This is a genomic window from Corynebacterium sp. HMSC062A03 (assembly GCF_001811145.1).
In the GTDB taxonomy this organism is placed as follows: Bacteria; Actinomycetota; Actinomycetes; order Mycobacteriales; family Mycobacteriaceae; genus Corynebacterium; species Corynebacterium aurimucosum.
Map to the genome: position 1 here is coordinate 56,784 of NZ_KV803647.1, position 56,893 is coordinate 113,676.

Here is a 56,893-nt window from a genome sequence, read left to right on the forward strand (position 1 = left end):
TTACCCCCGACCCGAGCCATGCGGCCGCGACCCGGCGGCGCATTCGGATCGTCCTGGTTCACCCCGTTGTGATAGGGGCAGAGCATCACCAGGTTTTCTTGGTTGGTGTACCCGCCGTTCTTCCACGCGATGAGATGGTGAACCTGGCATTCATCGGCTGGTTTCATGCACTTATCCCACGCGCAGACTGGGAACTCGGCCATAGCCATAATGCGTTGCTTGATGCTGGCCGAGCGCTCCTCGTAGTAGAGGTTGACCGGCCCGTGATAGGGGTGGAAAAGGGTCGCGAGTGCGCCTTCTTTATCGATCTCATCAGCGATGACCTTGTTGAGGTATTCCGCGCCGGTCATCGTGGCACCGTTGGTCATGTGAAGGGTGATTTCCTCGCCGTCACCGTCGAGGATCTTTGTCATGGCCTCCAGTGGTACGAGGATATTAGTCTGCAGGCCGCGGCGCGGGGCAGCACCTTTGAAGAAGGCCTCGCGGATGGACTTGAGGGGGCGTTCGCGGTCGATGGCGTCGCTAAGCTCTGCAATCAGGTGCGAGGGACCTGTTATTGCCATCGTCCACGGTGCATTGCGGCGGCGGTAAACAGTCACGCCCTCTTTCGGCGTGGGTGGTGCCGAGTGTTCCTTGAGCTTCTTTTTCGCCAGTGTTTCCATCGCGAGGGTATCGGCGCTCGTCCGGCAGAGTTCTAGACGCAGTTTCCAGCTCAACGCTTGTGTTTTGGCTTTGCGGGCATAGCGGTCGATGATCTCCAAGGTAGGCAAAGAATGCCTGCGTTGGCGCGCTGCCTTCACTGCGTCACGTTGCATCCGCGTCATGGCGGTCTTGCCAAAGAAGCTCGTATGCAGCCGTACCAACTCCGCCGCGGTTTTGTCTGGGGAACCGGCGGCGATGAGGTCTGCTTCAGACATGCCTTCGCACTCGGCGACGACATCGATGCCGGCCCCGAGTGCGTTGAGGAAAGTCTGTAGCGCGTTCATATTTGTGGAGCTTAAAACACCTTATGACCTGTGCGCATTAGAAAAAATGTTCCTGTGGAAAACCTTATCCCAGGTGCCTCTTTTATGTACTGGCGTTTCTATTTTGAGGCTTTCGGGAACCTGGGCCTGTGAAAACTTGACCGCCTCGCTATACTTCTAGGCATATGCAGTGAGCCGGCTATCACCGGGGAGCATTCCGGAAGAACGTGCTTCGCGCTTAGCGGAGCATTATTAGAACCGGGCGGGTAGGGACCGTCATCTCCTTCACATCAACGAAGCGGGGCGCCTCGGTGCCCAAGCGGGGTGGTACCGCGAGCCGCAAGGCGCGTCCCCGCCACAGCGAACGAGTGAAGGAATTTTTAGATGAGTAATAACCCCGCGAACGTCGGCAGTGTTTATCCCAAAGTCGATATGACTGCTGGGTCTTCCCGTTTCCCCGATATGGAGCAGGAAGTCCAGAAGTACTGGAAGGGCGACGACACCTTTAAAGCCAGCCTCGAGCAAACCGAGGGCTGCCCCGAGTACGTCTTTTATGATGGCCCTCCCTTTGCCAACGGCCTGCCGCACTACGGTCACCTGTTGACCGGTTACGTCAAGGACATCGTCCCGCGCTACCGCACCATGGCCGGCAACCACGTCCCGCGCGTCTTCGGCTGGGACACCCACGGTCTGCCGGCGGAGCTGGAGGCAGAAAAACAGCTCGGCATCACCGATAAGGCCCAGATCGAGGAGATGGGCTTGGAGAAGTTCAACGAGTACTGCGCCAAGTCCGTCCTCGAGTACACCGATGAGTGGGAAGAGTACGTCAACCGCCAGGCCCGCTGGGTGGACTTCGAGAACGGTTACAAGACCATGGACTTGAACTACATGGAGTCCGTGATGTGGGCGTTTAAGGAGCTCTATGACAAGGGCCTGATCTACCAGGGCTTTAGGGTACTGCCGTACTCCTGGGCTGAGCACACCTCGCTGTCGAACCAGGAGACGCGCCTGGATGATTCCTACAAGATGCGCCAGGATCCGACCCTGACGGTGACCTTCCCGGTAGCTGGCGCTGTGGAGGGAAGCGCAGCGCAGAAGACGTTGGCGGATAACGCCGAGCTTGCCGATGCCTCCTTCCTCGCCTGGACCACCACCCCCTGGACCCTGCCGTCCAACCTGGCGCTGGCGGTCCACCCGGAGGTCGACTACGTCTTGTTCAAGGCCACCGAGGGCAACTTTGCTGGTCGCACCTTCATCATGGCCGAAGCGCTCACCGGCACCCTGGCCAAGGAGCTGGGTGAGGCGGAAGTTCTCAAGACGTTCAAGGGCGCTGAGCTAGAGGGCTTCAAGTACCAGCCCATCTTCGATTTCTTCCCGGATGTCGAGAACGCCTACCAGCTGCTGCTCGCAGATTACGTCACCACCGAGGACGGTACCGGCGTGGTTCACCAGGCTCCGGCCTTCGGTGAGGACGATATGCTCACCTGCCAGAAGTACGGCGTGGGCCTGGTCATCCCGGTGGATGAGGACGGTAAGTTCACCTCGCAGGTGCCACCCTACGAGGGCCAGCTGGTCTTCGACGCTAACAAGCCCATCATCAAGGACCTGAAGGAAGCTGGCCGCGTGGTGCGCCACGTAACCATCGAGCACTCCTACCCGCACTCCTGGCGCTCCGGCGAGCCGCTCATCTACATGGCTCTGCCAGCATGGTTCGTCAAGGTGACCGAGTTCCGTGACCGCATGGTGGAGCTCAACCACAACGAGATCGAGTGGCTGCCGGAGCACATCCGCGACGGCCAGTTCGGCAAGTGGCTGGAGGGCGCTCGTGATTGGAACATCTCCCGTACCCGCTACTGGGGCGCTCCGATCCCGGCGTGGATCTCCGATGACCCGGAGTACCCGCGCGTGGATGTCTACGGCTCTCTGGATGAGTTGGAGCGTGACTTCGGCGTGCGTCCTACCAGCCTGCACCGCCCGCACATCGATGAGCTGACCCGCCCGAACCCGGATGATCCGACGGGCAAGTCCACGATGCGCCGCGTGCCGGATGTGTTGGATTGCTGGTTTGAGTCCGGTTCCATGCCGTTTGCGCAGAAGCACTACCCGTTTGAGAACAAGGAGTGGTTTGAGAGCCACTCGCCGTCGGACTTCATCGTGGAGTACTCCGGCCAGACCCGCGGCTGGTTCTACGTCATGCATGCGCTGTCCACCGCGCTCTTTGACCGCCCGGCCTACAAGAAGGTTGTGGCCCACGGCATCGTTCTGGGCAATGACGGCCTGAAGATGTCCAAGTCCAAGGGCAATTACCCGAACGTCAACGAGGTCTTTGACCGCGATGGTTCGGATGCCATGCGCTGGTTCCTCATGTCCTCGCCGATCTTGCGCGGTGGCAACCTCATCGTCACCGAGCAGGGCATCCGTGAGGGCGTGCGCCAGGCCATCCTGCCGATCTGGAATGCCTACACCTTCCTGCAGCTCTACGCTTCCCAGGACGCGACGTTCGATGTCAGCTCCACCAACGTTCTGGACCGCTACATCTTGGCCAAGACGCATGACTTGGTGAAGAACACGAATGATGCGCTGGCGAATACCGATATTGCTACGGCAACCGAGGAGGTTCGTCTCTTCGCGGATGCCTTGACCAACTGGTACGTGCGCCGCTCCCGCGACCGCTTCTGGGAGGGCGAGGAGACCCACCCGGAGGCCTTCAACACCCTGTACACGGTCCTGGAGACGGTCTCTCGCGTGGTGGCTCCGTTGCTGCCGCACGTGGCTGAGGTCATCTACCGCGGCCTGACCGGTGAGCGCTCTGTGCACTTGGCTTCCTACCCGAAGGCCGAGGACTACCCGGCTGACGCGGACCTGGTGGCCGCCATGGATGCCACCCGCGCGGTGGCTTCGGCGGCGTCGTCTGTGCGCAAGTCCAATAAGCTGCGCAACCGCCTGCCGCTGCCGAAGCTGACCGTGGCGATGCCGGATTCGGCTCGCTTGGCCGACTTTAAGGACATCATCCGCGATGAGGTCAACGTTAAGGACGTTGAGCTGACCGATGACGTCGATGAGGTTGGCACCTTCGAGGTGGTCTGCAACGCCAAGGTGGCAGGCCCGCGCTTGGGCAAGGACGTACAGCGCGCCATCAAGAACCTGAAGGCGGGCAACTACGAGCGTGACGGCGAGGAGGTTATCGTTGACGGCGACATCCGCTTGACCCCGGATGAGTACACGGAACGTCTCAAGGCTGCGAACCCGGAGTCCACGGCGCGCGTGGACGGCGTGGATGGCTTGGTGGTATTGGATACCAACGTCACCGAAGAGCTGGAGGCTGAGGGCTGGGCGGCGGATGTCATCCGTGGCCTGCAGGATGCCCGCAAGGCCGAGGACTTCGTGGTCACCGACCGCATCACCGTGGTCCTGTCTGTCCCCGAGGAGAAGGAGGAGTGGGCGAACCGCCACCGCGAGCACATCGCGGCGGAGGTGCTCGCTGTCGACTTCGCTGTGACGACCGAGGCTCTCGCGCCTAGTGCTGGCCAGAACGTCCATGATGTTCTTAAGGGCGCGACCGCCACGGTGGCTAAGGCCTAAGGCGACAACAGCGACGTAAACGGTTGCAGAAAAGCTCCGCTTCCCGGATGTGGGAGGCGGAGCTTTTTGCGTCTGTGCACAGGAAGCGAAGGGCGGCCTAAGGAAGGAAGCCGTGGTTACGGGATGTTCGGGAGATTGCCCTGAGTGTAGGGGTGTCTCGGGAAGATGCAGTGATTGTGGGGGTCTGCGCTAGCGGCGGGTGCCGGGCAGGTGCGCGCGCCAGGCAAGGATGACGTTGATGAGGCAGACCAGCGCCAAGAAGCTGCCGATACTGAACAACGCGGTGAAACCTATGTAGGGTGCAAGCGCGCTGAAGGCCATGGGGATGAAGAAGCCGGTGTAGGAAATGGAGTAGTACACGGCGGTCAGGCCGGCGAGCTCGCGCTCGCCCGCGATGCGCTGGACTTCAGACAAGCCGGCGACGAGAGCTAGACCGTATCCCGCACCCATCGTCGCAGCGGCTGCGATGCCGAGCGGGAGGGAGAGCGAATGAGCGGCGAAGGCCCCGAGGATGGCGCCGACGGTGATGACGAACATGGCCAGCGCCGAGGCGCGTGCAGACTGATGGGTATCCACCAGACGGCCCAACATCTGGACGGCGACACCGCAGCCGAGGGTGATGACAGTCATCAGGCCGGAGAAAGCGATAGGGGCATCACCTGCCGAATCGGACAAGAGCTGTGGCAGCAGCGCATAGGCTGCTCCCGCGCAACCGAATACCCACGGGGCCACGGGGACGACGACGCGCAGGAAACGCTTGTGAGCAACGGCTGGGATATGCAGCATCTCCAGCATGTCGCGCACCCGAAGCTCCAAGACTGTGGTCTTGACGTCGCCCCGGCTGGGCTGGCGGGTCTCCGGGGTATGCAGGATCCACACGGCGGTCAGTAACGTAAGCAACATGTGGAGGATATAAGCCGTGTGGGTCGGCCACGGTCCCCACTGGGCGAGTACCGAAGCGATACCTGCGCCCACGAGGAAGCCTGCGGTCAAGCACAAGGACGCTTTGCGGGCGCCTGCCGCCGGGTTCCCGCCAGCACGCGTGATGAGCTCTGTAATCCACGTTGAGCCCACGGCCATGACCAAACCCAAAGCCATGCCGCACAGGACACGCCCCAGCGCAATGATGAGTGGCTCGTTGGGGGCGATGGACAGCAAGAAAGAGCCCGCCAGAGACAGTGGTGCCGCGGGGAGCAGCAGGGGGCGGCGGCCAAGCAGATCGGACAGTGGGCCGCCAATCAGCAGGGCGGGGATAATACCTACGACATAGGCGGCGAGGAGCCCATTGACCGTAACCTGGGAAAAATTGGAGGTCTCGCGATACATCACCAGCAGCGGGGTGAACTCGTTTCCTCCCCACGCCACGGCAATCATTGAGCCAGCGACGGGGTACCACGCACGCTTTGGGAGCGGCGCTTCGAGGGAGCGGACAGGTGAGTGCGAAGAGGTGGGGCTTTCGGCAGAGTCGGGGTCTATAAAGGCGTCGTGCTCAGTGGAAGGCGCCTCGACAGCAGAGCTCGAATGCGCGGATACAGTCACAGTTGCTTCCTTGAGGAGTTGAGGTGGGAATGGAGTTCGGTCAGGTAGGAGTCGATGTCGCCGGTGCGGAGGGCGTCGGCAAGCACTGCGTGCTGGGCCACGAAGGCGCGGGCCTTCTCAACGCTGCGGCCGATGGCGGTGGCGGTAAAACGCTGTTGGCGCTCGCGCAGCGTGTGGCCGAGGTGCGCCAGCAGGCGGTTGCCGCCGTTGTCCATGATGGTTTGGTGAAACTTAGCGTCTAGTTGGGTATAGGTGCCCAGATCGCCAGCGTCGAGGGCGGCATTTTGTTCCTCGATGGTGGCATCGAGGACATCGGCAATGAGTTCACGTTCCTCGGGGGATAGCCCGCAGATGTGGCGCGCAGAGTTCTCGTCCACGAGGAGGCGGGCCTCGTAGACCTCTCGGATCTCGCGGGGGCTAATCGGCACGACCAACGCGCCGCGCTTGGGATAGAGCTTCAAAAAGCCTTCCACCTCCAAGCGGAGGAAAGCCTCGCGCACCGGGGTTCGGCTCATCCCTAGCTCGGCGGCTAGGGCGGCTTCGGAGAGCATGTCCGAGTCATCGACCTCGTCATCGATGATGCGGCGCTTGAGGTGCTCATAGGCCCTTTCAGCGGCAGGTACCTTGTCTTTTTGCATGTATACATGATGCATGCAAGCGGGGTTTGGTGTCTAGCGCCAAGCGCCAATCGTGGGGCATAGATCACTTATGCCGCGCATGAGAGCTAGTTCTCTTTGCCTGCCTAGGGCTTCCTTGTGGATGCGAATATATGTTTTAGACTTGTAGTTATGCAGCGCTGGGTTCTTCACATCGACATGGATGCGTTCTATGCCTCGGTGGAACAGCTGACTCGGCCCACCCTGCGCGGTCGTCCGGTGCTTGTGGGAGGGACGTCCGGCCGCGGGGTCGTCGCGGGTGCTTCCTATGAGGCGCGCGCTTATGGCGCGCATTCCGCCATGCCCATGTTCCGCGCGCAGCAGCTCGTGGGTTTTCGTGCCGTGGTGGTGCAACCTCGCCGAGCAGTCTATTCGGCGGCCTCGCGCCGGGTATTTGAGATCATTGCGGAGCACGCTGGGGTCATCGAGCAGCTTTCCATCGACGAGGCCTTCATGGAACCTGAGGCACTAGTCGGTGCGTCAGCCGACGAGGTTCGTGAGTGGGCAGAGAACCTGCGCCGCGTGATTCGAGCGGAGACGGGCCTTCCCAGCTCTATTGGTGCGGGTGCGGGAAAGCAGAGCGCGAAGATCGCCTCGGGGGAGGCCAAACCGGACGGCACCTTCGTTGTTCCACGAGAGCGCTTCGAGGAGCTCATTCACCCGCTGCCGGTGGGAAAGCTGTGGGGTGCGGGGCCGGTCACCCAGCAGAAGCTTGCCGCCATCGGAGTGGAGACTATCGGCCAGCTGGCCGCAATGAGCCGCAAGGAAGTCGAGATTTCGCTCGGCGGTGTGGTGGGTGTGCAGTTGTGGGAGCTTGCCCAAGGGATTGATGAGCGTCCAGTTGCCCCGCGCGCGATTGCCAAACAAATCTCCACCGAGTTCACCTATCCCACCGATCTGCGCACGGCGGCAGAGGTAGATGCGGCGCTGATTCGCGCGGCGCATGGCGCTCATTCCCGTTTGTTGAAGGATGGTCGCGGCGCGCGCACGGTGACGGTGAAGCTGCGGATGGCGGACTTTCACATCGAGTCACGCTCAGCCACCTTGCCCTATGCGACAGATGATCTGAAGGTGCTCGAAGCCAAAGCGCTGAGTTTAGCGCGCTACCCGGAAGAACTCGGTCCTATCAGGCTGGTGGGCGTGAGCTACTCAGGGTTGGAGGAGGCCCGCCAAGACGTGCTCTTTCCGGAACTAGACCGTGAGATCGTGCGCCAGGACCCAGACACGGACTATGAAACCGGGGTCAGCGATTATCTGCCGGGCAGCACGTCCACCCCAGTCGATGTCTCCTCCACTGCAGATTCCGAGGAATCGCCGAGCCGCAAATGGCGTGCTACTCAGGACGTATATCACCCCGACTTCGGCCACGGTTGGATTCAGGGTGCGGGCCACGGAGTGGTCAGCGTGCGCTTTGAAACCCGCGCTACGGGCCCGGGGTTTGTGCGCTCCTTCGCCGCTGAGGATGAAGAGCTCCGCCCAGCCGATCCGCTGGACTCCTTGGCCTGGGAGGACGTCCTGCCGGACAATGATGCCGAGCTTGACGGTGACGTCGCCCCCGAGGGGGCGGTAGAGGCCCCACCACGCGAGGACAATTAGCCCGCGGTATAGGCCGTGCTGGTTGGTGCCTTACTAAACATCTCTGCCACCGGCGTGCCTGTAGCAAGTGCCGCAGCAAGCATAATGCGGGCCTGCCCGGCGCGGAATCCGCCGGCGGCCACCGCGCCCATCTCGCCCAAGGTGGCGCCACCGCCAGCGCCGCCATAGGCCAGCTTGGTATTCCCGTAGGGAGTTCGGGTGCTGATCACCACGGGCACGCCCGCCTGCAGCGCGCGGGTCACCCCGGCACCCATCTCCGCGCCCATGTTTCCCGAACCCATCGCCTCGATGACGAGGCCGGAGGCGTGTTTAAGGGAGGCGTCGACAAGCTCGGCTGATGCCCCCGGGTAGGCCGCGATGATTTCAACTGGATGTCCGGCCATCGGTGCCAAGGGGAGGAGTGGTGCAGCGGAGTCTCCCACCGGCAATTCCTCAAAGCCGTTGAGCTGCGAAGTATGCCACTTGCGCGCACCGCGCCCAGGGATAGTCTTGCCGCCGAACTGCACCCACACGCCCGGCCTGCCGGAGCGCAGAAGCCCATAGGCCTCGCGCAGGTTGCGCGGGCCATCACCGGCCGGGTGGTCGAAGGCGCGCTGGGCGCCGGTGAGCACGATAGGGCCATCGCCTAAGTCAAAAAGGGACAAGGCCAGCGCGGTTTCCTCCATGGAATCGGTGCCGTGCGTGATGAGGACGCCGTCGATGTCTGGGCGGGAGAGCTGTTCGCGAACGCACAACAGGAGCTCATCGAGGTCGGCCAACGTAATTGAGCTGGAATCTAGCGCGCGGAATTCCACCACCTCAATGTCGTGCGTGCCGCCGTCAGTGCCCAGAGAAGCGGCCAGTTGCTGGCCGCTAACGGTGGGGACTAGGGAACCGTCACGGACCGTCGTACAAGCGATGGTGCCACCGGTGGCGATGAGGGCAAAGGTCATGCCAGCAGGCTACTACAGCCACGCACCTGCGCGGGAAACCCAGGGCTGGGTTCACGGACGCTAAAGTAAAAAGGATAAACCACGATCCCCTACGTGAGGAGTATTTGTGAAATCCTTCAAGCTGAGCGCCGCCGTCTTGGCTCTGGGCGCCGCGACTGTCCTGTCCGCCTGCTCGTCTTCTGAGGATGCAGCGAGCGAGAGCAGCACCGCCGCCAAGCCTTCGGGCGAAACCTCCGCCTCGCAGGTTGTCTCCACCGAGATGCCCACTGTGGAGCAGCTCAACGAGATTCTGTCCAAGGCCGCGGACCCGAACCTTCCCCAGGAAGAGAAGGTGCAGCTGGTCCAGGGTAGCGAGACGGCGCCGGAGCTTTTCGACGTCATGTCGCAGTCCCAGGCCGAATCCGGTGCCACCTTCGAGGTCGTGGCCCCGGTCATTCCGGGCCTCGTGCCGGATTCCGCGCTGGCGACCGTCCACATCAATACCCCGGATGGTCAGCAGCAGACCGCCGACCAGGTGGAGTTCATCAACGAGAGTGGTACATGGAAGCTGTCTAAGACCTGGGCTTGTGTTTTGGTCACCAACATCGTCCCGCCGGAAGAGGTTCCGGAGATGTGCGCCGATTCCGTGCCGGAAGACGCAGCGGCGCCTGCCGACGCCCCCGCTGAAGGCGAGGAAGCGCCAGCCGAGCAGGCCCCTGCCGAGGTGCCTGCAGAGGACGCTGAGGCTCCCGCTGAGGCCCCAGCTCAGTAAGCTCGGCCGACAAAAACCTCAGCGCCCACCACCCACTGGCTTTTCTGCCAGTCAGGTGGTGGGCGCTGTGTTGTCTGGAAACCCGTGACGCGGCTGCCGCGTGCAGCGGCATAGGCGCTGAGCGCGCTAGCTAGTCGGTTGTGAACTCCATTTCGGTGGCGCTGGTCTGCACCACGCGAAGATCGGAGCCTTCCGCACCATAAGAAATGGCGGTGGTCACAGAGACATCGCCGGCGGTGGGAAGCGGCTTGGTCAGATCAACTGTGACCGAGCCTTCCGAGGTGGAGGTGTGATCGAGCACCTTGAGTTCTTTGCCCTGCAGTTCCTCGGGGGCGTCGGCACCGTCAAAGGACAGCGCGCCCAGGGAAGGACGCTGCTCCACCTTGACGCTGAGGGTGGCGGTATCCCCGTCCAGCTTGTCCAAGGTATATGTCGTGGTTTGCAGCAGCGTGGATTCGCCAGTGACGCGCGATTCCACCATCCATGTCGCGCCGGGGCCGATTTCCTCATCTGGGAAGACGATGGGCAGGGAGGTCAGGCTGGAGATAGCGCGCTCGACTGTGCTGCGGGCCTGATCGGTTGCTGCCTGCGGGGCCGCTAGGCGCAGAGAATTCATCTGTCCGGTATCCGTACCACGCCACCCAAACTGGAAACCCTCGGCGGAGGAGACATCCGTGCCGTCAGCCTCGGGCTTGCCCACGGTGACGAAGGCGTTGCGGCTCGCCGGAAGCTGGCCTTCGACGTTCTCGGTGGCAGCTTCCACCGAAGCCTGCAGCGGAAGAGTGACCGTATCCTCGGTCGCCGGCGAAGGGGCAGCGCTGCCATCTTTGCGCAGCTGCTGGTCGAAACCCGTGGCGACCTTGTAGGTCAGCTCCTGAGAAGCATCGAGATCCTGATAAGCCAGAACGCGGCTGGCACCGTCACCGGGCTCCAAGAGGGTGACGCGCGGGGCGTCGAGGGCCAAGCCGACCGGTTCTTCGACTGGCTTGGACGGCTGGGAATAGGAACAGCCGGCGAGCGCGCCGCTTACTCCTAGGACGGTGGCGGACAGGACTGCTAGAGCTCTCACACGAAACACGCATTCCAAATTACCGGATGAGCCTGTTTAGAATGGAACGGGTGAAAGCAAGGAGTTATATCGGAGTGATGGTTGCGGTGGTGCTCGGTGTGGCTGCCGTCGACCAAGCCGTGAAGGCGCTGATGCTGTCCATCCTCACCGAAGGGGAAGCCTTACCGGTGTTCGGTGACTGGTTCCGCTTCTACCTTTTGTTTAACCCCGGCGCGGCCTTCTCCATGGGAGGGGAGGGCTCGACGTGGCTGTTTACCACAATCCAATTGGCCTTCATCGTTGGCGTGGCCATCGCCGCTCCGCGTATCCACGACAAGTGGCAGGCCATCGGGCTGGCAATGATCGCTGGCGGCGCGCTGGGCAATTTCATCGACCGTCTGGTCCGTGAGCCAGGGTTCTGGTTCGGCCACGTCGTGGATTATATCTCCGTGGGCAGCTTCGCCGTGTTCAATATCGCGGACGCGGCAATCACCTGTGGCGTGGTGGTTTTCATCATCGCGATGTTCTACTCAGAGATGAATGAGAAGTCGGAAGAGCAGGAAGCGGGGGGAGTGTAATGCGCGAAAGCCGTAGGTTGCCGGTACCCGAGGGCCTCGATGGCATGCGCGTGGACGCTGCCTTGGCCAAGCTCCTGGGTATTTCCCGCGCCCGAGTGGCCCAGTTGTGCACGGCGGGTGACGTGGAAATCGACGGCGAGGCAGTGGGCAAGTCCGAGCGCTTAAACGCCGGCGGGTGGATCGACGTCATGATGCCGGCGCCTGAGGAACCACTTGTCCCCAAGGAGGAGCTGGTGGAGGGCATGGATGTCCTCTATGTCGACGAGGACGTCATCTGTGTGTTCAAACCGGTGGGGGTGGCCGCGCACCCGACGTTGGGCTGGGATGGCCCCACCGTCATTGGCGGGCTGCGGGCGGCGGGCTATGCGCTTGCCGACGCCGGCCCTACCGAACGCAAGGGCATTGTCCACCGCCTCGACGTGGGAACCTCCGGCGTCATGGTGGTGGCCGCCAGTGAGCGTGCCTACTCCCAACTCAAGAACGCCTTCCGCGAGCGCACCGTGAAGAAGACCTATCACGCCGTGGTCCAAGGCTTGCCGGATCCCATCGTGGGGACCATTGATGCACCCATTGGCCGTCATCCTTCGGCGGGCTGGAAATTTGGGGTCGTCGATGACGGCAAACCGGCGGTGACACATTACAAGCTGCTGGAGGCCTTCCGCGAGGCTAGCCTCCTCGAAGTTCATTTGGAGACCGGCCGAACCCACCAGATCCGTGTCCACATGTCTGCCACCGGGCATCCCTGTGTGGGTGATCCGATGTATGGCTGTGACCCGAACCTGGCCAAGCGCGTGGGGCTTAACCGCCAGTGGCTGCATGCGGTAAAGCTCGGATTTACCCACCCGGGTACTGGCAGGTGGTTTGAATGCACCGCACCTTATCCCGAGGACCTGAAGCACGCCGTGGAGGTTTTGCGCGGATGAGCCCGCAGCGGAGCACGCGCCAGCGCATCTATCGGCGCCGCCGGGCCGCGGCGCTGGTGCTGTTGGCGGTGCTGGCGCTGGTGGTGGTTCTCGCTTTCGGCCTCCTTGGCACCCAGCCCCGCGCGGCGCTGCAAGGAGACCAGCTGGGGCCGGATGGAACCGAGACTGCTGCTGAATATCGCGAACGCGCGGAGGCCTCACTAGCGCAGGCGGACGAGCCAGCCTATGCCCTGGTGGGTTTTAGCGAGGCGCTGAGCGCACAGGAGGTCTCCGATGCGCTGAGACCAATCCAGCGCATGGATGCCATCGTGATCGGGCTGGCCGCCCCCATTGCAGTTCCCGAACCTGTCACTGGCGCCACGCGCGTCGACGTCCTCGATACCGTCCTGTCCCGCGTGTCCGACCATGCCCGTGACATGGGGGAGGAGGCACCATCGGAGGTCGACGCCGTCGTGGTGTATTCCGATGGGAGTCAGTTGCGCGCCCTCGCCTCCGACCCACGGGTCGATACCGTGGAGGTCGCGCCCGAGGATGCCGCATGGGGCTCCTTCGGCGTGCGCCCGCCCGCCAACGTCGGACAGAATGAGAACCGCTAGAACAGCTACCGATAGAACAACCAAGGAGAAGACATGCGCCTATTTCCCAACACCTCCGAGTGGCCACCGAACTACCGCTTTGCCTACCTCTTGATGTGGGCGGGCGCGTTCATCGCCTCTGGGGCCGCCATCGCGCAAGGGGTCTGGGGAGCAGACAAGCTCGCCTTCGGCATTCTCATCGTGGTGGCCATCTACTGCATCGCCATGGCCATCCTCATGCCGCGGTGGGCGCTCAACGCGCGCGAGGAATCCGCCCGGCGTGCCCGGGCTCGGGAGGCGCGCGACGAGCTGAAGCGCCGCTAGTCCCGGCTGGGGGTTGTTTTCTCTGCGGGGTGGAGGCGGGCGCGGCGTCGAGAAGCACGGCCCATGCGCACCAAGTCCGCCAGGTAAATGATGACCGCTACCCAGATGATGGCGAAGCCGATCCAGCGTTCCGTGGACATGTGTTCCTGGGTGACAAACAGCGCCCACAGCATCTGCATGATGGGGGTCATGTACTGCAGCATGCCGAGGGTAGACAGACGCAGGTGCTTAGCGCCCTGGGCGAAACACAGCAGCGGCAGGGCGGTGACGAGGCCGGAGGTAACCAGCAGTGCGATGTGCCCGGGCCCTTCGGTAGTGAAGGTGGATTCGCCCTGTGCCTGGAGGTAGCCCAGGTAGATCAGCGCGAAGGGGAGCATGGCCAAGGTTTCCGCGGCCACAGAGCCCATCGAGGAAACCGTGATGCGTTTCTTGAGCAAACCATAGATTCCGAAGCTGAAGGCCAAAGCCAGCGAATAATAGGGGGCCTGACCGGTCATGAAGGTCAGCCACAACACTGCGATGAAGGCGATGCTGACCGACGCCACCTGCGCCTTCGTCAGCTTCTCCTTGAGGAAAATAATGCCGAGGGCCACGGAGACGAGAGGGTTGATGAAATAGCCCAGTGCGGCATCGGCCACGTGATCGCTGTTGATGGCGATGACATAGGTGCCCCAGTTGATGGTGATGGCCACGCCACAGGCAAACATCCACCCCCAAGTGCGCAGGCTGAACGCTTTCAGCTCGCGCCAGCCACCTGTCACCAGCAACACTGCGGTGACGAGAACGGCGGTCCACACGATGCGGTGGGCCAAAATCTCAAACGGGCTGGCGGGGCGCAGCAGCGGGAAGAATGCTGGGAAGAAACCCCACATGAGATAGGCAGCAATGGTGTAGAACATTTAAGAAAATGTACCTTAACGAGGAGCTACGGGCGAAGTTTGACGTCCCCGCTAAGATGAGCCGCATGGCCAAAAACTCCTCCTTCGTCCACCTGCACAACCACACCGAGTTCTCCATGCTGGATGGCATGGCCAAGGTGGATATGTTGGCTGATGAGGTGGTCCGCCAAGGCATGCCGGCGGTGGGCATGACTGACCACGGCAACATGTACGGCTCCAATGCTTTTTACCAAAGGATGACTAGTGCTGGCGTGAAGCCCATCATCGGCATCGAGGCCTACCTGGCGCCGGAATCGCGCTTCAACAAGAAGCGCGTGTTGTGGGGAACACCGGACCAGAAGCGCGATGACGTCTCCGCCTCCGGTGCCTACCTCCACCAGACCATGCTGGCGGAGAATGAAACCGGTCTGCGCAACCTGTTCAAGCTTTCCTCCTTAGCTTCCTATGAGGGGCAGTTGGGTAAGTGGCCGCGCATGGACGCCGAGCTGATTGCCGAGCATGCTGAAGGCATCATCGCGACCACCGGCTGCCCATCCGGTGACGTACAGACCCGCCTGCGCCTGGGCCAGTTCAACGAGGCGCTCGAAGCTGCTGCCATGTGGCAGGACATTTATGGCAAGGACAACTTCTTCCTAGAGCTCATGGACCATGGGCTGGACATCGAAAAGCGCACGCGTGACGGTCTGCTGGAGATCGGCCGCAAGCTGGATCTGCCGCCGTTGGTGACCAATGACTGCCACTACGTGCTGGAATCCCAGGCGCCCTCCCACGAGGCCATGCTCTGCGTGCAGACGGGCAAGACGTTTATGGACCCGGACCGTTTCAAGTTCGACGGCACCGGCTACTACATTAAGACTGCTGCGCAGATGCGTGAGCTGTGGGACCACATGGTGCCGGAGGCCTGCGATAACACCCTGTGGATTGCCGAGCGCGTGCAGGACTATGGCGCGATTTGGGAGGAGCACACCCATGACCGCATGCCGATTGCCGACGTCCCCGAGGGCTACACCCCAACCTCCTGGCTAACTCACGAGGTGATGGAGGGACTGAAGGATCGCTTCAACGGTGGGGATGTGCCGCAGGAGTACATCGACCGTGCTGAGTACGAGATCAGCGTCATCGATATGAAGGGCTACCCTTCCTACTTCCTCATCGTGGCCGAGCTCATCAAGCACGCGCGCTCCATCGGCATTCGCGTTGGTCCGGGCCGTGGTTCGGCGGCCGGTGCGCTAGTGGCCTATGCGCTGACGATTACCAACATTGACCCCATCGAGCACGGCCTGCTCTTCGAGCGATTCTTGAACCCGGAGCGTCCGTCCGCACCGGATATCGATATCGACTTCGATGATCGCCGCCGCGGCGAGATGATTACCTACGCCGCCGACCGGTGGGGCGAGGACAAGGTTGCCCAGGTGATCACCTTCGGTACCGTGAAGACCAAGCAGGCCATTAAGGACTCCGCCAAGGTGCACTTTGGCCAGCCGGGCTTCCAGATGGCGGACCGCATCAACGGCGCCCTGCCACCCGCGATCATGGCCAAGGACATCCCGCTCGCCGGCATCACGGACCCAGAGCACGAGCGCTATTCGGAGGCGGCCGAGGTCCGGCAGATGATTGAGACTGACCCGGACGTCAAGAAGATCTATGAGACCGCCCGCGGCCTCGAGGGCGTGGTCCGTCAGGCCGGCGTGCATGCCTGCGCGGTGATTATGGCCTCGGTCCGGCTCATGGACCACATCCCGATGTGGAAGCGCCCAGCCGACGGCGCCTACATCACCGGCTGGGACTACCCGGCCTGTGAGGCCATCGGCCTGCTGAAGATGGACTTCTTGGGACTGCGCAACCTCACCGTGATTGGTGACTGCCTGGAAAACATCAAGAAAAACCGCGGCGAGGAAGTCCACCTAGAAGACCTCCATGCCGACGACCCGAATGCCTCAAAGGTCTATGACCTGCTGTCGCGCGGCGATACGTTGGGCGTGTTCCAGCTCGACTCGGGCGGTATGCAGGAGCTGCTCAAGCGCATGAAGCCAACGGGCTTTAAGGACATCGTGGCGTCACTGGCGCTCTACCGCCCGGGCCCGATGGGTGTGAACGCGCACTGGGATTATGCGGACCGCAAGAACGGCCGCAAGGAAATTACCCCAATTCACCCCGAGCTGGAGGAGCCGCTCAAGGAGATCCTCGATGAGACTTACGGTCTTATCGTGTACCAGGAGCAGATCATGCGTATCTCGCAGAAAGTGGCAAACTACACCGCCGGCGAGGCAGATGGCTTCCGTAAAGCCATGGGTAAGAAGAAGCCAGAAGTGCTGGCCCAGCAGTATGACAAGTTCTGGGGCGGCATGAAGGACAATGGCTACTCCAAGGAAGCAATGGATGCTCTGTGGGGCACCATTGAGCCCTTCGCCTCCTACGCGTTCAACAAGTCCCATGCCGCGGGTTATGGTTTGGTGTCCTTCTGGACGGCCTACCTCAAGGCCTACTATGCGCCGGAATACATGGCCGCACTGTTGACCTCGGTGGGTGACAAGAAGGACAAGTCCGCTATCTACCTGGCTGACTGCCGCCACCTGGGCATCCGCGTGCTCTCACCGGACGTTAATGAGTCGGTGGAGACCTTCCAGGCTGTCGGCGAAGATATTCGTTTCGGCATGGGCGCTATCCGCAACGTCGGCGGGGAAGTGGTGGATTCCATCGTGAAGACCCGCCGGGAGAAAGGCGCTTTCACATCCTTCTCCGACTACCTGGACAAGATTGAGCTGGCGGCCTGTTCGAAGCGTGTCACCGAATCCCTCATTAAGGCCGGTGCTTTCGATTCCCTGGAACACCCACGCAAGGGCCTCATGCTTATTCATGAAGACGCCGTGGATTCGGTGCAGACGACCAAAAAGGCAGCCGACAAGGGGCAATTCGACCTCTTCGCTGGCTTCGGAGGCGGGGATGAACAGGGTGACTCTGTTTCTGCTTTTGCCATCGATATCCCGGAGGAGAACTGGGACCGTAAACACGAGCTGGCTCTGGAAAGGGAGATGCTCGGCCTGTACGTGTCTGGCCACCCGCTTGATGGTTTCGAGGAAGCCCTGAATGCGCAGACCGATACCCCGATCACCAAGATTCTCAACGGCGAAGTGGGCAATGGCCAGGAGCTCGTGATTGGCGGCATTATCTCGGGCGTTGACAGGCGCTTTTCCAAGCGCGATGGCTCGCCCTGGGCCATCGTGAGCATCGAAGACCATAACGGCGCCCAGGTGGATATCCTCGTGTTCAACCAGGTGTACTCGCTGGTAGCCCCGCAGATCGCTGAAGACAACATCATCCTGGCCAAGGTCCAGGTGAAGATCCGCGATGAGCGCATGTCCCTGTTCTGCTCCGATATCCGCGTTCCCGATTTGGGGCCGGGTAACGGTGCCGGTCTGCCGCTGCGCCTGACCATGCGCACGGATCAGTGCACCATGGACAACATTGCGCGGCTGAAGCAGGTCTTGGTCAACAACAAGGGTGAGTCTGACGTGTACCTCACGCTTGTCGACGGCGAAGAGTCCACCATGATGGTCCTCGGCGAACATCTGCGCGTGGAGCGCTCCAGCAACCTCATGGGTGATCTCAAAGCGACGATGGGCGCCGGAATTCTCGGCTGAGGTAACACCCCGCATTCGTGTGCTGAATAAAAGTACAGAATGAGGCGGGCTGTGCTTCGCCCGTGGGTTACGCTAGACAGCACAGTCTAGTTGAAAGGGAGGCCGTTTCCTCATGGTCAATAAGATCCGTACCACTCACGTCGGCTCGTTGCCGCGCACGCAGGAGCTGTTGGACGCTAACCTCGAGCGCTCCGCCGGCACCATCTCCGATGAGAAGTTCCACGAGATTCTGGAGCGCTCGGTCGCTGACGTGGTCAAGCGCCAGGTTGATCTCGGCATCGACATCATTAACGAAGGCGAATACGGCCACATCACCTCTGGCGCTGTGGACTATGGCGCCTGGTGGAACTACTCCTTTACCCGCCTGGGTGGTCTGACCATGACGGACAAGGACCGCTGGGAGATCGGTGACAAGATCCGCTCCGAACCGGGCAAGATTCGCCTCTCCTCGATGAAGGATCGCCGCGACCGCGCCCTGTTCGCGGAGGCCTATAACGACCCGGATTCGGGTATCTTTACCGGCCGCAAGAAGGTAGCTAACCCTGAGTTCACCGGTCCGGTTACCTACATCGGTCAGGAGCAGGTCGAGGCGGACGTGAAGCTGCTTGCCGACGCCCTCCCCGAAGGCACCGAAGGCTTCGTCGCCGCACTGTCCCCGGGCGCTGCGGCCCGCCTGCCCAACAAGTACTACGAGGATGAGTCCGATCTCGTGCGTGCCTGCGGTGAGGCGCTCAAGGTGGAGTACAAGGCCATCACCGATGCCGGCTTGACGGTGCAATTCGACGCCCCAGACCTGGCCGAAGCCTGGGACTCGGTGGTTCCGGAGCCGACGGTTGAGGATTTTCGGGCCTTCCTGCGCGAGCGCATTGAGATTCTCAACGAGTCCATCAAGGATATCCCGCGTGAGCAGACCCGCCTGCACATCTGCTGGGGCTCCTGGCATGGCCCGCACGTGACGGATATTCCTTTCGAGGACATCATTGAGGAGATCTTGCAAGCCAAGGTCGGCGGCTTCTCCTTCGAGGGCGCCTCGCCGCGTCACGCGCACGAGTGGCGCGTGTGGAAGGACCACAAGCTGCCGGAGGGCACTGTGATCTACCCGGGTGTGGTTTCGCACTCCACGAATGCTGTGGAGCATCCGCGCTTGGTGGCCGACCGCATCATCCAGTTTGCTGAACTGGTGGGCCCGGAAAACGTGATTGCATCGACGGACTGCGGCCTCGGCGGCCGTTTGCACCGCCAGATTGCGTGGGCCAAGCTGGAGTCCCTCGTGGAAGGTGCCCAGATTGCTACCGAGGAGCTGTTCTAAGCAAGGAGTAGCTCCCCCCCTCAGCCAGCAGCTGAATACCACGCGCGAACCTAAATAAAAACGCGCGAACCGTATAGGTTCGCGCGTTTCTTTTCGTTGGGGCAGCGGCTATTTCGCAGCCGCCTTCTCGTCTTCCTTCTTCTGGGAGTTATCCCAGTAGAAGCCCTGGCTCTTCAGGAACGCACGCAGGCCGTCGAGGACGGATGGGTCGAATTGCGCGACCACGGTCAACGCATTAATCGCGACGGCGACCAGCGCGATCGTGCCGCCGACCCAGGCAAAGACCTCCTCGGCCGTGTCATTGGGGCGCGCAGACTGCACCCAGTCGGGCATCTCGTCCCATTCCTTCTCCAGCGCCGCGTCCTTTTCTGCCTGGACGCAATCTGGTTCTGCGGGCATACCGGAGGAACCATAACCGTTAAGGATGCCGAGCCCGAGCTCCTGCGGACCCATGAAGGAAGAGCCCGCGGTGCCATCAGCCACCGCCTTTTCGTGCTCCTCTTGCGCCTTGCGTACCTGGTTCGCACACTCCTCGGAAAGATCAGAGGTGTCGATGCGTCCGACGTTCATCGAGCTTCCACCGTTTGGACCCTCGGAGCTTCCGCCCGTGGAGCTTTGGCTCAGGGAGGACGAGGAGGACTGGCTGCTCTCAGCTGATTCGGCGGCTGAGGCCAGCGGGGTGACCAATGCCATCGTCGTGGCACACACTGCGATTAGTGAGGTGGAAAGGCGCATAATCAGGGGTTCTCCTTGGGAAGGGTGCGAAAGGAAGTACGAGAAAAAAGGGGGAGGGTTGTCTCAAACCCACTTCAATGTAGCAGCCCTCCCCTTAGTGAAGATAGGTTTTATAGGAACTTCTCCAGCTGCTCGCGCAGCGGTGCTGGAGCAAAGCTGAGAACTGTTTCGCGGACACCCGGGGCGTTCAGCAGGCCTACCGCGGCAGCGACAGCGGCGATGACTCCGATGAGAGACCCGACGGCGATGGTCGCGGTGGAGGAGTGGGAACTCTGGCTGCTCTTGTCTTCGTTATCGTGGTCGTCGGCATCGTCTTGGTTGTCCTCGTCGGCATTGAGCAGGTCCTCAACGTTGTAGACGGTGGTGGTTCCGGAAACCTCGTTGCCTACGATGAACAGGTGCTCACCGTTAGGGGAGTCTGCCTTGTCGACGAAGGCAAAGCCCTCCGGGCCCAAGTCGCCGGCAGCAGCGAACTCATCAGTGGAGAAGTCGCGGTTGTTGACATAGGTGACGAAGGAAGCGGTGGCGGGGTCGGTGACGTCGTAGACGAAAATGCCGCCAACGCGCTCGGCGCCAATGAAGGCATAAGTACGCTCCCCAACGGTGCCGATGGTCAGGGCCTCTGGTTCTGGGCCCTTGTTATCAGAGCGATCGTCGAACTCTGCCTCTTCGTTATCGGCGTTGTGGTGGAAGATACCCGGCTCGTTGAGCTCAGCGGTGATCTTTTCGAACTCGGCGCCGGAATCGAAGACAACGTTGCCCTCTGAGTCGTAGATGCTGAAGGAACGAGAACCGTAGGCATAAAGCTCATCGAAACAGCCCTTTTCTTCGTTCCAGCCGGAGGCGTTGCTCAGCTTCAGGTTGCCAGCGTGCTTTTTGTCGGCGAGTTCCTCCACGTTGACGTCGCCCAGCGCGCCCTCACATACCTTGCCATCCTCAACCAGAGCCTTGAGTTTCACTTCATCGGTGTAGACGCCGGAGCCACCGTCCTTTTCCTTCACACCCCACTCGCGGGCATCGCCTTCGTTCGCAGTGGCAAAGTAGGTCTGGCCACCGGCGGTGAAGGCGCCGATGGAATCTGGCATGGACAGGCCCTTGACCGGGAGCGTGCGCAGCTCGGCCGCGTCATCCTTGTTCGAGGGGTCCAGCGGGACCTGCGAGTGATCCGCGATGTGGGCGGGCAGGATCTTCTCCACCGTGGCGGATTCAATATCGATGACGCCGATGGCGTTGGCCTCCTGCAGCGACACGAAAGCCTTGCCGTCCTGGGAGGTGATGTACTCCGGCTCAAAGTCGATGGACGGCTTAGAATCATGGCCGGAGGGGCCGAAGACTCGCACGCCCTCTGGCAGAGGCTGGTCGTCGAAAGCCGTGAATCCAGCGATGCGGGCATCCGCCTGCGTTGGCGCCTCAACAGCCTCCGGAAGCTTGATAACGGAGACGGATCCTTCCGGGTCCGTCACGTAGTCGGTGCCCTCGGCGTTGAGCTCATTGGATGGTTCGCCTTCGTTGGCCAGCAGCGCGTAGCCGCCATCTGCGGTGAGGTGGACGTTATCCGGCAATGCACCCACCATCACGCGGCCCACTTCGGCGGTATCCAGGTCCGCGGCCGCGGCGTTGAAGAACAGTGCTTCGCCGTCCTCAGTCTTGTCCGCCTGTTGGACGGCGGCCACCGCTAGGCCGTCGGGGCGCACCGCTACGGAGTTGATTTCTTTGCCTTCACCAGCAGAAATAGAGCCGATCAAGGTGGGGTTGGCTGGGGCAGAAGCGTCGAGAACATCAATCTGACCCGCGTGCGCATTGACCGTAAGGATGCGCTTGGAGTCCGGGTGGAAGGCCACGATCTCCGCAGCCGACTCCGCGTATACCCCGGACTCATAGGTGCCAACCGGGGTGAGCTTGAGACTGGCGTCTGCCGCCGAGTGCTCGATGACGTTGTTCACAATGGCGGCCGAGGAGGCCGGTGCGGCCACGCTGAGGCTGGTTGCGGTCGCCACGCAGAGTGTGAGAGAGCGGCGGGAGATAGAGCGAGACATTGAGAAAGACTCCTTGAAGCGAGACGAAAAAGATTCCGCATCACCGTACGTGCCGCTCATGACACTTTCGGGGAACAGAGCGTTGCGGCCAAGCGAGATCTAGGTAAACGTTCAGTGAATCGGTCGAATGCTAGGTAATGTGCGACGAAAGAATAGTGGGGCGCTAAAATGAGCCACCATGACAAGCACCCCGCAAGACTTCGAGCCAATCCACGCCTCTGATATTCAACTGGCCCAATCGCGAATTAGCTCGGAGATTGCCCCGACTCCGCTGCAATACTGCCCGCGACTGTCCCAGGAAACCGGCTATGAGGTGTACTTAAAGCGCGAGGACCTGCAAGACGTGCGCTCCTACAAGATCCGCGGGGCTATCTACGGCATGTCAAACCTTAGCGAAGAGCAGCGGACACATGGCATCGTCACGGCGTCGGCGGGAAACCACGCCCAAGGAGTGGCTTATGCCTGCCGCACCATGGGAATCCACGGCAAAATCTACGTGCCGGAACCGACCCCGAAACAAAAACGCGACCGCATCTTGGTCCACGGCGGCGACCTCGTGGAACTCGTTGTCACCGGCGCCAATTTCGATGAGGCAGCAGCTGCCGCGCACGCGGATGCAGCGGAGCGCGGCGCCTTCTTCATCGAGCCTTTCGATTCGCGCGATACCGTCACCGGCCAGGGAACTGTGGCTGCGGAAATCGTCTCCCAGCTGTCTTCGATCGGTAAATCCCTCGATACCGTGGTGGTCCCCGTGGGCGGTGGCGGCCTGATCTCCGGCATCACCTCCTACCTCGCTGACATGGCCCCGCGCACGGCGGTGGTGGGCATTGAGCCGGCCGGGGCGGCGTCGCTCAGCGCAGCGTTCGCTGCTGGTGAGCCGGTGACCCTGGAGACCGTTGATCCCTTCGTCGACGGTGCCGCCGTCAAGCGCATTGGTGAGCTGCCCTTCCAGATCTTGGAAGCCAACCAGGGCCGCCTGCACCATGACACCGTCTCCGAAGGCGCCGTGTGCACGGAACAGTTGGCGCTGTACCAAAACGAGGGCATTATCGCCGAACCCGCCGGCGCGCTGAGCGTGACCGGCCTGCGCACGCTCAACCTGCAGCCAGGCTCAACGGTGGTGTGCGTGATTTCCGGCGGCAACAATGACGTGCTGCGCTATGCCGAAATCATGGAGCGCTCCCTGGTGCACCGTGGACTCAAGCACTACTTCCTGGTGAATTTCCCGCAGGAGCCCGGCCAGTTGCGCCACTTCCTGCAGGATGTTCTTGGTCCAGAGGATGACATCACGCTGTTCGAGTACCTCAAGCGCAATAACCGTGAGACCGGTGCTGCGCTGGTAGGTATCGAGCTGGGGAGTGCCGCAGGTATCGACGGACTGCTGGAGCGCATGGAGGCGTCGAAGCTTAATTGCCAGCAACTAAAGCCAGGTACCCCCGAGTACGATTTTCTTGTCGCATAATGCTGGAGAGCTATCAGCGTCCCGTCGCCGGTGAGATTGTCGAGCATGAGATTGAGATCAAGCGTTCGCGGTTTATCACCCTTATCGGCCGCGCCACGACGGAAGAGGAAGCACGCGCGCTTATCGACGCCGCCCGCGACCGCTTCCCCGACGCCCGCCACCACTGCTCGGCCTATATCTACCACGTGGACGGCTCGAATCCAGTGGAGCGCTCCTCCGATGATGGCGAGCCCTCCGGCACGGCGGGCAAGCCCATGCTCGATGTTTTGAAGGGCTCCGGACTGCTCGATATCTGCGCGGTGGTCGTGCGATACTTTGGCGGTATCAAGCTGGGCGCGGGCGGGCTCGTTCACGCCTATGGCGGTGCCGTCAGCGAGACGATGGAGCAGGTTGAGCCCGTCACGCGTGCCCTACGCGAGCTCTATACCGTCGAGGTTTCCCACGCGGACGCCGGTCGCTTAGAAGCAGAGCTACGCAACCGGGGTGTGGACATGGTGGATACCGCCTACGCCCAAGCGGTGACTTTCACCGTGTCTGTGGAACCCGGCGGTGAGGAGGAGCTTGCGGCGACGCTCGCCGCGCTGACCCAGGGTGGGGTAGAGCCGAAGGAAGCTGGAACTGCCTGGGTGGAGCTTTAAGGCCGCGAGAAGGCCGCGAGTTTTTGGCCATGTAGAATAAGCCCCATGACTATGCAGCGACGCCCCAACAACCCCATTGAGCAACGCAAGCAAGCCGTGCGCACCCACGCACGCAACGGCGCTATCTGCGTCGTGGGCGGCGTCGCCGGCGGTGTCCTCCTAGGCTGGGCACTCACCGGATTCTGGACCTGGATGGCGATTGGTCTCATCGTGGCCGTGGTGGGTGGCGCGTACAACTGGGTCAAAATCCAGAAGATCGTGAACGAGAACCACAACCTATAAAAGCCCATGGTGAATCAGCCCGACGGGCGGCCCGTACGCATTGATGCTTGGGTTTGGTCCGTGCGCATGTTCAAGACCCGCTCGGAGGCCGCCACGGCGGTGCGCGCCGGGCACGTCAAACTCAACGGCAACGCCACTAAGCCCGCGCAGCAGGTCGTTCCTGGCGACCGCGTGCGCGTGTGGCGCAACCACCACGAGCATGACCTTGAGGTGCTCGCCACCGTGTCCAAGCGCGTCGGCGCCCCGATTGCGCGCACCTGCTACATCGACCACGCCCCGCCGCCACCGCCGAAGGAATTTATGCCCTCCGTCCCGGTCCGCCCGCGCGGTGCTGGCCGCCCGACGAAGAAGGAGCGCCGGCAGATGGAGAAATTCCGCGGTGGATTCCGCTAATTATTTCGGAAGTTCTTTAAGGCCTTCAGCCGAGCATTCAAGCGGCGCTTGCGGTCTTTGCGGTCACCGGCCTCGGCCGTGGCTTCGATGTGCTGGGCACCGAATTTGTTGAGCAGCAAGTCGTCGATAAGCCTGACCTGGCCCGGGCGGAAGCGGTAACGCATGGCATCGTGCACGTGGGCGATGGCGTCATCGTCGAGCAGCTGCTTGAGCTGGCTCAAGCGTGTGATGCCGTTGTTGTCGAGCAACTCGGCAAGGAAGCGATAATGCTCCGAGCGTGAACGAGGGAAGCGGCTGCCCAGAATAATGGCGAGGACACCAGGGAGGGTCTCGGCTGTAATTTCCACGTCATCGCCTGCCTCAGAACTGGGGGCTTTGAGTGCGGCGATTTCATCGAATTGCTGGTCCGCCAGCTCAATCAGGCCCGCAGCCAGTGTGAAGAGGCGATCCACCTGCGGGGAAGGCGGGTTCGGGCCCTGCTTGTACCGGATATCGTGCTCAAATTCCGCCCAAGCGTGTTGTAGCACGGTGCGGATTTGAATCTCGAAGGTCCAGCCGATATAAGGCTCAAGTTCCTCCAGCGTGGCGGCGCTGTCCTCGGACACCGTCAGCACCAAATGGTGCGAGCCATAACCAAAACCACCAGAAATCCGCGTTTCCGCCGCCTTGTCCACCGAGCGCAGCACGGTAAAGGTTTCTCCCAAAACCTCTAGAGCTTCCGGGATAACCGTGGAGTGGAAGACGGTAATTCGCACCCCCAAAACATCGTGGATATCTTCCCACGGCTTCGGGTACATCAGCTCGCCGTTGTCGCGGCGCTTCTTCGCTTTCGCCTTGAGAGAAGGCCACAGCTTCACGCGGGTCGCTACGCGGTCAAAGATAATGCCGGCGTCGTTAAGCAAGTCCTCGATGGCATCGCGGAAATCCTGCGCCGCGGTAGGATGCGCGTGTACCCAGGAATGGTACTGGTTGCTCAGGCGGGACATGGATGATTCAGCCATCTTAAGAACGTGACTCCTTTCGGCCACGGCGGAGGAAGTATGGAGGTGTGTCTACACCTCCAGTGGAAAGCCGTTAGCTAATACTAGTGGTTGCAAGCTCAGCGGTGGTCGATGGCGCGGGCGCAATTCGGCCGCGCGGTAGGCCAGTTCCGTGGCGCGCTGCGGGGAAATGTTGAGCAGCGCGTAGAGAGTGTGCGCATCAGGCACGAGGTAGGTAATACTCCGAGCCTGGCTAAGCCGCTGCAAATGATTGTCCAGGATAACGAAGGCCTGCGGGTGAGCCAACCACGACGAGACAGCGCAGCGATGCACCCGCACCTCTAGGCCCTTTTCCGTTCTACCCAGTCCGAGTTCGGCAGGCCGGGTAAAGAAGCGCAGCCCCTGCTGCGTCAGTGCGCGGCGTTGCAGATTCAGCGCGGCAGCATCCCAAGCTTGGCGCACGGTCAAACCCATATCGTCCACAGCGCGCTGGCTCACGCGCTTGGCTTCGGTGCCTGTGCCGTGGACCAAGGACATCGATAGCGTCCGCGATAGCTGGAGGCTAGCAGGTGAATCACCGAAGCCATCATCACAGAGCTTGATTCCGTTGAGCTCCTCGCTCGGGCAGAGCGAGGGGAGCAGGTGGTCGATGCGGAGGGAGGTGGGCAGCGCGATGGTCATGGTGGATTTACTCCGAAAGGTAGGCAAGTGCAGATTCCTTGCCCTTATTGGACTGGGCTTTATGCCCACAGGTTCCCACTAGTTCGTAGAAAACCCACCACGCGCTAGAGCCTTGATGTTCTAGCGCCTCCGTGCTCAAGAGCTACGCAGGTTAGAACGGCGGAGCCTCATCAAGCTGCAGCTCCTCTAACAGCTTGTCCGTCTGCCAGATCGCGATGTCCTGGCCTTTGCCTTGCAGCTCCTCAGCGCGTTTTTCTTTAGAGGTCTTGGTAGCCCACTGGCCCACAACCAGGATGGTGGTCTTCTTCGTGACATTCTTGCCCACCTGGCCGCCGCGTTCAGCAATCTTGGACCACAAAAGGCCCTTGTCGAAAGGCTCGAAGTCACCGGTGAGAGTGACATTCTGAGCAAATAGCGCGCCTTCCGGATCCGCATCAGGATTGGGATCCGGGATGGTGTCCGGAGTGGATACGGATTGCCACGGGGCTGCACCACGGCGCTCCTTAGCGGCGGAGCCCTTCTTCTTCGAGCCCGAGGCTGTACCCGCCATGCGCGTCTTGTCGCGGAAATCCGTACCAGCGCCCAAGTCGGCAGCGGAGAGGGGAGCGGTGTTGGCGCGCAGGACCGGGATGACGGAGTCCTCGCTCAACGTGCCCAGCGCAAAATCACGGGTGGTGAACAAGTCTTCAATGCTTCCGGAGTGACCAAAGCGCTGCGCTAGGGCACTGACAATCTCGCCCGCCGCGCGGGCGTCGGCTGTGGCCTCGTGATGGCGGAAATCCTCGGCACCGAGGTAGGAGGCAACGGTGGGAAGTTTATGGTTGGCCACGTCGATGACGCCTGCACGGGAGGCGTCGCGGGCCAGTGCCAGGGAACACGCTAAGCGAAGTTCTGGCACCGGCGCGTCGGCCTTCTTGAGGCCACTGCGCAGGGCCGTGGAATCGAATTGCGCGTTGTGGGCTACTAGCGTGTCTGTGCCGAGGAACTCGAAGAGCTCGGCGGCGGCATCAGCGAAAGGTAAAGTATCAGCGACGTCCTCCGCTGTGATGCCATGGATGCTGATGTTGACCTCGTCGAAGTGCTCGAGCCCCGGTGGGGGAGTGCACAGCCACGTGCGGGACTCGGTCTCTTCGCCATCGCGGAAGCGGACCGCACCGATCTGGCAGACCGAGCCCCAGTTATCGTTGGCGGTTTCCACATCGACGGCGGTGAAGTTGAGCCCCTGCACACCACTGCTGGCAGCCGGTGCTTCGCCGCGCAGCGCTGCCTCAACCGCGCGGGCAAATGCGGCCGCGTCTTGGCCGGGGGCGAAGCGGATGATCGTGTCCCCAACGGTCCCTGCAGAATCGCTCGTGCCGCGCACTATGACCTGCCCAAACCCTGTCTCCGTTGGTTCCGTGCACTCCACGCCCGTGGCATCAGCTAAGGAGAGAGCCTCGCGGGCTGGGGCGCCAAGGGAAGCGGCTAGCTGGGAGCGTTGGACGGTGAGTGCATCGGTGGTGACATCAATGACAGCACCGTGGGCGGTATAGGACACGGTTTCCTTTCAAGGACGGGGTTAATGGTGGACAGCAGACGGTGGAGTGCAGTCTAGCTATCGGCTTTCTTCTGCCGTGGCAGCGGATTGCGCAGAGTCATCGCTATCGTCGAAAACTGGGGGCTCAGTCTGGCGCAGGATCAGCGTTGTGCGCGGCTGTACCACGATGGAACCTTCGGCTGCGATGAGCTTCTCCTCGTCCGGATAGCCACCGGAATCAGAGGTGTCGACGATGAGCCTCCAACTAGCACCCAGGTCCTTCTTGGGCAGCGTGAACTCGATGTCTTCGTGGTGAGCGTTGAAAATCATGATGAAGGAATCATCCGTAATGCGTTCACCGCGGGCAGTGGTTTCCGTAATCGCGTTACCGTTGAGATAGACCATGAGGGCCTTGCCGAACTCAAAATCCCAGTCCTGCGGGGTCATGAGTTTGCCGGAGGGCACGAGCCAGGCAATATCGCGATCTTTCACCTCAGAGCCAAAGGGGCCACCAGCCAAGAAACGCTGGCGGCGGAACACCGGGTGGTTCTTGCGGATGTTGATCAGGCGCTTGGTAAAGCCGTGCATGGCGACGTTCTTTTCCTGCTCCAACATCGACCAATCGATCCAGGAAATCTCGTTGTCCTGGCAATACACGTTGTTATTGCCGTCTTGGGTGCGGCCCAGCTCATCACCATGGCACAGCATCGGGGTGCCCTGGGATAGCAGGAGGGTAGTGAGGAAATTGCGGACCTGGCGGCGCCGGAGCTTTTTAATCTCTTCGTCGTCAGTCGGCCCTTCCACGCCATGGTTCCACGAGCGGTTGTGGGACTCACCGTCGCGATTGTCTTCACCGTTCTCGGAATTGTGCTTTTCGTTATAGGACACCAAATCACGAAGCGTAAAGCCATCGTGCGCGGTGATGAAGTTGATAGACGCGGTGGGGCGGCGGCCGTTGTTGGCATAGAGATCGGAGGAACCAGTCAGGCGTGAGGCAAACTCACCCATTGTCGCCGGCTCCCCGCGCCAGAAATCACGGACGGTATCGCGGTACTTGCCGTTCCATTCGCTCCAGATGGGCGGGAAGTTGCCAACTTGGTAGCCGTTATGGCCCACGTCCCAGGGCTCGGCGATGAGCTTGACCTTGGAGACCACCGGGTCCTGCTGGACCAAATCGAAGAAAGTGGCGAGCTTATCCACATCATCGAGTTCGCGCGCCAGAGTGGACGCGAGGTCGAACCGGAAGCCATCCACGCGCATCTCCGTCACCCAGTAACGCAGCGAATCCATAATCAGCTGGAGGGAGTGCGGGTGACGGACATTCAGGGAGTTACCGGTACCGGTGTAGTCCATGTAGTGCTCGGGGTTGTCATCAACCAAGCGGTAGTAGGCGTGGTTATCAATGCCGCGGAAGGCGATGGTTGGCCCCATGTGGTTGCCCTCGGCGGTGTGGTTGTAGACCACATCGAGGATGATCTCAATCCCTGCCTCGTGGTAGGCGCGAACCATAGCCTTGAACTCAGCCACCGCCTCGCCGGGCTTCTTGGCATAGGCGTAGTCCGCATGCGGGGCGAAGAAGCCGAAGGTGTTGTAGCCCCAGTAGTTGCGCAGATCCAGCTGGCGCAGACGGTCATCCTGGAGGAACTGGTGGACCGGCAGCAGCTCGACGGCCGTCACACCCAAGTCCTTGAAGTAGTTGATGATCGCAGGGTGCGCCATGCCGGCGTAGGTGCCGCGCAGCTCCTCCGGCACATCCGGGTGCGTCATCGTCATGCCCTTCACGTGGGCTTCGTAGATGATGGTTTCGTTATCCGGGGTATGTGGACGGTTGTCGCCGTGCCACTCGAAGAAGGGGTTGATGACCACGGACAGCATCGTGTGGCCCAAGGAATCATCCTGGTTGCGTCCGGTGCCTGGCTCTTCAGCGAAGATGTCGTAGGAGTACAGCGAGGCATCGCCGTCAAAGTCTCCGTCGAAGGCGCGAGCATAAGGATCAACAAGCAGTTTCGAAGGATCACAGCGCAGGCCGTGCTCCGGTTCATAGGGGCCATGGATGCGATACCCGTAGCGCTGCCCGGGGCTGACGTTGGGGAGGTAGGCGTGCCAGACGTGAGCGGTGATCTCCGTTAGTTCAATGCGTTCTTCGCTGCCATCTTGGTCGATGAGGCAGAGCTCGACCTTTTCGGCGATTTCGGAAAAGATTGCAAAGTTTGTTCCTGCTCCATCGAAAGTGGAGCCGAGCGGAGAGGGGGAACCAGGCCATACCTGGTGAGATGGCGTTGAGTCAGCACGGGTCTCAGTCATGAGGCTTAGCTTAGTCAATTCTGATGTATGTGATCGCTTCGCAGTGACCTTAAGCCGGCGACCATGAGCTCCGCGGCGCGCACCGAGGTGGCATCCACCGGCGCGCTGTGTGGGCTTGGAGTTGCGGTGCTTGGCGACGACCCTTGTGGTGTCGCCCCACTGAGCTGCTCGCGGGATTGCTCCATAAAGGTAGCTCCCAGGATGTAGTGGATCAGGGTGCGGGCAGCGACGACACTATCTTCCGTTGATGCAGCGGGAGCTTCCTTTTGTAATGCCGTTATAAATAGCTCTTCTAAGTCAGCGCTCGCTGAAGACTCTGGGAAGGCAGCGCCGGCGATGGCTACCTCAGCGCCATCGCGCCAGCGGCGCAGCTCCCCCTGCAGGGAACTGACCAGTTCTGCCGTGCTTTCCCCAGAGACGGGGGAGAGGATTTCAGCTGTCATCGCGGCGATGAGAGATTGTTTGTTGGCCACGTGCCAGTACAGCGCGCCGGGTGCGACTCCGAGGTTGGTGGCGACTCGGCGCATAGTGACATCAGCAAGGCCGTATTGGGTCAAAAGCTCAAGGGCGGTGGAAACGATAGCGTCGCGAGAAAGGTGCACACGACCAACTCTACGCGGCAAGAGAATACCCTCGTGAGGCTCACAGGAAGCTTCAAGGCGTAGAATATGAATTCTTCAAACAGCGCTTGTTAAGGTTATGTGAGTTGCCCAAGAGCAAACACTGCGTCCCGCGTGGTTTAACCTATCGCTCTCTATGTACATTTAGGAGTTTTCCCTTGTCTTTTCTGACACCTGCCAAGAAGTCCCTCATTGCTGTTGCACTCGTTGCGCCGCTTTCCTTGGCTGCTTGTGGTTCCGATGATGAGAATGCAGGTGACACTGCGTCCTCTGCGGCAAAGACCACCACGACTACGAAGTCTAAGGAAAAGACGTCTGAGAAGAAGACGGAAGAGAAGACTTCTGAGGAGAAGAAGGAGGGGGAGGACAAGAAGGACGGCGAAGAGAATAAGGACGAAGCTGCCAAGCCGGAGGGAGAGAACCCCGAGGCTGCTAACCAGACTCTGGCCAACCCCTTCGAAGAAGGCGCTGATCCTTTCCAGAACATGCCCAAGGTCGAACCGGTTCAGGGTGAAGCTGCCAGCCAGGAGGATATCGACGGTATTAACACCCTAGTACGCGGTATGTATGAGCAGCAGACCATGCGTTCCTTTGTGAAGTACCTCCCGGAGCACACCTGCGCGGCTATCCGCAACGATCCGAACTCCGGCCTCGATCAGGTTGATTACAACCAGGTTCCGGATGTTCCGATGAACCAGCTCAAGGACATGATGGCGGCAGCGGGCCAGGATACTTCCCAGATGGATGGCTTTGACTGGTCCAAGACCGGTGTTGAGTCCATCAACGATGTTGTGGTTAACGGTGACGATGCTTCCGCGACTGTGAACGTCAACACCAGCCAGGGCATGGATAGCTCCACCATGCGCTTCAAGCGTGAGAACGGTAACTGGACCTTCTGCGGCTAGAGAGTATCGTGCCTGGACTGCGTGCTCTTAGCCTTCGCATACCCCGCGCCATTGGATTCGGCGCGGGGTTGCTCGCGTTAGCACTCTTTGGATTCTCTGCAGCCGGCGCCGCGTGGGGACTGTGGCGTCCAGCTCTCAAGGGGCACCGGGTTGATGATGGCGGCTACGCCTTGAGCAACGTTGCCGACGTGCAATTTGATTCCTATATCACCTTCGTACTGATCACCGGAGTTCTTAGCGCGGCCCTGGGGGCTACTGCCTACGTGCGAGGTGAGCGCTACCGTGGCGTCGGCGTACTGCTGTGGGTGGCTCTGGCTGCTCTGGCTGGCGCGGCATCGTTTTATGTCTTCGGTGGAGCCACCGCCACTTATATTCCCGAGAATCCCGGAGAGTATGTAGAGTTTGTGCCGAAATTCTCGCCGGGTAGTGCCTGGCTGGTAGGGCCGTTTATGGCCATGTTTGCCTACTGGTCCGCGCTATTCATCGATTCGCCTTGCGATGCTGTGAGCGAGAGGGATTCGGAAGGAAATGAGGTGCCGGTCGACGGCGCGCTAGGGCCACGCGACGGGGGAGGAGCCTACCGCCTCCCGTGAGATGTCATCGATGCCGTGGAGTACATGTTTGATGCCGCGGCCGAGGGCGGTGATCAATTGGGCGTCGGAAAGCCCGGCGCCCGTCATAACCGCGTAATCGATGCGTACCTGCAACCCATCAATGTTTGAGTGGCAGAAGGCGGAGGCTGAGTGATTGGTCCGGTTCCAGTCATTGCAAATGAGGAAGATTTTGGAGAACTCGCTGCCCGGCAGGTTGGGATCCCAATGGCCTTTGATGATGAGGCTGGGGCCGGAATCGATGGCGAAAGCAAAGAGGACATCATTGATCCAGGCATAGATGGCCTCGTCAGCATCCGCCTGGAAGCGTGTAATTCCGAGGGCTGGCAAGAGTTCCCCAAGCCGAGCGGTGTCGACGTCGGCGACGGGGCCGTCGAGTTCTGTTTCTTCTTCCGGAGCCGTTGGGCGGGGAAGCGTGAGAACGGGGAAGTGATCGGCCAATTCTTCGAGGCAGGCCGCAGCGTTGTGGAGTGCTGGCAGAACCGAAGCGGAAAGCTGGGACGTTGTAGGTTTCTGGTGAACCACGAGGAAGGAATGCCCCCACACCTTTACCTCGGTAGGTGCCGAATAGTTGAGGATGAGGTGTGGCGAGAGGCAGTCATGGTTCCAGTCATTGACGAATTCACTGAGAGCAGGAATGTCGCCGAAACCTAGAACGCCGTGATGGGTGGTGTAGAAACGCAGGATTGGTTCGCCCTCGGTGTCCATGAAAGCGCGGGTTTCCCCAAGCGGTGGGTGAGGGAAGAGGAGCTCGTGTGCGGTGACCCGAATGCAATCGAAGCTTTCGCGGTGCGCGAGGTTTTCGACACGGGCAAGCAGGTCGGAAGGAGGCTGGCTGTCCAGGCCATCGGCGCCGTTGCTCATCTCGCCGCCTCCCTTCACCGATTCGGGCTCCCGGAATGTGTTACTAGTGGCACATTCTATAACCCCTACCTGCCAGCTCGCTGGCTTTTCGGTCCAGGTATAGTAATGGGAAGGTATAGAAACCGCTGCATATTATAAAAGGGGTCTGAGCATGCTACGAACCATCGACCTGCGTGGAGAGGAACTCACCACCTCCCGGCTGCGCCGAGTCCTGCCGCGAGGGGGAACGGACGTGTCCTCAGTGATGGGCACCGTCATCCCCATGGTGGAGAAAGTCCGCGAGGGTGGTGCGGCGGCGGCCCTCGATTTCGGCGAAAAATTCGACGGAGTCCGCCCCGCCGCAGTGCGAGTACCTAAGGAGGAGATGAAGAAGGCTGCCGAGGACCTGGACCCGAGTGTGCGAGCAGCCATCGAAGAATCTATCGCGCGCGTGCGTGCCGTTCACGCTGATCAGAAGCCGGCTTCGCACACGACGACACTGGCACCAGGCGCGACGGTCACCGAGGTCTTCCAGCCCATCGAGCGAGTAGGGCTCTACGTCCCAGGCGGCAAGGCGGTGTATCCGTCTTCCGTCATTATGAATGCCGTCCCCGCCCAAGAAGCGGGCGCTGCGGCGATGGTCGTGGCTTCTCCGCCGCAGAAGGAATTCGGTGGGCTGCCACACCCGACAGTGCTGGCCACGTGCCACATGCTGGGCGTGGATGATGTCTGGGCCGTCGGCGGCGGGCAAGCCATCGCGCTTCTGGCCTACGGCGATGATGAACCCGCCACGGGTGAAGAAGCTCTGGAGCCTGTCGATATCATCACCGGCCCCGGCAACGTCTTTGTTGCTGCCGCTAAGCGCGCGGTGCAGGGAGTGGTGGGAATTGATGCAGAAGCTGGTCCTACCGAGATCGCCATCCTGGCCGATGAGACCGCTAACCCCGTCTACGTGGCCTATGACCTCATTTCCCAGGCGGAGCACGATCCCATGGCTGCCTCCGTGCTCATCACCGGTTCTGAGGACTTTGCCGCTGCGGTGAATGCGGAGGTAGCTCAGCGCTATACCGCCACCGCCAACGCCGAGCGCGCAGCTGAGGCATTGCGCGGAGAACAGTCCGGCATCGTCCTGGTCAACGACCTCGAGACAGGTATCGCTGTCGCGGACGCCTATGCCGCTGAGCACTTGGAGGTACACACAAAGAATGCCCGGGCAGTTGCGGAGCGTATCCGCCACGCCGGCGCGATCTTCGTTGGTGAATACTCGCCCGTACCGCTCGGTGATTACTCCGCCGGCTCCAACCACGTTTTGCCTACCTCGGGAACCGCGCGGTTTAGCGCCGGGCTGTCGACGCACACCTTCCTACGGCCGGTCAACCTCATCGAGTACGACCGCGCGGCACTCGGCGAGGTAGCTCAGAATGTCATTGCCTTCGCCACTGCAGAAGACTTGCCCGCCCATGGTGAAGCAATTGCGGCACGATTCGCTGATGACACCGATACCCAGAAAGAAGAGGCTTAAGCAATGGCTGAGTTGAAGGATCTTCCCCTTCGCGAAGAATTGCGCGGCTCCAGCGCCTATGGAGCCCCGCAGCTGACGGTGACCAACCAGCTCAACACCAACGAGAACCCCTATCCGCCCTCGGAGGCGCTGGTGAAGGACATGGTGGCGGCCGTCGAGAAGCACGCGCGTCAGCTCAACCGTTACCCAGAGCGCGATGCCGTGGAGCTGCGCACGGCACTGGCGGAGTACGTCAGTGAGCAGACCAGGGTGGCTGTCAGCGTGGAGAACGTCTGGGCAGCTAACGGCTCCAATGAGGTTCTGCAGCAGCTGCTGCAGGCCTTTGGCGGGCCGGGGCGAAGCGCGCTGGGATTTACACCGAGCTATTCGATGCACCCCATCCTATGCGCGGGCACCCAAACCGAATTCATCTCCTGCCCACGCGATGCGGATTTCTGTATTGATGAGGAGGAGGCGTTGGAGGCCGTCGCCAAGCACCGCCCCGACGTCGTTTTCATCACAACACCGAACAATCCCACCGGTGATGTCACCCCGATCGATGTAGTGGAGAAGATCGTGCAGGCCGCGCCGGGCATCGTCATCGTGGACGAGGCCTACATGGAATTCTCGCCTTCGCCTTCTGCGACCACGCTGCTGGAGAAATATCCGACCAAGCTCGTGGTCTCGCGCACGATGTCCAAGGCCTTCGACTTCGCCGGCGGACGTTTGGGCTACTTCGTGGCAGATCCGGCGTTCGTGGAAGCCGTCATGCTCGTTCGTTTGCCCTATCACCTGTCGGTTCTCTCCCAGATCGCGGCCACCGTTGCCCTTGCGCATAAGGAAGAGACCTTGGGAACTGTGGCCAAACTATCGGCGGAGCGGGACCGGGTTGTCGCACGGCTTAAGGAGCTCGGATACTACGTCGTACCCAGCGAATCCAACTTCGTCTCCTTCGGACGCTTTGCCGATCAGCACGCGGTGTGGCAAGGATTCCTGGACCGCGATGTCCTGATTCGTGATAACGGTGTACCGGGTCTCTTGCGCGCCACGATTGGTCTGCCTGAAGAGAATGATGCCTTCCTTTCGGCCGCGGCGGACTTGGCAGATACAGTAGAGATGACTAACTAAAAACGATGATGAAATGAGCCCACATTGTGGGCTCATGACTTGAAGAAGGAGCGTGGGGCAATGAGTGCTGGCGACGCTGTACGTCACAACCATGGCGACCGCATTGGCCGCGCAGAGCGCGTCACCGGGGAGACAAAGATCTCTGTAGAAATAAACCTCGATGGCACCGGCCAGTCGGATATTTCGACGGGGCTGCCGTTCTTTGACCACATGCTTAACGCTGTGTGCACCCACGGCTCCTTCGATCTTCGCGTTCACGCTGAGGGCGATATTGACATCGATGCTCACCACACGGTCGAAGACACCGCTATCGTGCTGGGCCGTGCCTTTCTGGAGGCGGTGGGGGATAAGTCCGGGATCCGCCGTTTCGGCTCCCAGCTCCTCCCCATGGATGAAACGCTGGTGGAGGCCGTCGTCGATATCTCAGGGCGTCCCTACTTCGTGATGAATGGCGAGCCGGAGAACATGGAGTGGCAGATTATCGGTGGGCATTACGCCACGGTTATCAACCGACACTTCTTTGAAACCTTTGCCACGCACTCGGCGACGACCTTGCACGTCAACGTGCGTTACGGCCGCGATCCGCATCACATCACGGAGGCCGAGTATAAGGCAGTGGCCCGTGCTCTGCGCCAGGCTACTGAGTGGGATCCGCGCGTGACCGGAGTTCCTTCGACGAAGGGAGCGCTCTAAGACTTATGAATGTAATGGTTCTCGTTCTCTTTCTGGTCGCCGGGTTGCTCGTCGGTGGTGCGTGGGCGGCATACCAGAACGGGTCGGTGCTGATGACTGTGGTCGCGGGTGCGCTCGCGGCGATCTCCGTGACTGCCGCCTTGGTCTGGTTCCTTGACATCTTTTCAGCAGGATTGGCGGCGAAGTGATAGAAAAGACCCCTCAGAGCGTATGGAAGGTTGCTGGCTTTAAGGAAACCATGATCGCGGTGGTTTCCGCTTTTGGTGCTTGGTCGGTCTTGCTGCCTGTGGTGCCGCTGGCCGTGCTGGATGCCGGCGGTTCCGCGACATTGGCTGGTGCCACGACCGGCGTGTTCATGCTGGCCACAGTGCTTACCCAAATGGCAACACCGATGCTGCTGCGCATCTTTGGCTACCGCCCGATTATGGCGGCCGCGGCGTTGTTGCTGGGGCTGCCGGCGTTGGGGCACATGCTGGGCGATGCAGCCCCGATCGCCCTAGGCTTTTCCGCTCTGCGCGGTATAGGCTTCGGTGCGCTCACAGTGGCGGAGAACGCACTCATCGCGGAAATCACGCCACGGCGCCTGCTGGGTAAGGCCACGGGAATTTTCGGCCTATTCATCGGTGCAGCCCAAATGGCCTTCTTGCCTGTGGGCCTCGCGGTGGCTTCAGCCTTTAACTACAACACGGTGTATCTTCTGGCTGCTGGTCTTGGCTTACTAGGATTCTTCACGTGCATTCTGGTGCCGCAAATCAAAGCCGCTCCAGTGGGGTCGCCGGACCCCTCAGACACCACCCCGCGCGCCCCGATGTGGAAGCTCGTGCTCGTCCCAGCACTGGCGCTGATGAGTTTTTCCGTGAGCTATGGCGTGGCATCTAACTTCATTTCTCCGGCGGTGCGTGAGTTGGATCCTGAGCGCGGCGCTGTCTTGGGCGGCCTCATGCTATCGGTGATTGGTGGTTCGGCCATGATCGCGCGCTATGTGGCCGGTGTGGTGGCGGACCGAGTAGGCCAGCCAGGCACGCTGATGATTCCCGCTCAGGCTTTTTCAGTCTTAGGCGTGGGGCTTATCGCCGCCGTGCTGTGGCAAGAATGGTCAGTATGGCTGCTCGTGTTCGGCACGGTCATCTACGGTGCGGGTTTCGGCATCGTGCAAAATGAGGCGCTGTTGTCGATGTTCGACCGTCTCCCGCGCGAGCGCCTCTCGGAGGGCTCTGCGGTGTGGAATATTTTCTACGACGGCGGCACGGGCCTTGGCTCGACGGTGCTCGGCGCCGTCGTGGCTATGTCTGGTTATTATGGCGCGTTCGCCGCTGGCGCCGCCATCATCGCGGTGGGCCTGCTCATGTCTGCGGCTGACCTCGCCTTGGGCAAGACCCGCGTGAGCGAGCTGAACGACATCCAAACCCGCCTGCGCATGATTAGAAGGCCGAGGAGACCCGGAAAGGAAGCACGATGAGCTCACACGACGTAGTAGTCCTGGATTATGGCGCTGGCAATGTCCGGTCGGCAGTGCGCGCGCTGGAGAGGGTCGGTGCCACCGTCGCGGTGACCGCGGACCCGAAACAGGCGGTAGAGGCCGATGGCCTTTTGGTCCCCGGAGTGGGGGCGTTCGCTGCCTGCATGGAGGGCCTGCGCGCCGCACAGGGGCCGCGAATCATTGGTCAGCGATTGGCTGGTGGTCGCCCCGTTTTGGGGATTTGCGTAGGCATGCAGATTCTTTTTGAGTCAGGCACTGAACACGGCGTGCACACCGAAGGTTGCGGCGAGTGGCCCGGGGAGGTTACCCGTTTGCAGGCTCCCGTCCTCCCGCACATGGGATGGAACACCGTGGAGCTTCCTAGCGGAAGCCGCATGTTTGAAGGCGTGAGCCCGGAGGATCGCTTTTACTTCGTGCATTCCTATGCCGCACGGAGCTGGGAGCTGGAGACCGAGATTACAGAGCCGCCGAAGGTGGCGTGGTCGGAGTATGGCGGTGACCGTTTTGTCGCTGCGGTAGACAATGGTGCATTGTGGGCCACCCAATTTCACCCGGAGAAATCTGGTGACGTTGGTTCGCAGCTGCTGAAGAACTGGATAGGAACGCTTTAAAGAGTCCGCGTGAAAGGTAGACTACCCACCATGAGTTTTACACTGTTGCCCGCGGTTGATGTCATTGATGGTCAGGCAGTTCGCCTTGATCAAGGAGAGGCCGGAACCGAGAAATCCTATGGCTCGCCGCGTGAGGCTGCCCTGAAGTGGCAGGCTCAGGGTGCGCAGTGGCTGCATGCAGTCGATTTGGACGCGGCTTTCGGCCGCGGATCCAACCATGAACTGCTCGCCGAAATCACCACAAGCGTGGACCTGAACGTGGAGCTGACCGGCGGGATTCGAGATGATGAATCTCTGGCCCGGGCTCTCGCCACCGGTGCGCGCCGCGTCAATATTGGTACCGCGGCTTTGGAGAACCCTGACTGGATTGCCAAGGCTCTGGCAGAACACGGTGACCGCATCGCAGTGGACTTGGCGGTCCGCCTGGTGGATGGCGAGTGGCGGACGCGAGGTAACGGCTGGGTATCTGACGGCGGCGACCTCTGGGAGGTCCTCGAACGCCTCGATGCGGCTGGTTGTACTCGCTTCGTAGTAACGGACGTGTCCAAGGACGGTACGCTGCAGGGCCCCAACATTGAGTTGTTGCGTGAGGTCGCGGCCGCTACAGAAGCCAAGGTCACTGCTTCCGGAGGAATTTCCACCCTGGATGATCTGCGTGAATTGGCCCTCTACGAAAATGAGGGAATTGATTCCGCCATCATCGGTAAGGCTCTCTATGAGGAGCGCTTCACGCTGGAGGAAGCTCTCGCTGCCGTTGCAGAGGTTACCCCGCTGCCGGGAGAGGAATACATCGACCCGATCGAGGAGAGGTAGGCCGATGGCCCCGATGACAGGAACTTCGGAGTCGGACCCACGCGAGCTTGTTGCCTTTGCGGAGGCAGCGGTGGATCACGTTGATGATCTCTTCCGCAGGGGCCTCGGCGCAGCACCCGCGCGTTTCAAGGGCGAGGGAGACTTTGCCACCGAGGTAGATCTGGTCATTGAGCAGCAGTTGCGTCAAACGCTGAGTCAGCTCACCGGAATCCCGGTGCTCGGCGAGGAATACGGGGGAGACCTCCAAGAGACGATCTGGGTCGTGGACCCAGTGGATGGAACCGCGAACTATTCCGCGGGAAATCCGTGCTGCGGAATTCTTGTCACGCTTTTGCACGAAGCGAAGCCCGTCGTCGCAGTCGCAGATTTTCCTTTGCTAAACCGTCGCGTCGTCGCGGCACAAGGCATGCCACTGCGCACCAGCGGCGGCCCCTCGACCGGTTTCGGGGGCGGCGAGGAGGCTCAGGGCTTCGACGAGGCCCGCGGTCATGTGGGCTGTTCCTCACACCTGCCAACCGATTTGTTCAAGGACCTCCGAGAGACCGGGTTGCGTCCCCGCATGACTGGGTCGGTGGGGCTGGACAATGCCTTCGTGGCCCAAGGCGTGTTTGATGGGGCGGTGAATTTCTCGCCGCACCCATGGGATAACGCGGCGGGTGCGCTCATGATCAAGGCCGCCGGTGGCCGCGTGAGTGATCCAGAAGGAAATGAGTGGACCGCCAACTCGAAGGGCTTTGTGGGAGGAACCCCGCAGGTTCATGCCACAATTCTGGATGCCATCGCCCGAAATCCTCGTGGGGAGCGCTAGGCTCCGGCACTAAACCCCAGCGTGGGAATTGGGCGCTGAAGCCGGACGTAGTTTTTAGTATTCGGCAGTTTCCATACGGACTGCCTCTCATCTGACCTTTAGTTTTAGGAGGATGGTCACCATGGCACTTGCCGTGCGCGTGATCCCGTGTCTTGACGTTGATAATGGCCGTGTGGTCAAAGGCGTGAACTTCGAAAACCTGCGTGATGCCGGTGACCCAGTGGAGTTGGCTGCCCGCTATGGCCACATGGGCGCTGATGAGCTGACCTTCCTCGACGTCTCCGCATCAAAGGATGGCCGCGGCACCATGCTTGATGTGGTGCGCCGTACGGCCGATCAAGTCTTTATCCCGTTGACCGTTGGCGGTGGAGTCAGGTCGGTGGACGATGTCCGCGAGCTTCTTCGTGCCGGCGCGGATAAGGTCTCTGTAAACTCCTCTGCCATCGCGCGCCCGGAGTTGCTGCGCGAACTGGCGGATGTCTTTGGTTCCCAGTGCATTGTGCTTTCGGTGGATGCTCGCCGCGCGAAAGATTTTCCCAGCGGCTTTGAGGTCACCACACATGGTGGAACGCGCTCGGCAGGCCTCGACGCCGTGGAGTGGGCCAAGCGCGGTGAGGAACTAGGGGTTGGTGAGATTCTGCTGAACTCCATGGATGGAGACGGCACCAAGGCGGGCTTCGACATCGAATTGATCGAGGCGGTGCGTGCGGCGGTGTCCGTGCCGATCATCGCCTCCGGCGGAGCGGGTAGGGCCGAGCATTTTCCACCGGCTGTTGATGCCGGGGCAGATGCCGTGCTCGCGGCCAGCATCTTCCACTTCCGTGAGGTAGAGATCTCTGAGGTTAAAGAGGCACTTGCGGCAGCAGGGAAGGAGGTCCGCCAGTGAAGGTACACAATGAAAGCAGCGGGCACAGAAGCACCGATTCGGAGGCCGTAGGGGACTATGAGCTGAGTGAAGAGATTGCTCAGCAGCTTAAGCGCAACGAGGCGGGTTTGGTTCCGGCCATTGTGCAATCGGAGCGCGGAGAAGTGCTCATGCTGGCATGGATGGATGATCATGCCTTGGCCTATACGTTGGCGACGCGTCGTGGAACCTACTATTCACGCTCGCGCCGTGAGTATTGGATTAAGGGTCTGACGTCCGGCAATACCCAAGAGGTGGTGGGTGCGCGCTTAGATTGCGATGGAGACACCGTCTTACTGACCGTTCGTCAGCACGGCGGCGCGTGCCATACCGGGGACCGGACGTGCTTCGATGCACGCGATCTCTTCGGAGAGGAGAACAATGGCTAAGCGCACTGAAGCAAAGCGCACTGAAGCAAAGTGCACTGAAGCAAAGCACAGTGGAGCTAAACGCATCGGACCCGTGCTGATGTTCGTCGGCGCCATCCTGTTGTGGCTGTCTTCCCGCATGACGTGGGTGACGGCGGCGGTCGAAGACGATAAGGCCGGTTCGAGTGTTGTGGAATTATCTGGTTCCTTGTGGTCCCTCGAGCTCATTGCACTCAGCGTCGTGGTTCTCGCTGGCGGTGTGGCAGCCTTTGCGCTGCGGCGCACGGGCCGTCGAATTGTCTCTGTCCTCACCGCACTCGCCGCGGCGGCTGCCGGATGGCGCCCGGTTGCGCTGTTGACTGCCGGCCCCGAGACGGAGCGTGCTCAAGAGCTGCTGCAGGGAGGAACGAACGATACCTCCGTGGATTCCGCAACCATTTCGGATTGGGCCACTGTCCTCACCGCTGATGCGTCGACCGTTGGCCCCGTGCTTGCTATCGCCGGTGCGGCGCTTGCCCTCTTCGGCGCGGTCATGGTGGCGAGCAATCCGGGGGCCGATAAGCCCCGCTCCGCCAAATATGAAACCCCGGCGGTACGCCAGGAACGCCTGCAGGAAGACCTCGAAACCTCCCAGGACTCCGGCCGTGTGATGTGGGATGCCCTCGATGCCGATATTGACCCCACCGATCCCCGGTCGACCTAGGCATGGCAGCGGCGTGAGCCGTGGCTGCATTTCCCGCTTCACATAGTGGTCCTAGCACGGAATCGGGTGCCCCGGATTTCTTGTTAGAGGCAAGGGCGCGCTAGCCTAAGTGTGATCTCAAACGCCCCTGTTTCTTTCTTTGAGTTTCCTTCGGGGAAGGGAGGTGCTCCATGCCTACCCCGATTGCCGTCGATCACCTTGTGGCCGGCGTACTAGCTGATGTAGCCGCACGGGAGGCGCGCGTCCCCTTCAAGGAAGTTAAAGCGCGGTCTCGAGACATGGACGCACCGCGCGATACCGCACAGGCCCTATTACGTTCGGGATGTTCTATCATCACCGAAATCAAGCGCGCCGTGCCTTATGGTGGAGAGATCGTCCACCTAGACGGACCGCACTCCGTCGCGGCCCTGGCACGAAAGCTGGAGGAAGCAGGCGTGCACGTCATGGCCTGCCAGACAGACAGGCGCCGCTTTCATGGCTCCCTGGAGGACATGCGTGTTGCCCGCGCTGCAATCGACATTCCTATGCTGTGCCGCGACACCATTGTTGATCCTTATCAGATTCATGAAGCGCGCTGTTATGGGGCGGATGCGATTCCTTTGCAGGTGGAGTTGCTTGATCAGGCTCGCCTCGAGTCGCTCCTCGACCGCGTGGAGTCCCTTGGAATGACAGCCATCCTGGAAGTGCGCACGTGCGCTGAGGTGGATCGCGTTATCAAAGCAGGGGGTACTGTCGTGGCCATCAATGCGTGGTCTTTGGCCTCCGATGCACTTAATCGGGAGGCCTTTTCTACTATTTCACCGGGTCTTCCTGAGAGCATCACACGTATTGCGGTGGGCGGCGTTAATAGTCCGCGTAACGTGTTGTCCTATGCCTCGCAGGGAGCCGATGCCATCCTCGTCGGTGAGTCCATTATGGCGGCCCAGGACCCGATGGCTTTGGCCCGCTCCTTAGTGGCCGCCGGCCAGCATCCGGCGTGCCCTTCGCGCAGAAGCTAAGCGCGTTGTAGTGGCCGTCTTTTTCAGGCACACTATTTCCCGTGCAGATTTACTACCTCGCCAACATTCCCTCTCCGCCACAAGGCGTGTGGCATCTCGGACCAGTCCCTATTCGTGCGTATGCCATGTGCATTATCGCCGGCATCCTCGTTGCGCTGTGGATGACTCTGCGCCGCTATACCGCCCGGGGTGGAAACCCGGATGTGGTCTGGGATGCTGCCTTGGTAGTGATCCCAGCCGGCATCATTGGCGGCCGCCTCTATCACGTGATTACGGATAATGATAAGTACTTCTGCTCCACGTGTGATCCTCTCGACGCGCTGAAAATCACCAACGGTGGACTAGGTATTTGGGGAGCGGTGGCCTTGGGCGCGGTCGCGGTGTGGCTCATGTTCAAAGTCAAGGGCATCCCTGTGGGGCCGTTTGCGGATGCCGTCGCGCCTGGACTCATATTGGCGCAGGCTATTGGCCGCCTAGGCAATTGGTTCAACCAGGAACTCTATGGTCGTGAGACCACCGTCCCGTGGGCTCTCGACATTTATTATCGTGTGAATGAAAGCGGTGAATACGCGCCGATCAGTGGGCGCTCGACCGGGGAAGTAATCGCCTCGGTGCATCCGACATTTCTCTATGAGCTGCTGTGGAACGTGGCGGTGTGCGTGTTCCTGCTGTGGGCCCACAAGGCATTCAAGCTCGGCCATGGTCGTGTGTTTGCGCTGTACGTCGCCGGATACACAGCGGGGCGCTTCGTTGTAGAAAACATGCGTGCTGACGATGCCACGCTCATCTTTGGTCTGCGTGTCAACGTCATCGTGTCAGTGGTCTGCTTTGTTGTAGCGCTCATCGTGTACTTCCGGCTGCCGCGCGGCCAGGAAACACCAGAAGAGGTGGACCCGGCCCGTGCCGCCGACGTCGGTGACAGTGCAGGAGTCGCTGACTCACAAAGGTGACAGTCGCAGCGCCTAGCGACAGATTCACGCGCTGAGGCTTCGGGAAGTAGCCGGGATCACACAATGTTTTAAGACGCCTTGACCGAGAGTCTCGAGTTTCGGGAGCATGGACACAAAATGCCCAGATGTGCCCGGTTATTCCCGGTTGTTGCCGAATCGGAAGGGGCTGCAACAGTCACCGGGGAAGCCTGATTCGAGGGTCAAAACATGGTGTGAGCTTCATTCGTGGTGGCCGAGACCAGCAAAGCGGGGTAGTTTGGGAACCGTTAGAAACTCCCGATGTGAATAAGGCACTCCATGTTGGATAGAAGAACCAAAATTGTTTGTACGTTGGGTCCTGCTGTAGCAAGCAAGGAAGGAATCCTTGGCCTCGTTGAAGCAGGCATGAACGTGGCGCGTCTCAACATGTCCCACGGCGAGCATGCGGACCACGAGGCGAACTACCGCTGGGTCCGTGAGGCTACCGATGAGACCGGCCAGGCAGTCGGCGTCCTGGCGGACCTCCAAGGACCGAAGATTCGTCTGGGTCGCTTCGTCAACGGTGAAGAGATGTGGAAGGACGGCGAAATCGTCCGCATCACCGTTGATGACGTAGAAGGTACGCACGACCGCGTGTCCACCACTTACAAGAACCTGGCGCAGGACGCGAAGCCGGGTGACCGCCTGCTGATTGACGACGGTAAGGTCGCCGTCGTCTGCAAGGAAGTCGACGGCAATGACGTTGTTTGTGAGGTCACCGAGGGCGGACCGGTCTCCAATAACAAGGGCGTGTCCCTCCCAGGCATGGACATTTCTGTGCCGGCGCTGTCGGAGAAGGACATTGCTGACCTTCGCTTCGCATTGAAGCTCGGCGTGGACATGATCGCTCTGTCCTTTGTTCGTTCCCCAGCCGATGTGGACAAGGTCCACGAAATCATGGATGAGGAAGGCCGCCGCGTTCCGGTTATTGCGAAGCTCGAGAAGCCGGAGGCGGTCGATGCCCTTGAATCCATCGTCTTGGCTTTCGATGCCATCATGATTGCGCGCGGTGACCTTGGCGTCGAGGTCCCGCTGGAGCAGGTTCCGCTGTTCCAGAAGCGCGCTATCCAGATCGCGCGTGAGAATGCCAAGCCGGTGATCGTGGCAACGCAGATGCTCGATTCCATGATCTCCAACCTGCGCCCGACTCGCGCGGAGGCCTCCGACGTGGCTAACGCAGTGCTCGATGGTGCTGATGCCGTCATGCTCTCCGGTGAGACCTCCGTCGGCATCGACCCGCACAATGTTGTGCGCACGATGTCCCGCATCGTGACGAATGCTGAGCAAGGCGGCCAGGTTCCTCCGCTGTCGCACGTTCCGCGCACCAAGCGCGGTGTTGTGTCCTACTCCGCACGCGATATTGCTGAGCGCCTGAATGCGAAGGCCATCGTCGCCTTCACCACCTCCGGTGATACCGCGAAGCGCGTGGCTCGTTTGCACTCCGCGCTGCCGCTCCTTGCCTTCACACCGTACCCGGCGGTGCGCTCGCAGCTGGCGTTGACCTGGGGTGCAGAGACCTTCTTGAGTGATTCGGTCGAGTCCACCGATGACATGATGGCCGCCATTGATGAGGCTCTGCTGGGAATGGATAAGTACAAGGAAGGCGACATGATCGTCGTCATCGCCGGTACCCCTCCTGGAATCTCTGGTAACACCAATATGATTCAGGTCCACGAGCTGGGCCAGACTCTGCGCGATAAGTAAAACCGTCGCAGACAAACAACGCCGCCTCACCCCGCTTGCTTCCTTACCCACTAAGTGGGAAGGGGGAACGGTGGTGGGGCGGCGCTTTGTCTTTCCGGAAAGCCCCGTCTAGGGGTTAATAGGCACTAGTGCGTCTTTTAACCCCTGTCTGTCTAGACGTGGGAAATGGGGGTCGGGGTCAGCTTCCACACTTCGTTGGCATAGTCAGCGATAGTGCGGTCAGAGGAGAAGCGCCCGGAGTAGCAGATGTTGAGCCAGGCCTTCTTGGCCCATGCCAGCTCGTCCGCTTCATAGTCAGCAGCCATGCGGTCACGGGTCTCGCGGTAGTCGGCGAAGTCCCCGAGGACGTAGTAGGTATCCTGAGCGTGTTCGCCGAAGCCATCGAGCAGCGAGGAGCGCAGATCACTAAACATGCCTGCATTCTCCGAACCCAGCGTGCCATCGGTGAAGGCATCGAGGACACGCGCCAGGCCCGGAACCGTGTTATAGAGCTCGCCCGGGTTGTACTCGGCGCGCAGCTGCGGGATTTCTTCGTTGCGGGCGCCGAAGATGTAGGCGTTGTCTTCGCCCACTGCCTCGACGATCTCTACGTTGGCGCCGTCCATCGTGCCCAAGGTCAGGGCACCGTTCATCATGAACTTCATGTTGGAGGTACCGGAGGCTTCCTTGCCGGCGACGGAAATCTGCTCGGAGACATCAGCGGCTGGGATGATGTGCTCGGCGGGGGAGACGTTGTAATTCTCAACAAAGACTACGTTGAGCACGTCCTTGGTAGCCGGGTCGTTGTTGACCAGGTCACCGATGGTGTTGATGAGCTTGATGATGGCTTTCGCGCGGACATAGCCCGGCGCTGCCTTCGCGCCAAAGATGAAGGTGCGCTTCGGAACGGTTTCGCCGTCGACCTTGATGCGGAAGTACAGGTCCAAGATGTAAAGCGCATTCATCAGCTGGCGCTTGTACTCGTGCAGGCGCTTGATCTGGACATCGAAAACGGAATCCGGGTCCACGGTAGCGCCCTGGTGTGCGTCAATCCATGCGGCGAAATCCTGCTTGTTGGCGCGCTTGATGTTGATGAGTTGGCGCAGCACCTTCTCATCCTCAGCCACAGGAGCCAGCTTCGCCAGCTCGGTCAGATCGGTAACCCAGGCATCAGAACCAGCCTGCTCAGTGAGCAGGTCGGACAGGCGCGGGTTGCACATGCGCAGCCAACGACGAGGGGTCACGCCGTTGGTCTTGTTGTTGAACTTCTCCGGCCACAGCTCGTGCCACTCGGAGAGCGTGTCCGCCTTGATGATTTCGGTGTGCAGGGCGGCGACGCCATTGATGGAGTACGCGGCATAGCAAGCGATCCACGCCATGTGGACATGCCCGTCGGACACCGGAGCCATGTAGTCGATGCGCCCTTGATCCAAGCCGCGCTGGGCCATGTCTTCGCGGAAGCGGCGGTCGATCTCTTCCACCAGCTCCCAAATGCGCCAGAACAGCTTCTGGAAGATGGATACTTCCCAGCTCTCCAAAGCCTCAGCCAGCACGGTGTGGTTGGTGTAGGCAAAAGTCTCGGTGACGACCTTCCAGGCCTCGTCCCAGCCCATCCCGTGTTCGTCGAGAAGCAGGCGGAGCAATTCGGGGATGGCCAGCACCGGGTGGGTGTCGTTGAGCTGGATGCAGTTGTACTCGGCGAAGCCGGTGAGGTCCTCGCCGTGGTGCTCGATGTAGTTATCGATCATCTGCTGCAGCGAGGCCGAGACGAAGAAGTACTGCTGGCGAACGCGCAGCACCTTGCCCTCGTAGGTCGTGTCGTTGGGGTAGAGCACGCGGCAGATGTCCATGACGCGCTCGCGCTCCACGATGGCTTCGGTGAAGCGCTGCGAGTTGAAGGCATCGTAATCGAATTCATCGATAGGCTCGGACTTCCACAGGCGCAGCGTACCTACGTTGTTGGTGCCGTATCCGGTAATCGGCATGTCATAGGGGATAGCGCGTACGTCCATGTCATCGAAGTGGACCAAGCGCTGTTCGGAGGCACGGCGAATGATGAAGTCGTAGCCATTTTCCATCCAGGCATCTGGTTCCTCGCGCTGGAAACCGTTGTCGAAGGACTGACGGAAGAGACCGTAGCGGTAGAGCAGGCCGTAGCCCGTGACCGGGTAGTTCTGGGTGACAGCAGAATCGAGGAAGCAGGCGGCGAGGCGGCCCAGGCCGCCGTTGCCTAGTGCAGCATCGTGCTCGGCTTCGAGAACATCGGAGAGTTCGTGACCGGCGGCCTTGGAGGCGGCGCGGGCTTCGTCGACGAGTCCGACGTTGGTGAGGTTGTTGAGCAGGGCGCGCCCCTGGAGGAACTCAGCAGAGAAATAGTGCTGCTGGCGGGCGGCGGAGTAGGCGGTGCGGGTGGCCTCCCAGTTGTCAGCAATCTGCTCCATTACTGAAGAAGACAAGCCGGACCAGAACTTGCGGTTAGTCGCGGCAGAGGGGGAGACACCAGCAGCGGCGCGGACGTGTCCGGGAACTGCGGTCTGAAAATCGGAGTGCTGGGGTTGACTCATGAGAATCCCTTCACCTTAGGCATAAAAATGCGGAAAAATACCAACACCCAAGCTTAACCAGTTCCGCATTCAGCTGCAGGAGAGAGCACTGCCAGCTACCGTGCGTGAATCATCACGCACAGCGAAAACGTTGTGCCGGGAAGGCTAGCGCCCCAGAAAAGACAGGACGGCTGCAGCCCCGGCGCGGGTGGCCGAGCGCATGGTGGGCTCATAATCCGGTAGGAAAGTGGATTGGTGGTTAACCGGCGGGTTGTCCAGGAGGTGCTCCGGCGTGGAGCCGATGAACCAGAAGTTATAAGGCACGCCCCAGGCTTGTGGGAGATAGCAGAAATCCTCGGAGACCGTGGATGGGGTGGCGCTCACGGAGAGATCAGCAAAGACTGCGTCGAAGGCCGAGCGAACGGGCTCATGAATGGAAGCGTCATTATCGGTGACTTCGCCATGGGCAAAGTACTCGAAGGTGGGCTCTGCTGGGCATCCCGAGGCTTCGCACTCGGCTCGCACCATACGCTCGAGGGAGGCATAGACGCGCTGCGCCAACTCTGGCTTGTAATAGCGGGTGTTAAGTACGAGTTCGGCGCTGCCCGGAATGATGTTGTTTTTATCGCCCGAATGCAGCTCGCCCACCGAGATGACAAAGAAATCATGGGGAGGGACTTCGCGGCCGACGATGGCTTGTAAGCGGGTGACCACCATGGCGGCCGCGTAGGAAGGATCGATGGCCTCGTGCGGCATGGAGGCGTGCGCGGAGCGCCCCGTGATGCGGATGCGGAGGGAATCACAGCCGGCCAGGATGGGGCCGGCGGTGGACTGCACCTGGCCGGCGGGGCCCGGCATGACGTGTTGACCAAAGCACACATCCGGTGCAGGAACGCGGTCGGTGAGCCCGTCCGCAATCATGTATTTGGCGCCCATGGATGATTCCTCCGCCGGTTGGAACAGCGCTAGGAAGGTGCCGTGCCAGGCGTCGCGGTGGGCGTCGAGAATCGCGCACGCGCCGAGCAATGCCGTGGTGTGTACATCGTGCCCGCAGGCATGCATTGCGCCATTGGTGGCGGCGAAGGGGACGCCGGTTTCCTCGGCCACCGGGAGGGCATCAAAATCAGCCCGCATCAGCGCGGTTGGGCCGTCCCCGTTGCGGAAGATAGCGACGATGCCATGGCCGCCGATTCCGGTGACGAGCTCGCACTCGTACTTATCTAGTTGTTCCAGAATCCGCCCGGCGGTGCGTTCCTCTTGGTGGGACAGCTCTGGGTGGGCATGCATGTCTTCATAGAAGGCGCGTTGCCAGCTGAGATCGACTGAATCTTCGAGGAGGAGCGAGCTCAGCCGAGAAAGTGTGGGATCTGCCATAGTTACTGTCCTTCAAGTTTGGGTAGGGTTACCTACATGCCATTGATTCACTTTGATGTTCTGGTGCCGGATGCTCAAGCCGAGCGCGTGGCCGAAATCTTTAGCACTGCTACCCACAAGCTGGTGGATAACGGCTCCTTAGCTTCTGCTGAGGTTACCCGTGTGCCCGATCCTGCACTCCCGGAGGGGCTGGAAGAACAGCTGCGCCAGACCTACCGCGATGAGCATGAAGAGCGTGATTTAGAGGACGCCAATGTCTACCGCTATGCCATCGATGTCGATGGCGTGAAGGGCTCCGTCAATCAGCTGACCATGGTCCTCGCACGCTTGTTGACACCCCATTCGGTTCTACCGAAGGACCACGTGTTGCTGGAGGACGAGCTCGCCCACGAGCGACCGGCAGTTTTCCCGTGGGCGGTGCAGGTGACCCCGTAGTTCTGCTGAAAGCTATAGCCTCAGAGAGTTTTAGCCTCAGAGAGTTTTAGCTCTGCAGAACGCTGCGGACGAGGCGTTCGGCCGCGTTGCTTAAGCGCTGGGCGACGTCCCCCTCTTCCTCCCCGTCGAGTTCTTCCAGCAGTGTGCCCTGTGGCGCCGATGCGGTTGCGGAGCCGGCGATGATGCCCAGGGTTGGCGGGCTAGTCATGTCCGCCAGCGTGCCCACCACCTTTCCGGTAAGCGATTGTTCGTCGAAGCGCCCCTCGCCGGTAAGGACGAGATCCGCCTCGGCGATACGCGTGGGTAGATTGAGTGCTTGGGCTACATACTGGCCGCCCGGCACGATACGGCAGTGCTCCGAGGTGCCCCAGAGCGTGCGCGAAAGCCAGCTCAGGGCGATGGGAATGCCGCCTGCGGCGCCAAAGAATTCGGCCTGTGGGTCGGTCTCCGTGACTTCGCAGAGCCGTAGCATCGCGCCCGCCAGTAGTGCTACTTGTTCGCCCTCAGCGCCTTTTTGTGGGCCGTACATCGTTGCGGCTTGGACGGGCACGGCGCGAGTATCGGTGACCAAGGTGTAGTCCAGCATGGCCGCCTTCATGTTGAGCTGCGCGGTGTCGATGTGGTCGAGGTTGACCAAAGGTGCGCCGCCCTTGGGCAGGGCGTATCCGCGGGCATCGTGGGCGGCGGCGCCGAGCGCGGCGAGGATGCCGAGACCGCCGTCGATGCTGGCGCTGCCGCCGAGGCCAAGAACGATGTGCTTGGCGCCGCGCGATTCGGCGTCGGCCACCAGCACGCCCGTTCCATAGGAATCCGCATGGAGTGGATCGAGGGCGTCGGAAACGGCAGGAAGGCCGGTGGCGGCGGCGACGTCGATGAAGGCTGTGTCACCAACGAGCTGGTAGCTGGCCTCGGTCAGACGGCCAATGGCATCGGTGGTAGGCAGCGTAATCGTTTGCCCCGCCGTGCCGTGGCGATGAACAGCGGCGCTGGCGAGCACCTCCGCGGTGCCTTCGCCGCCATCGGCCATGGGCAGGGTCGTTACCTTCGCTGTGTCTGCGTGGGGCGAGGAGCTGAGAGCGCGCCGCGCGCCCAATGCAATGGCGGCGGCAGCTTCGGCTGCAGTAGCGGTGCCTTTAAAGGAATCGGGGGCAACAAGAATGCGCATGCCCATGAGTATATGGCAGAGATACGAGAAAAAATTTTCGCGCTCTGACCAGCCCTTAAGGCACGCCACAGTACGGCCATCTTGCAATTTAGGTCGATTGATAGAAAACTATTGCTTGTTCAATGGATGACGCACCGACCGTGAGGAACGGTGCCCAATGAAAGGATTGCCATGTCCATCGACCAGCAAATCTCCGATTACTACAGCAAGCTTCTCAAGCGTAATGCTGGCGAACCGGAATTCCATCAGGCACTCGCTGAGGTACTCGACTCACTGAAGATCGTCCTCAATAAAGACCCTCACTACGCTGATTACGGCCTGGTCGAGCGACTGTGCGAGCCCGAGCGTCAGCTCATCTTCCGCGTGCCGTGGGTGGATGACAGCGGCCAGATTCAGGTCAACCGCGGTTTCCGCGTGCAATTTAACTCCGCGCTCGGCCCCTACAAGGGCGGCCTGCGTTTCCATCCGAGCGTCAATCTGGGCATCATCAAGTTCCTCGGCTTCGAGCAGATTTTCAAGAACTCCCTGACCGGCCTGCCTATCGGCGGCGGCAAGGGCGGTTCTGACTTCGACCCGAAGGGTAAGTCAGAAGCCGAGGTCATGCGTTTCTGCCAATCCTTCATGACGGAGCTGCACAACCACATTGGTGAATACCGCGACGTCCCGGCCGGTGATATTGGCGTGGGCGGACGCGAAATCGGTTTCCTGTTCGGCCAGTATCGCCGACTGGAGGGCAAGCACGAGTCTGGCGTTCTTACCGGCAAGGGTTTGAGCTGGGGTGGCTCCCTTGTGCGTACCGAGGCTACCGGTTACGGCCTGGTGTATCTGACCTCGGAAATGATGAAGGCCCATGGTGAGTCTTTCGACGGCGCCAAGGTGATTGTCTCCGGTTCCGGAAATGTTGCCATCTACGCCGCCGAAAAGGTGCAACAGCTCGGCGGTACCGTCGTCGCGATGTCTGACTCCTCCGGCTACATCACCGCCCCGAACGGTGTGGACCTAGAGCTACTCAAGGAGATTAAGGAAGTCCGCCGCGAGCGCATTTCCACCTACGCCGGCGAAGCGGGTGCGGGCGTGGAGTATCACGAGGGTGGCAACGTATGGGAGGTCAGCGCCGACGTTGCTTTGCCGTGCGCTACCCAAAATGAGCTCGACGGCGAGGACGCCAAGCTCCTGGTCAAGAATCAGGTCCGCTATGTTGCCGAAGGCGCGAACATGCCCTGTACCCCGGAGGCCGCCCACTACTTTGTGGAAAATGGCATCGCCTTCGCGCCGGGTAAGGCCGCAAATGCAGGCGGTGTGGCGACCTCTGCGCTGGAGATGCAGCAGAATGCCTCCCGTGACTCCTGGACCTTCGAGTACACCGACCAGCGCCTCCACGAGATCATGTCCAATATCTTCCGCAATATCGATAAGACCTCTAAGGAATATGGCTTGGAGGGTGACTATGTCGCGGGCGCTAACATCGCTGGCTTCAAGAAGGTGGCTGATGCCATGCTGGCGCAGGGCGTGATCTAGCCCCAGCCGTTCTCTATTCCTCTCTATGCCTTGGTTTAACCTCCCCACTGAGTGGGGAGGTTTTCGCAGTTTCTTCCCGCGTGGGATACGTCGCGGTGCGTATGTGCTTGGTTAGGCTGGTGCCATGTACCGCGTATTTGAGTCCCTCGATGAACTTGTTCGCAACCTGGAACAGGCCTATGCCGTTCCCATGACCTCTAATTGCATGGTCCCGCGCCACGAGATGCTGGCGCTTCTCGACGATCTCCGCAACGCTCTCCCGGTCGAAATGGATGATGCCCAGGACGTCTTGGACAAGCAGGATGAGATCCTGCAGGGTGCGGAAGAACGCGCGGAGCAGATTATTTCTGAAGCCAATGCCGAGGCTGATGACACCGTGACCCGTGCGCGTGAGGATTCGGACGCCATGCTGGCCGACGCTCAACATCGCGCCACCACCCTTGTCGCCCAGGCAGAGGACGAGGCCAGCAACCTGGTGGACAACGCACGCTCCGACGCCGAGCGCACCCGCGCCCAAGCAGATGAGGAATACCAGCGTGCCGTCGCTGCAGGCCAAGCTGAACAAGACCGCTTGGTCTCCGAATCCGAGGTCGTGCGCCGCGCCGATGATGAGGCGCACCGTATCGTGGAGACCGCGCACTCTGAGTCCAACCGTCTGCGCACCGAGTGCGATGAATTCGTTGACGCCAAGCTCGGGGAATTCGAGACCACCTTGTCTGACCTCCTGCGCACCGTGAATAACGATCGCTCCGCTCTGCGCCGAGGTGCCGGTGTGCGCTCTCGTGGGGAAGCGCGCGGCGAGGGACGCGGCGCTGTGCGCGAGACTCGGGAACCGGCGCGCCGGGCGCCGCGTGCGCCCCGCGACTACTAGAGGGGACTAATGCGCGGCCGTTCCGCGCGCCAGGAGATGAGTGCAGCAAAAGCGAGAACAGCGCCGAGGACAGAATCGAGCTGTTAGGCCAAGTGCTTAAGCGCCTATGCCCCAGCATTCAGGTCTTTGCCAGTCTAGGGCGCGCGGGCCAGCACAGGGTAAGCTGGTGGGCGCTATGAAATCACCATTGAAGTTCGACGTGACGGAATTGCTCCGCAGCCAAGGAACCGACGCGCTGCCTGAGCACCGCGTGCAGACCGGACCCGCGCCAGAGCGCATCGGCGTGGAAATGATCGGCATCCTGGAAGGTACTGAGGTTAAGGTGGATGCCACCTTGACCCCGTTGGGCTCTGGTGTGTTGGTGGACGCTGATATCACCGGCACCCTCAGCGGCGAATGCGCCCGCTGCCTGGCAGAGCTGCACCCGGAACTGGATCTCCACGTATCCCAGGTGTTTTCCGCAGATGAGTCCTTCGTCAGCGGGGATGAGACCGAGGAGGAGGATCGCGGTTCCGGTGATGAGGTTCCCGAGATCAAGGATGGAATCCTCGACCTCCTCCAGACCGTGATCGATGAGGCAGGTTTATCCCTTCCCTTTGCGCCAACGTGCGAGGATGGTTGCGAGGTGGATGCTCCCGATGGAGTAACCACGGGGGTCTCTGGGGAAGAAGAGCGCGTGGATCCGCGTTGGTCTGGTTTGGAGAAGTTCCTATGAGCAAGAAGAAGAAACTCACTGGTGAACAGGCACTAGCCGCGGCCTTCGCGGAGGTAGATCACGCCCCGCTGCTAAAAGCACTCGGCGTGGAGATCAGCGATGAGCTGCTGTGCTTGGCACTGACCCACCGCTCCTTCGCCAACGAGAACGGGCACCTGCCCAACAACGAGCGCCTCGAGTTCCTGGGGGATGCCGTCTTGGGCTTGTCCATCGCGGCCAAGCTCTACGACAAGTACCCCTCGCGCCCCGAGTCGGATATTTCTAAGATGCGTGCCTCCATCGTGTCGCGCTATGGCCTGTCCGATGTCGCCCGCGAAATCGGCGTGGGTGAGCACGTCCTGTTGGGCAAGGGTGAGCAATCTACTGGCGGCCGTGACAAGGACTCCATCTTGGCCGATACCACCGAGGCCATCCTCGGGGCTATCTACCGCCAGCATGGTTTTGAGGTTGCCCGCGGGGTGGTGCTGAAGCTGTTCGCCGCCAAGATTGACAACGCCGTGGTGTCCGGCCGTCATATGGACTGGAAGACCACCTTGCAGGAGCTGTGCGCGGAGCTGAAGGCCGCGATGCCGGTGTACTCGGCCACCTCGACGGGTCCTGAGCACGATCAAACCTTCAACGCCGTGGCCACCGTGGCCGGTTTGACCGTGGGTAGGGGAACAGGGCATAACAAGAAGCTCGCCGAGCAGCAGGCAGCGGAAGAAGCGTGCCAAGCATTGCGCGAGACACCCTTGCTGGTGCAGGGCACCGCCGGCAAAGAGAGCTAAGCCACGAGAATTCGATGCCAGAACTTCCCGAAGTCGAGTCTGTTCGCAGCGGACTCGAGCCCTATCTTGTGGGGCGCTCCTTTGCTGCAGTAGATGTTCTCCACCCGCGCGCCAACCGGGGCCAGGAAGCCCCGCTGTCCGCGCTGCTGGTGGGCAGGAAGATTGCCGCGGTGGCGCGCCGCGGCAAGTTCATGTGGCTGGAGTTCGCCGACGAGGATCACACCGACCCAGCTCGCGATGTGCTCTTCATCCACCTCGGCATGTCGGGGCAGGTGCGGATCGGCGAGGTGGATTCGCCGCACGTGCGCATCGCCGCCGTGCTTGATGACGCCACCCGTCTCAGCTTCGTGGACCAGCGCACCTTCGGCTATTGGCGTCTCGGGCCGTGGCTGAGGATGGCACATATCGCTCCCGATCCTCTCGAAACAGACTTCGACCTGACCGCGGCAGGGCGGCGCCTGCGCGCGAAACGCACCGCGGTCAAGGTGGCTTTGCTCGACCAAACGGTGCTCAGCGGGGTGGGCAATATCTATGCTGATGAGGCGCTGTGGGCGGCCCAGATTTCTCCGCTGAAGAAGGCTAGTGCTCTGCGGCAGCGCGATGCCGTCGCTGTGATTTCTGCGGCCGCCGACGTCATGCGCTCCGCCCTCGCCGTTGGCGGAACCAGCTTTGATGCGTTGTACGTCAACGTTAACGGCGAATCCGGATATTTTGACCGTTCCTTGCACGTATATGGGAGGGGCGGTCAGCCCTGTGATCGCTGTGGCGAAGAAATCCTGAAAACCGTGCTAGGTGGGCGTGGTACTCACTATTGCCCGTATTGCCAGAGCCGCGCCGCGGGGAGGAAGTTGGCGGCCAACTAGGACGATTCTGGTGTGAGTTATTAATGTGTAACCCATGCAAGAAATCTTCAGCACCGTGATTGGTGTCATTAACGACAGCCTGTGGTCCTATGTCCTGCCATGGCTGCTTATCGCCGCGGGCCTCTTCTTCGGCATCCGCACCGCCGTGGTGCAGGTCCGCATGGTGCCGGACATGTTCAAGGCGGTCGTCGAGAAACCCAAGGGCGTCGGCGTCGATGAGGATGCCGACTATGGCGGAATCTCTGCCTTCAAGGCATTTACCATTTCAGCGGCCTCTCGTGTGGGCACCGGCAACGTTGCAGGCGTGGCCGTGGCTATCTCCGTGGGTGGCCCCGGCGCGGTGTTTTGGATGTGGCTCATCGCCATCCTGGGTGGTGCGACAGCATTCGTGGAGTCGACCCTGGCGCAGCTGTGGAAGGTGCGTGAGGGGGACGCCTACCGCGGTGGCCCGGCCTATTACATGTCCCGTGGCCTGGGGTGGAAGCCTTTAGCAACCATCTTCTCCGTGGCCATCGCCATTACCTTTGGCTGGTTCTACAATGCGTTCCAGACCAACGCCATTTCCGATTCTTTGGCGGCCTCTTTTGGCCAGGATTCCGCGGCCTTCAAGGCAGGCGTGGGCATCGCAGTCGTCGCCGTGTCCGGGCTCATCATCATCGG

At 61.0% G+C, this 56,893-nt stretch carries 53 protein-coding genes (2 of these 53 only partly in view); 36 read left to right on the top strand and 17 right to left on the bottom strand.

Features of this window, described 5'->3' with window-relative positions; all coding sequences use genetic code 11:
* Positions 1-986, bottom strand: the 5' portion of a protein-coding gene (locus tag HMPREF2781_RS01255) for an HNH endonuclease signature motif containing protein (protein WP_070643711.1). The gene continues 88 nt to the left of window position 1, outside the view; only the first 986 of its 1,074 coding nucleotides appear in the window; it begins with the start codon at positions 984-986; its stop codon lies off the left edge, out of view.
* A 363-nt stretch (positions 987-1,349) separates the two neighbouring features.
* Between HMPREF2781_RS01255 and ileS the strand changes: the two genes are divergently transcribed.
* The gene (ileS, locus tag HMPREF2781_RS01260) at positions 1,350-4,547 is read left to right on the top strand and encodes an isoleucine--tRNA ligase (protein WP_070643714.1); all 3,198 of its coding nucleotides are present in this window, start codon (positions 1,350-1,352) and stop codon (positions 4,545-4,547) included.
* 189 nt (positions 4,548-4,736) lie between these two features.
* Here ileS and HMPREF2781_RS01265 read toward each other — a convergent pair whose 3' ends face one another.
* Positions 4,737-5,921, bottom strand: coding sequence for an MFS transporter (locus HMPREF2781_RS01265; protein ID WP_210385989.1), 1,185 nt, complete (start codon positions 5,919-5,921; stop codon positions 4,737-4,739).
* Between the two features lie 161 nt (positions 5,922-6,082).
* Positions 6,083-6,724, bottom strand: coding sequence for a GntR family transcriptional regulator (locus HMPREF2781_RS01270; RefSeq protein ID WP_070643720.1), 642 nt, complete (start codon positions 6,722-6,724; stop codon positions 6,083-6,085).
* A gap of 150 nt (positions 6,725-6,874) precedes the next feature.
* On the opposite strand from HMPREF2781_RS01270, the gene HMPREF2781_RS01275 reads away from it, so the two are divergent.
* On the top strand, positions 6,875-8,338 hold the full coding sequence (locus HMPREF2781_RS01275) for a DNA polymerase IV (RefSeq protein ID WP_070643724.1): 1,464 nt from the start codon (positions 6,875-6,877) through the stop codon (positions 8,336-8,338).
* Here the strand turns inward: HMPREF2781_RS01275 and HMPREF2781_RS01280 are convergent.
* Positions 8,335-9,270 (bottom strand): asparaginase, encoded by a 936-nt coding sequence (locus HMPREF2781_RS01280; protein WP_070643726.1) that lies wholly within the window; start codon positions 9,268-9,270, stop codon positions 8,335-8,337. The two genes, HMPREF2781_RS01275 and HMPREF2781_RS01280, sit on opposite strands and share 4 nt — an antisense overlap.
* Before the next feature lie 106 nt (positions 9,271-9,376).
* Between HMPREF2781_RS01280 and HMPREF2781_RS01285 the strand changes: the two genes are divergently transcribed.
* A complete protein-coding gene (locus HMPREF2781_RS01285; protein WP_070643729.1) occupies positions 9,377-10,021 on the top strand; it encodes a WKL family lipoprotein in 645 nt (214 codons plus the stop codon).
* 130 nt (positions 10,022-10,151) lie between these two features.
* Here the strand turns inward: HMPREF2781_RS01285 and HMPREF2781_RS01290 are convergent, their stop codons facing one another.
* The gene (locus HMPREF2781_RS01290) at positions 10,152-11,099 is read right to left on the bottom strand and encodes a DUF6263 family protein (RefSeq protein ID WP_070643732.1); all 948 of its coding nucleotides are present in this window, start codon (positions 11,097-11,099) and stop codon (positions 10,152-10,154) included.
* Positions 11,100-11,131: 32 nt separating this feature from the next.
* Between HMPREF2781_RS01290 and lspA the strand changes: the two genes are divergently transcribed.
* The 4 genes from lspA to HMPREF2781_RS01310 are packed head-to-tail and all read left to right on the top strand — an operon-like array spanning position 11,132 to position 13,469.
* Positions 11,132-11,647, top strand: a complete 516-nt coding sequence (gene lspA / locus HMPREF2781_RS01295; RefSeq protein ID WP_070643734.1) for a signal peptidase II — start codon at positions 11,132-11,134, stop codon at positions 11,645-11,647.
* Entirely contained in the window at positions 11,647-12,570 is a 924-nt protein-coding gene (locus HMPREF2781_RS01300; RefSeq protein WP_070445351.1) for an RluA family pseudouridine synthase, read from the top strand. The genes lspA and HMPREF2781_RS01300 overlap by 1 nt, the downstream gene beginning before the upstream one ends.
* Entirely contained in the window at positions 12,567-13,166 is a 600-nt protein-coding gene (locus HMPREF2781_RS01305) for a hypothetical protein (protein WP_070643737.1), read from the top strand. The genes HMPREF2781_RS01300 and HMPREF2781_RS01305 overlap by 4 nt, the downstream gene beginning before the upstream one ends.
* Positions 13,167-13,199: 33 nt before the next feature.
* Positions 13,200-13,469 (top strand): permease, encoded by a 270-nt coding sequence (locus tag HMPREF2781_RS01310; protein ID WP_070445357.1) that lies wholly within the window; start codon positions 13,200-13,202, stop codon positions 13,467-13,469.
* On the opposite strand, the gene rarD is transcribed toward HMPREF2781_RS01310, so the two are convergent.
* Positions 13,466-14,368 carry an EamA family transporter RarD gene (rarD, locus tag HMPREF2781_RS01315; protein WP_070445360.1) on the bottom strand — a complete coding sequence of 301 codons (903 nt, stop codon included), beginning with the start codon at positions 14,366-14,368 and terminating at the stop codon, positions 13,466-13,468. The genes HMPREF2781_RS01310 and rarD overlap by 4 nt on opposite strands.
* 65 nt (positions 14,369-14,433) lie before the next feature.
* On the opposite strand from rarD, the gene dnaE reads away from it, so the two are divergent.
* Together dnaE and HMPREF2781_RS01325 are read left to right on the top strand one after the other, a co-directional pair.
* Complete coding sequence (gene dnaE / locus HMPREF2781_RS01320; protein WP_070643896.1) at positions 14,434-18,009, top strand: DNA polymerase III subunit alpha; 3,576 nt, start codon at positions 14,434-14,436, stop codon at positions 18,007-18,009.
* Positions 18,010-18,121: 112 nt separating this feature from the next.
* A complete protein-coding gene (locus HMPREF2781_RS01325; RefSeq protein ID WP_070643740.1) occupies positions 18,122-19,318 on the top strand; it encodes a cobalamin-independent methionine synthase II family protein in 1,197 nt (398 codons plus the stop codon).
* Positions 19,319-19,426: 108 nt separating this feature from the next.
* Here the strand turns inward: HMPREF2781_RS01325 and HMPREF2781_RS01330 are convergent, their stop codons facing one another.
* Both HMPREF2781_RS01330 and HMPREF2781_RS01335 read right to left on the bottom strand, forming a co-directional pair.
* Positions 19,427-20,053: a hypothetical protein gene (locus tag HMPREF2781_RS01330; RefSeq protein WP_070445366.1), complete on the bottom strand. Its 627-nt coding sequence runs from the start codon at positions 20,051-20,053 to the stop codon at positions 19,427-19,429.
* Between the two features lie 110 nt (positions 20,054-20,163).
* The gene (locus HMPREF2781_RS01335) at positions 20,164-22,089 is read right to left on the bottom strand and encodes a choice-of-anchor I family protein (RefSeq protein ID WP_070643742.1); all 1,926 of its coding nucleotides are present in this window, start codon (positions 22,087-22,089) and stop codon (positions 20,164-20,166) included.
* A 178-nt stretch (positions 22,090-22,267) separates the two neighbouring features.
* Between HMPREF2781_RS01335 and ilvA the strand changes: the two genes are divergently transcribed.
* From ilvA to HMPREF2781_RS01355, 4 genes are read left to right on the top strand one after another with little or no spacing between them, the layout of a single operon-like run.
* Positions 22,268-23,551 (top strand): threonine ammonia-lyase IlvA, encoded by a 1,284-nt coding sequence (ilvA, locus tag HMPREF2781_RS01340; protein ID WP_070643745.1) that lies wholly within the window; start codon positions 22,268-22,270, stop codon positions 23,549-23,551.
* Positions 23,551-24,189, top strand: coding sequence for a YigZ family protein (locus HMPREF2781_RS01345; protein WP_070643747.1), 639 nt, complete (start codon positions 23,551-23,553; stop codon positions 24,187-24,189). Before ilvA ends, HMPREF2781_RS01345 begins: the two co-directional genes overlap by 1 nt.
* A gap of 45 nt (positions 24,190-24,234) precedes the next feature.
* Positions 24,235-24,471 carry a hypothetical protein gene (locus tag HMPREF2781_RS01350; RefSeq protein WP_070445375.1) on the top strand — a complete coding sequence of 79 codons (237 nt, stop codon included), beginning with the start codon at positions 24,235-24,237 and terminating at the stop codon, positions 24,469-24,471.
* A 6-nt stretch (positions 24,472-24,477) separates the two neighbouring features.
* Positions 24,478-24,864, top strand: coding sequence for an RNA-binding S4 domain-containing protein (locus HMPREF2781_RS01355; RefSeq protein ID WP_010190494.1), 387 nt, complete (start codon positions 24,478-24,480; stop codon positions 24,862-24,864).
* Here HMPREF2781_RS01355 and HMPREF2781_RS01360 read toward each other — a convergent pair.
* The 5 genes from HMPREF2781_RS01360 to HMPREF2781_RS01380 form a co-directional block, all read right to left on the bottom strand.
* Positions 24,861-25,865, bottom strand: coding sequence for a GTP pyrophosphokinase (locus HMPREF2781_RS01360; RefSeq protein ID WP_070445378.1), 1,005 nt, complete (start codon positions 25,863-25,865; stop codon positions 24,861-24,863). The two genes, HMPREF2781_RS01355 and HMPREF2781_RS01360, sit on opposite strands and share 4 nt — an antisense overlap.
* Before the next feature lie 51 nt (positions 25,866-25,916).
* Complete coding sequence (locus HMPREF2781_RS01365) at positions 25,917-26,552, bottom strand: hypothetical protein (protein WP_236659250.1); 636 nt, start codon at positions 26,550-26,552, stop codon at positions 25,917-25,919.
* 124 nt (positions 26,553-26,676) lie between these two features.
* Positions 26,677-28,062, bottom strand: a complete 1,386-nt coding sequence (locus HMPREF2781_RS01370) for a 3'-5' exonuclease (RefSeq protein WP_070445385.1) — start codon at positions 28,060-28,062, stop codon at positions 26,677-26,679.
* 57 nt (positions 28,063-28,119) lie between these two features.
* Positions 28,120-30,345 carry a glycogen debranching protein GlgX gene (glgX, locus tag HMPREF2781_RS01375; RefSeq protein ID WP_070643753.1) on the bottom strand — a complete coding sequence of 742 codons (2,226 nt, stop codon included), beginning with the start codon at positions 30,343-30,345 and terminating at the stop codon, positions 28,120-28,122.
* A 14-nt stretch (positions 30,346-30,359) separates the two neighbouring features.
* A complete protein-coding gene (locus tag HMPREF2781_RS01380; RefSeq protein WP_070643756.1) occupies positions 30,360-30,947 on the bottom strand; it encodes a TetR family transcriptional regulator in 588 nt (195 codons plus the stop codon).
* Positions 30,948-31,123: 176 nt separating this feature from the next.
* On the opposite strand from HMPREF2781_RS01380, the gene HMPREF2781_RS01385 reads away from it, so the two are divergent.
* Both HMPREF2781_RS01385 and HMPREF2781_RS01390 read left to right on the top strand, forming a co-directional pair.
* Positions 31,124-31,870 (top strand): hypothetical protein, encoded by a 747-nt coding sequence (locus tag HMPREF2781_RS01385; RefSeq protein WP_070643759.1) that lies wholly within the window; start codon positions 31,124-31,126, stop codon positions 31,868-31,870.
* A gap of 8 nt (positions 31,871-31,878) precedes the next feature.
* On the top strand, positions 31,879-32,463 hold the full coding sequence (locus HMPREF2781_RS01390; RefSeq protein ID WP_246821746.1) for a hypothetical protein: 585 nt from the start codon (positions 31,879-31,881) through the stop codon (positions 32,461-32,463).
* On the opposite strand, the gene HMPREF2781_RS01395 is transcribed toward HMPREF2781_RS01390, so the two are convergent.
* Positions 32,422-33,345, bottom strand: coding sequence for a YbjN domain-containing protein (locus HMPREF2781_RS01395; protein ID WP_070643763.1), 924 nt, complete (start codon positions 33,343-33,345; stop codon positions 32,422-32,424). The genes HMPREF2781_RS01390 and HMPREF2781_RS01395 overlap by 42 nt on opposite strands.
* A 151-nt stretch (positions 33,346-33,496) precedes the next feature.
* Here HMPREF2781_RS01395 and hisD point away from each other — a divergent pair, with 151 nt between their 5' ends.
* The 14 genes from hisD (at position 33,497) to pyk (ending at position 46,003) form a co-directional block, all read left to right on the top strand.
* Positions 33,497-34,846, top strand: coding sequence for a histidinol dehydrogenase (hisD, locus tag HMPREF2781_RS01400; RefSeq protein ID WP_070643767.1), 1,350 nt, complete (start codon positions 33,497-33,499; stop codon positions 34,844-34,846).
* 3 nt (positions 34,847-34,849) lie between these two features.
* The gene (locus HMPREF2781_RS01405; protein ID WP_070643770.1) at positions 34,850-35,953 is read left to right on the top strand and encodes a histidinol-phosphate transaminase; all 1,104 of its coding nucleotides are present in this window, start codon (positions 34,850-34,852) and stop codon (positions 35,951-35,953) included.
* Positions 35,954-36,013: 60 nt separating this feature from the next.
* Complete coding sequence (gene hisB, locus HMPREF2781_RS01410) at positions 36,014-36,646, top strand: imidazoleglycerol-phosphate dehydratase HisB (protein ID WP_070643772.1); 633 nt, start codon at positions 36,014-36,016, stop codon at positions 36,644-36,646.
* Positions 36,647-36,651: 5 nt separating this feature from the next.
* Complete coding sequence (locus HMPREF2781_RS01415) at positions 36,652-36,834, top strand: hypothetical protein (RefSeq protein ID WP_070445412.1); 183 nt, start codon at positions 36,652-36,654, stop codon at positions 36,832-36,834.
* A 50-nt stretch (positions 36,835-36,884) separates the two neighbouring features.
* On the top strand, positions 36,885-38,105 hold the full coding sequence (locus HMPREF2781_RS01420; protein WP_070445416.1) for an MFS transporter: 1,221 nt from the start codon (positions 36,885-36,887) through the stop codon (positions 38,103-38,105).
* Entirely contained in the window at positions 38,102-38,737 is a 636-nt protein-coding gene (gene hisH, locus HMPREF2781_RS01425; RefSeq protein WP_070643774.1) for an imidazole glycerol phosphate synthase subunit HisH, read from the top strand. Before HMPREF2781_RS01420 ends, hisH begins: the two co-directional genes overlap by 4 nt.
* A gap of 30 nt (positions 38,738-38,767) precedes the next feature.
* Positions 38,768-39,550, top strand: coding sequence for a bifunctional 1-(5-phosphoribosyl)-5-((5-phosphoribosylamino)methylideneamino)imidazole-4-carboxamide isomerase/phosphoribosylanthranilate isomerase PriA (gene priA, locus HMPREF2781_RS01430; protein ID WP_070643777.1), 783 nt, complete (start codon positions 38,768-38,770; stop codon positions 39,548-39,550).
* Between the two features lie 4 nt (positions 39,551-39,554).
* On the top strand, positions 39,555-40,358 hold the full coding sequence (locus HMPREF2781_RS01435; protein WP_070643780.1) for an inositol monophosphatase family protein: 804 nt from the start codon (positions 39,555-39,557) through the stop codon (positions 40,356-40,358).
* A gap of 121 nt (positions 40,359-40,479) precedes the next feature.
* Positions 40,480-41,244 carry an imidazole glycerol phosphate synthase subunit HisF gene (hisF, locus tag HMPREF2781_RS01440; RefSeq protein ID WP_070445717.1) on the top strand — a complete coding sequence of 255 codons (765 nt, stop codon included), beginning with the start codon at positions 40,480-40,482 and terminating at the stop codon, positions 41,242-41,244.
* Positions 41,241-41,651 (top strand): phosphoribosyl-AMP cyclohydrolase, encoded by a 411-nt coding sequence (hisI, locus tag HMPREF2781_RS01445; protein ID WP_070445428.1) that lies wholly within the window; start codon positions 41,241-41,243, stop codon positions 41,649-41,651. The genes hisF and hisI overlap by 4 nt, the downstream gene beginning before the upstream one ends.
* 79 nt (positions 41,652-41,730) lie before the next feature.
* Positions 41,731-42,333, top strand: a complete 603-nt coding sequence (locus HMPREF2781_RS01450; RefSeq protein ID WP_070643902.1) for a TIGR02234 family membrane protein — start codon at positions 41,731-41,733, stop codon at positions 42,331-42,333.
* Between the two features lie 170 nt (positions 42,334-42,503).
* Entirely contained in the window at positions 42,504-43,331 is an 828-nt protein-coding gene (locus HMPREF2781_RS01455) for an indole-3-glycerol phosphate synthase TrpC (protein WP_070445431.1), read from the top strand.
* A 41-nt stretch (positions 43,332-43,372) separates the two neighbouring features.
* Positions 43,373-44,281, top strand: a complete 909-nt coding sequence (gene lgt, locus HMPREF2781_RS01460) for a prolipoprotein diacylglyceryl transferase (RefSeq protein ID WP_070445434.1) — start codon at positions 43,373-43,375, stop codon at positions 44,279-44,281.
* 300 nt (positions 44,282-44,581) lie between these two features.
* Entirely contained in the window at positions 44,582-46,003 is a 1,422-nt protein-coding gene (gene pyk / locus HMPREF2781_RS01465; protein WP_070445728.1) for a pyruvate kinase, read from the top strand.
* A 152-nt stretch (positions 46,004-46,155) separates the two neighbouring features.
* Here the strand turns inward: pyk and HMPREF2781_RS01470 are convergent, their stop codons facing one another.
* On the bottom strand, positions 46,156-48,546 hold the full coding sequence (locus HMPREF2781_RS01470) for a glycogen/starch/alpha-glucan phosphorylase (protein ID WP_070445437.1): 2,391 nt from the start codon (positions 48,544-48,546) through the stop codon (positions 46,156-46,158).
* Between the two features lie 144 nt (positions 48,547-48,690).
* The gene (locus tag HMPREF2781_RS01475) at positions 48,691-49,899 is read right to left on the bottom strand and encodes an amidohydrolase (RefSeq protein WP_070643782.1); all 1,209 of its coding nucleotides are present in this window, start codon (positions 49,897-49,899) and stop codon (positions 48,691-48,693) included.
* A 36-nt stretch (positions 49,900-49,935) separates the two neighbouring features.
* On the opposite strand from HMPREF2781_RS01475, the gene HMPREF2781_RS01480 reads away from it, so the two are divergent.
* Complete coding sequence (locus HMPREF2781_RS01480) at positions 49,936-50,334, top strand: hypothetical protein (protein WP_070643785.1); 399 nt, start codon at positions 49,936-49,938, stop codon at positions 50,332-50,334.
* 46 nt (positions 50,335-50,380) lie between these two features.
* Here HMPREF2781_RS01480 and HMPREF2781_RS01485 read toward each other — a convergent pair whose 3' ends face one another.
* Positions 50,381-51,499 (bottom strand): glycerate kinase, encoded by a 1,119-nt coding sequence (locus tag HMPREF2781_RS01485; RefSeq protein WP_070445731.1) that lies wholly within the window; start codon positions 51,497-51,499, stop codon positions 50,381-50,383.
* Between the two features lie 171 nt (positions 51,500-51,670).
* Here HMPREF2781_RS01485 and gdhA point away from each other — a divergent pair, with 171 nt between their 5' ends.
* The 6 genes from gdhA to HMPREF2781_RS01515 all read left to right on the top strand — a co-directional run.
* Positions 51,671-53,017, top strand: coding sequence for an NADP-specific glutamate dehydrogenase (gdhA, locus tag HMPREF2781_RS01490; RefSeq protein WP_070445447.1), 1,347 nt, complete (start codon positions 51,671-51,673; stop codon positions 53,015-53,017).
* 124 nt (positions 53,018-53,141) lie between these two features.
* Positions 53,142-53,888, top strand: a complete 747-nt coding sequence (locus HMPREF2781_RS01495; RefSeq protein WP_070562745.1) for a DivIVA domain-containing protein — start codon at positions 53,142-53,144, stop codon at positions 53,886-53,888.
* A gap of 175 nt (positions 53,889-54,063) precedes the next feature.
* Positions 54,064-54,603 (top strand): YceD family protein, encoded by a 540-nt coding sequence (locus tag HMPREF2781_RS01500; RefSeq protein ID WP_070643787.1) that lies wholly within the window; start codon positions 54,064-54,066, stop codon positions 54,601-54,603.
* A complete protein-coding gene (rnc, locus tag HMPREF2781_RS01505; protein ID WP_070445456.1) occupies positions 54,600-55,370 on the top strand; it encodes a ribonuclease III in 771 nt (256 codons plus the stop codon). Before HMPREF2781_RS01500 ends, rnc begins: the two co-directional genes overlap by 4 nt.
* A gap of 14 nt (positions 55,371-55,384) precedes the next feature.
* Positions 55,385-56,233 carry a bifunctional DNA-formamidopyrimidine glycosylase/DNA-(apurinic or apyrimidinic site) lyase gene (gene mutM, locus HMPREF2781_RS01510; RefSeq protein WP_070562751.1) on the top strand — a complete coding sequence of 283 codons (849 nt, stop codon included), beginning with the start codon at positions 55,385-55,387 and terminating at the stop codon, positions 56,231-56,233.
* Between the two features lie 34 nt (positions 56,234-56,267).
* Positions 56,268-56,893, top strand: the 5' end (the start) of a protein-coding gene (locus HMPREF2781_RS01515; RefSeq protein ID WP_070562754.1) for an alanine/glycine:cation symporter family protein. It continues 901 nt past the right edge of the window; 626 of the gene's 1,527 nt are visible here — the first part of the coding sequence; its start codon is at positions 56,268-56,270; its stop codon lies beyond the right edge, outside the window.

Bases quoted from the DNA above. Each gene is read 5' to 3' on its own strand.
- ileS (WP_070643714.1), top strand. From the start codon at position 1,350: ATGAGTAATAACCCCGCGAACGTCGGCAGTGTTTATCCCAAAGTCGAT.
- HMPREF2781_RS01265 (WP_210385989.1), bottom strand. From the start codon at position 5,921: ATGATTGCCGTGGCGTGGGGAGGAAACGAGTTCACCCCGCTGCTGGTG.
- HMPREF2781_RS01270 (WP_070643720.1), bottom strand. From the start codon at position 6,724: ATGCAAAAAGACAAGGTACCTGCCGCTGAAAGGGCCTATGAGCACCTC.
- HMPREF2781_RS01275 (WP_070643724.1), top strand. From the start codon at position 6,875: ATGCAGCGCTGGGTTCTTCACATCGACATGGATGCGTTCTATGCCTCG.
- HMPREF2781_RS01280 (WP_070643726.1), bottom strand. From the start codon at position 9,270: ATGACCTTTGCCCTCATCGCCACCGGTGGCACCATCGCTTGTACGACG.
- lspA (WP_070643734.1), top strand. From the start codon at position 11,132: ATGGAACGGGTGAAAGCAAGGAGTTATATCGGAGTGATGGTTGCGGTG.
- HMPREF2781_RS01300 (WP_070445351.1), top strand. From the start codon at position 11,647: ATGCGCGAAAGCCGTAGGTTGCCGGTACCCGAGGGCCTCGATGGCATG.
- HMPREF2781_RS01305 (WP_070643737.1), top strand. From the start codon at position 12,567: ATGAGCCCGCAGCGGAGCACGCGCCAGCGCATCTATCGGCGCCGCCGG.
- HMPREF2781_RS01310 (WP_070445357.1), top strand. From the start codon at position 13,200: ATGCGCCTATTTCCCAACACCTCCGAGTGGCCACCGAACTACCGCTTT.
- rarD (WP_070445360.1), bottom strand. From the start codon at position 14,368: ATGTTCTACACCATTGCTGCCTATCTCATGTGGGGTTTCTTCCCAGCA.
- dnaE (WP_070643896.1), top strand. From the start codon at position 14,434: ATGGCCAAAAACTCCTCCTTCGTCCACCTGCACAACCACACCGAGTTC.
- HMPREF2781_RS01325 (WP_070643740.1), top strand. From the start codon at position 18,122: ATGGTCAATAAGATCCGTACCACTCACGTCGGCTCGTTGCCGCGCACG.
- HMPREF2781_RS01330 (WP_070445366.1), bottom strand. From the start codon at position 20,053: ATGCGCCTTTCCACCTCACTAATCGCAGTGTGTGCCACGACGATGGCA.
- HMPREF2781_RS01335 (WP_070643742.1), bottom strand. From the start codon at position 22,089: ATGTCTCGCTCTATCTCCCGCCGCTCTCTCACACTCTGCGTGGCGACC.
- ilvA (WP_070643745.1), top strand. From the start codon at position 22,268: ATGACAAGCACCCCGCAAGACTTCGAGCCAATCCACGCCTCTGATATT.
- HMPREF2781_RS01345 (WP_070643747.1), top strand. From the start codon at position 23,551: ATGCTGGAGAGCTATCAGCGTCCCGTCGCCGGTGAGATTGTCGAGCAT.
- HMPREF2781_RS01350 (WP_070445375.1), top strand. From the start codon at position 24,235: ATGACTATGCAGCGACGCCCCAACAACCCCATTGAGCAACGCAAGCAA.
- HMPREF2781_RS01355 (WP_010190494.1), top strand. From the start codon at position 24,478: ATGGTGAATCAGCCCGACGGGCGGCCCGTACGCATTGATGCTTGGGTT.
- HMPREF2781_RS01360 (WP_070445378.1), bottom strand. From the start codon at position 25,865: ATGGCTGAATCATCCATGTCCCGCCTGAGCAACCAGTACCATTCCTGG.
- glgX (WP_070643753.1), bottom strand. From the start codon at position 30,345: ATGACTGAGACCCGTGCTGACTCAACGCCATCTCACCAGGTATGGCCT.
- HMPREF2781_RS01395 (WP_070643763.1), bottom strand. From the start codon at position 33,345: ATGAGCAACGGCGCCGATGGCCTGGACAGCCAGCCTCCTTCCGACCTG.
- hisD (WP_070643767.1), top strand. From the start codon at position 33,497: ATGCTACGAACCATCGACCTGCGTGGAGAGGAACTCACCACCTCCCGG.
- HMPREF2781_RS01405 (WP_070643770.1), top strand. From the start codon at position 34,850: ATGGCTGAGTTGAAGGATCTTCCCCTTCGCGAAGAATTGCGCGGCTCC.
- hisB (WP_070643772.1), top strand. From the start codon at position 36,014: ATGAGTGCTGGCGACGCTGTACGTCACAACCATGGCGACCGCATTGGC.
- HMPREF2781_RS01415 (WP_070445412.1), top strand. From the start codon at position 36,652: ATGAATGTAATGGTTCTCGTTCTCTTTCTGGTCGCCGGGTTGCTCGTC.
- HMPREF2781_RS01420 (WP_070445416.1), top strand. From the start codon at position 36,885: ATGATCGCGGTGGTTTCCGCTTTTGGTGCTTGGTCGGTCTTGCTGCCT.
- hisH (WP_070643774.1), top strand. From the start codon at position 38,102: ATGAGCTCACACGACGTAGTAGTCCTGGATTATGGCGCTGGCAATGTC.
- priA (WP_070643777.1), top strand. From the start codon at position 38,768: ATGAGTTTTACACTGTTGCCCGCGGTTGATGTCATTGATGGTCAGGCA.
- HMPREF2781_RS01435 (WP_070643780.1), top strand. From the start codon at position 39,555: ATGGCCCCGATGACAGGAACTTCGGAGTCGGACCCACGCGAGCTTGTT.
- hisF (WP_070445717.1), top strand. From the start codon at position 40,480: ATGGCACTTGCCGTGCGCGTGATCCCGTGTCTTGACGTTGATAATGGC.
- HMPREF2781_RS01450 (WP_070643902.1), top strand. From the start codon at position 41,731: ATGTTCGTCGGCGCCATCCTGTTGTGGCTGTCTTCCCGCATGACGTGG.
- HMPREF2781_RS01455 (WP_070445431.1), top strand. From the start codon at position 42,504: ATGCCTACCCCGATTGCCGTCGATCACCTTGTGGCCGGCGTACTAGCT.
- HMPREF2781_RS01470 (WP_070445437.1), bottom strand. From the start codon at position 48,546: ATGAGTCAACCCCAGCACTCCGATTTTCAGACCGCAGTTCCCGGACAC.
- HMPREF2781_RS01475 (WP_070643782.1), bottom strand. From the start codon at position 49,899: ATGGCAGATCCCACACTTTCTCGGCTGAGCTCGCTCCTCCTCGAAGAT.
- HMPREF2781_RS01480 (WP_070643785.1), top strand. From the start codon at position 49,936: ATGCCATTGATTCACTTTGATGTTCTGGTGCCGGATGCTCAAGCCGAG.
- HMPREF2781_RS01485 (WP_070445731.1), bottom strand. From the start codon at position 51,499: ATGCGCATTCTTGTTGCCCCCGATTCCTTTAAAGGCACCGCTACTGCA.
- gdhA (WP_070445447.1), top strand. From the start codon at position 51,671: ATGTCCATCGACCAGCAAATCTCCGATTACTACAGCAAGCTTCTCAAG.
- HMPREF2781_RS01495 (WP_070562745.1), top strand. From the start codon at position 53,142: ATGTACCGCGTATTTGAGTCCCTCGATGAACTTGTTCGCAACCTGGAA.
- HMPREF2781_RS01500 (WP_070643787.1), top strand. From the start codon at position 54,064: ATGAAATCACCATTGAAGTTCGACGTGACGGAATTGCTCCGCAGCCAA.
- rnc (WP_070445456.1), top strand. From the start codon at position 54,600: ATGAGCAAGAAGAAGAAACTCACTGGTGAACAGGCACTAGCCGCGGCC.
- mutM (WP_070562751.1), top strand. From the start codon at position 55,385: ATGCCAGAACTTCCCGAAGTCGAGTCTGTTCGCAGCGGACTCGAGCCC.